Annotated in this window: 53 protein-coding genes; 24 read left to right on the top strand and 29 right to left on the bottom strand. The window is 32.3% G+C overall.

Features of this window, described 5'->3' with window-relative positions; genetic code table 11:
- Positions 1 to 174: 174 nt before the first annotated feature.
- From BSF41_RS19425 to BSF41_RS19395, 7 genes are all read left to right on the top strand, one after another.
- Positions 175 to 696, top strand: coding sequence for a hypothetical protein (locus BSF41_RS19425; protein WP_095931160.1), 522 nt, complete (start codon positions 175 to 177; stop codon positions 694 to 696).
- A 210-nt stretch (positions 697 to 906) separates the two neighbouring features.
- The gene (locus BSF41_RS19420) at positions 907 to 2532 is read left to right on the top strand and encodes a hypothetical protein (protein ID WP_095931159.1); all 1626 of its coding nucleotides are present in this window, start codon (positions 907 to 909) and stop codon (positions 2530 to 2532) included.
- A gap of 180 nt (positions 2533 to 2712) precedes the next feature.
- Positions 2713 to 5244 (top strand): PIG-L family deacetylase, encoded by a 2532-nt coding sequence (locus BSF41_RS19415; protein WP_095931158.1) that lies wholly within the window; start codon positions 2713 to 2715, stop codon positions 5242 to 5244.
- A 113-nt stretch (positions 5245 to 5357) separates the two neighbouring features.
- Positions 5358 to 7082, top strand: a complete 1725-nt coding sequence (locus BSF41_RS19410; RefSeq protein WP_095931157.1) for a sodium:solute symporter — start codon at positions 5358 to 5360, stop codon at positions 7080 to 7082.
- A 3-nt stretch (positions 7083 to 7085) separates the two neighbouring features.
- Positions 7086 to 7574, top strand: a complete 489-nt coding sequence (locus tag BSF41_RS19405) for a hypothetical protein (RefSeq protein ID WP_095931156.1) — start codon at positions 7086 to 7088, stop codon at positions 7572 to 7574.
- 204 nt (positions 7575 to 7778) lie between these two features.
- Positions 7779 to 8381, top strand: a complete 603-nt coding sequence (locus tag BSF41_RS19400) for a hypothetical protein (RefSeq protein WP_095931155.1) — start codon at positions 7779 to 7781, stop codon at positions 8379 to 8381.
- Between the two features lie 26 nt (positions 8382 to 8407).
- Positions 8408 to 9037: an MCP four helix bundle domain-containing protein gene (locus BSF41_RS19395; RefSeq protein WP_095931154.1), complete on the top strand. Its 630-nt coding sequence runs from the start codon at positions 8408 to 8410 to the stop codon at positions 9035 to 9037.
- A 5-nt stretch (positions 9038 to 9042) separates the two neighbouring features.
- On the opposite strand, the gene BSF41_RS19390 is transcribed toward BSF41_RS19395, so the two are convergent.
- The 7 genes from BSF41_RS19390 to BSF41_RS19360 form a co-directional block, all read right to left on the bottom strand.
- On the bottom strand, positions 9043 to 9453 hold the full coding sequence (locus BSF41_RS19390; RefSeq protein ID WP_095931153.1) for a nuclear transport factor 2 family protein: 411 nt from the start codon (positions 9451 to 9453) through the stop codon (positions 9043 to 9045).
- A 5-nt stretch (positions 9454 to 9458) separates the two neighbouring features.
- On the bottom strand, positions 9459 to 9980 hold the full coding sequence (locus tag BSF41_RS19385; RefSeq protein ID WP_095931241.1) for a TetR/AcrR family transcriptional regulator: 522 nt from the start codon (positions 9978 to 9980) through the stop codon (positions 9459 to 9461).
- A 153-nt stretch (positions 9981 to 10133) separates the two neighbouring features.
- Entirely contained in the window at positions 10134 to 10976 is an 843-nt protein-coding gene (locus tag BSF41_RS19380; protein WP_095931152.1) for a DUF2911 domain-containing protein, read from the bottom strand.
- Between the two features lie 70 nt (positions 10977 to 11046).
- Complete coding sequence (locus BSF41_RS19375) at positions 11047 to 11709, bottom strand: HAD family phosphatase (RefSeq protein WP_095931151.1); 663 nt, start codon at positions 11707 to 11709, stop codon at positions 11047 to 11049.
- A 188-nt stretch (positions 11710 to 11897) separates the two neighbouring features.
- Positions 11898 to 12611, bottom strand: a complete 714-nt coding sequence (locus BSF41_RS19370) for a ThiF family adenylyltransferase (protein ID WP_095931150.1) — start codon at positions 12609 to 12611, stop codon at positions 11898 to 11900.
- Between the two features lie 212 nt (positions 12612 to 12823).
- Positions 12824 to 13471, bottom strand: a complete 648-nt coding sequence (locus BSF41_RS19365) for a TatD family hydrolase (protein WP_095931149.1) — start codon at positions 13469 to 13471, stop codon at positions 12824 to 12826.
- Positions 13471 to 14070: a DUF1684 domain-containing protein gene (locus BSF41_RS19360; RefSeq protein WP_095931148.1), complete on the bottom strand. Its 600-nt coding sequence runs from the start codon at positions 14068 to 14070 to the stop codon at positions 13471 to 13473. Before BSF41_RS19360 ends, BSF41_RS19365 begins: the two co-directional genes overlap by 1 nt.
- Before the next feature lie 99 nt (positions 14071 to 14169).
- Here BSF41_RS19360 and BSF41_RS19355 point away from each other — a divergent pair, with 99 nt between their 5' ends.
- The 9 genes from BSF41_RS19355 to BSF41_RS19315 all read left to right on the top strand — a co-directional run bounded on the left by BSF41_RS19355 (position 14170) and on the right by BSF41_RS19315 (position 23835).
- Entirely contained in the window at positions 14170 to 15387 is a 1218-nt protein-coding gene (locus BSF41_RS19355; protein WP_095931147.1) for an MFS transporter, read from the top strand.
- A gap of 168 nt (positions 15388 to 15555) precedes the next feature.
- On the top strand, positions 15556 to 15924 hold the full coding sequence (locus tag BSF41_RS19350; protein WP_095931146.1) for a BlaI/MecI/CopY family transcriptional regulator: 369 nt from the start codon (positions 15556 to 15558) through the stop codon (positions 15922 to 15924).
- Between the two features lie 7 nt (positions 15925 to 15931).
- Entirely contained in the window at positions 15932 to 17506 is a 1575-nt protein-coding gene (locus BSF41_RS19345; RefSeq protein WP_095931145.1) for a M56 family metallopeptidase, read from the top strand.
- 29 nt (positions 17507 to 17535) lie between these two features.
- Positions 17536 to 17904 (top strand): BlaI/MecI/CopY family transcriptional regulator, encoded by a 369-nt coding sequence (locus BSF41_RS19340; RefSeq protein WP_095931144.1) that lies wholly within the window; start codon positions 17536 to 17538, stop codon positions 17902 to 17904.
- A gap of 11 nt (positions 17905 to 17915) precedes the next feature.
- The gene (locus BSF41_RS19335; protein ID WP_095931143.1) at positions 17916 to 19784 is read left to right on the top strand and encodes a M56 family metallopeptidase; all 1869 of its coding nucleotides are present in this window, start codon (positions 17916 to 17918) and stop codon (positions 19782 to 19784) included.
- A gap of 5 nt (positions 19785 to 19789) precedes the next feature.
- The gene (locus tag BSF41_RS19330; protein ID WP_095931142.1) at positions 19790 to 21229 is read left to right on the top strand and encodes a serine hydrolase domain-containing protein; all 1440 of its coding nucleotides are present in this window, start codon (positions 19790 to 19792) and stop codon (positions 21227 to 21229) included.
- Between the two features lie 41 nt (positions 21230 to 21270).
- On the top strand, positions 21271 to 22704 hold the full coding sequence (locus BSF41_RS19325; protein ID WP_172426942.1) for a serine hydrolase: 1434 nt from the start codon (positions 21271 to 21273) through the stop codon (positions 22702 to 22704).
- Positions 22705 to 22786: 82 nt separating this feature from the next.
- Entirely contained in the window at positions 22787 to 22930 is a 144-nt protein-coding gene (locus tag BSF41_RS19320; protein WP_095931140.1) for an SsrA-binding protein, read from the top strand.
- A gap of 59 nt (positions 22931 to 22989) precedes the next feature.
- Positions 22990 to 23835 carry a DMT family transporter gene (locus BSF41_RS19315; RefSeq protein WP_095931139.1) on the top strand — a complete coding sequence of 282 codons (846 nt, stop codon included), beginning with the start codon at positions 22990 to 22992 and terminating at the stop codon, positions 23833 to 23835.
- A gap of 82 nt (positions 23836 to 23917) precedes the next feature.
- Here the strand turns inward: BSF41_RS19315 and BSF41_RS19310 are convergent, their stop codons facing one another.
- Positions 23918 to 24472 carry a fasciclin domain-containing protein gene (locus tag BSF41_RS19310; RefSeq protein WP_095931138.1) on the bottom strand — a complete coding sequence of 185 codons (555 nt, stop codon included), beginning with the start codon at positions 24470 to 24472 and terminating at the stop codon, positions 23918 to 23920.
- Positions 24473 to 24685: 213 nt separating this feature from the next.
- Between BSF41_RS19310 and BSF41_RS19305 the strand changes: the two genes are divergently transcribed.
- Positions 24686 to 25213 (top strand): biopolymer transporter ExbD, encoded by a 528-nt coding sequence (locus BSF41_RS19305; protein ID WP_095931137.1) that lies wholly within the window; start codon positions 24686 to 24688, stop codon positions 25211 to 25213.
- Positions 25214 to 25325: 112 nt separating this feature from the next.
- On the opposite strand, the gene BSF41_RS19300 is transcribed toward BSF41_RS19305, so the two are convergent.
- The 3 genes from BSF41_RS19300 to BSF41_RS19290 form a co-directional block, all read right to left on the bottom strand.
- Positions 25326 to 27929: a T9SS type A sorting domain-containing protein gene (locus tag BSF41_RS19300; protein ID WP_253251859.1), complete on the bottom strand. Its 2604-nt coding sequence runs from the start codon at positions 27927 to 27929 to the stop codon at positions 25326 to 25328.
- A gap of 125 nt (positions 27930 to 28054) precedes the next feature.
- Positions 28055 to 29833, bottom strand: a complete 1779-nt coding sequence (gene rpsA, locus BSF41_RS19295) for a 30S ribosomal protein S1 (protein ID WP_095931135.1) — start codon at positions 29831 to 29833, stop codon at positions 28055 to 28057.
- Between the two features lie 466 nt (positions 29834 to 30299).
- The gene (locus BSF41_RS19290; protein ID WP_095931134.1) at positions 30300 to 30845 is read right to left on the bottom strand and encodes an NAD(P)H-dependent oxidoreductase; all 546 of its coding nucleotides are present in this window, start codon (positions 30843 to 30845) and stop codon (positions 30300 to 30302) included.
- A gap of 97 nt (positions 30846 to 30942) precedes the next feature.
- Between BSF41_RS19290 and BSF41_RS19285 the strand changes: the two genes are divergently transcribed.
- Positions 30943 to 31317, top strand: coding sequence for a helix-turn-helix domain-containing protein (locus BSF41_RS19285; RefSeq protein ID WP_095931133.1), 375 nt, complete (start codon positions 30943 to 30945; stop codon positions 31315 to 31317).
- Here the strand turns inward: BSF41_RS19285 and BSF41_RS19280 are convergent, their stop codons facing one another.
- The 10 genes from BSF41_RS19280 to BSF41_RS19235 all read right to left on the bottom strand — a co-directional run bounded on the left by BSF41_RS19280 (position 31318) and on the right by BSF41_RS19235 (position 42090).
- A complete protein-coding gene (locus BSF41_RS19280) occupies positions 31318 to 32574 on the bottom strand; it encodes a hypothetical protein (RefSeq protein WP_095931132.1) in 1257 nt (418 codons plus the stop codon).
- 150 nt (positions 32575 to 32724) lie between these two features.
- Positions 32725 to 32946, bottom strand: a complete 222-nt coding sequence (locus BSF41_RS19275; RefSeq protein ID WP_253251858.1) for a helix-turn-helix domain-containing protein — start codon at positions 32944 to 32946, stop codon at positions 32725 to 32727.
- Positions 32947 to 33088: 142 nt separating this feature from the next.
- Complete coding sequence (locus BSF41_RS19270; protein WP_172426941.1) at positions 33089 to 33796, bottom strand: hypothetical protein; 708 nt, start codon at positions 33794 to 33796, stop codon at positions 33089 to 33091.
- 238 nt (positions 33797 to 34034) lie between these two features.
- Positions 34035 to 35411: a nucleoside permease gene (locus BSF41_RS19265; RefSeq protein ID WP_095931130.1), complete on the bottom strand. Its 1377-nt coding sequence runs from the start codon at positions 35409 to 35411 to the stop codon at positions 34035 to 34037.
- Between the two features lie 69 nt (positions 35412 to 35480).
- A complete protein-coding gene (gene cmk, locus BSF41_RS19260; protein ID WP_095931129.1) occupies positions 35481 to 36173 on the bottom strand; it encodes a (d)CMP kinase in 693 nt (230 codons plus the stop codon).
- A gap of 43 nt (positions 36174 to 36216) precedes the next feature.
- Positions 36217 to 36822: a murein L,D-transpeptidase catalytic domain-containing protein gene (locus BSF41_RS19255; protein WP_095931240.1), complete on the bottom strand. Its 606-nt coding sequence runs from the start codon at positions 36820 to 36822 to the stop codon at positions 36217 to 36219.
- A 99-nt stretch (positions 36823 to 36921) separates the two neighbouring features.
- Positions 36922 to 37524, bottom strand: a complete 603-nt coding sequence (locus BSF41_RS19250; RefSeq protein WP_095931128.1) for a murein L,D-transpeptidase catalytic domain-containing protein — start codon at positions 37522 to 37524, stop codon at positions 36922 to 36924.
- A gap of 4 nt (positions 37525 to 37528) precedes the next feature.
- Complete coding sequence (porQ, locus tag BSF41_RS19245; RefSeq protein ID WP_095931239.1) at positions 37529 to 38548, bottom strand: type IX secretion system protein PorQ; 1020 nt, start codon at positions 38546 to 38548, stop codon at positions 37529 to 37531.
- A gap of 143 nt (positions 38549 to 38691) precedes the next feature.
- Positions 38692 to 41145, bottom strand: coding sequence for an endopeptidase La (gene lon, locus BSF41_RS19240; protein ID WP_095931127.1), 2454 nt, complete (start codon positions 41143 to 41145; stop codon positions 38692 to 38694).
- A gap of 258 nt (positions 41146 to 41403) precedes the next feature.
- Entirely contained in the window at positions 41404 to 42090 is a 687-nt protein-coding gene (locus BSF41_RS19235) for a hypothetical protein (protein ID WP_095931126.1), read from the bottom strand.
- A gap of 164 nt (positions 42091 to 42254) precedes the next feature.
- Here BSF41_RS19235 and BSF41_RS19230 point away from each other — a divergent pair, with 164 nt between their 5' ends.
- From BSF41_RS19230 to BSF41_RS19215, 4 genes are read left to right on the top strand one after another with little or no spacing between them, the layout of a single operon-like run.
- Entirely contained in the window at positions 42255 to 42809 is a 555-nt protein-coding gene (locus BSF41_RS19230) for an RNA polymerase sigma factor (protein WP_095931238.1), read from the top strand.
- 14 nt (positions 42810 to 42823) lie between these two features.
- Entirely contained in the window at positions 42824 to 43357 is a 534-nt protein-coding gene (locus BSF41_RS19225) for an anti-sigma factor (RefSeq protein WP_095931125.1), read from the top strand.
- The gene (locus BSF41_RS19220) at positions 43341 to 44399 is read left to right on the top strand and encodes a hypothetical protein (RefSeq protein WP_095931124.1); all 1059 of its coding nucleotides are present in this window, start codon (positions 43341 to 43343) and stop codon (positions 44397 to 44399) included. Before BSF41_RS19225 ends, BSF41_RS19220 begins: the two co-directional genes overlap by 17 nt.
- 19 nt (positions 44400 to 44418) lie before the next feature.
- Positions 44419 to 45141 carry a head GIN domain-containing protein gene (locus tag BSF41_RS19215; RefSeq protein ID WP_095931123.1) on the top strand — a complete coding sequence of 241 codons (723 nt, stop codon included), beginning with the start codon at positions 44419 to 44421 and terminating at the stop codon, positions 45139 to 45141.
- A gap of 90 nt (positions 45142 to 45231) precedes the next feature.
- Here the strand turns inward: BSF41_RS19215 and BSF41_RS19210 are convergent, their stop codons facing one another.
- From BSF41_RS19210 to BSF41_RS19185, 6 genes are all read right to left on the bottom strand, one after another.
- On the bottom strand, positions 45232 to 46557 hold the full coding sequence (locus BSF41_RS19210) for an MFS transporter (protein WP_095931122.1): 1326 nt from the start codon (positions 46555 to 46557) through the stop codon (positions 45232 to 45234).
- A gap of 168 nt (positions 46558 to 46725) precedes the next feature.
- Positions 46726 to 47535 carry a M48 family metallopeptidase gene (locus tag BSF41_RS19205; protein WP_095931121.1) on the bottom strand — a complete coding sequence of 270 codons (810 nt, stop codon included), beginning with the start codon at positions 47533 to 47535 and terminating at the stop codon, positions 46726 to 46728.
- Positions 47536 to 47618: 83 nt separating this feature from the next.
- Complete coding sequence (locus BSF41_RS19200) at positions 47619 to 50018, bottom strand: glycoside hydrolase family 31 protein (protein WP_095931120.1); 2400 nt, start codon at positions 50016 to 50018, stop codon at positions 47619 to 47621.
- 190 nt (positions 50019 to 50208) lie between these two features.
- Positions 50209 to 52113 (bottom strand): 1,4-alpha-glucan branching protein GlgB, encoded by a 1905-nt coding sequence (gene glgB / locus BSF41_RS19195; protein WP_095931119.1) that lies wholly within the window; start codon positions 52111 to 52113, stop codon positions 50209 to 50211.
- A gap of 91 nt (positions 52114 to 52204) precedes the next feature.
- Positions 52205 to 53485 (bottom strand): glucose-1-phosphate adenylyltransferase, encoded by a 1281-nt coding sequence (locus tag BSF41_RS19190; protein WP_095931118.1) that lies wholly within the window; start codon positions 53483 to 53485, stop codon positions 52205 to 52207.
- Positions 53475 to 54902: a glycogen synthase gene (locus tag BSF41_RS19185; protein WP_095931237.1), complete on the bottom strand. Its 1428-nt coding sequence runs from the start codon at positions 54900 to 54902 to the stop codon at positions 53475 to 53477. Before BSF41_RS19185 ends, BSF41_RS19190 begins: the two co-directional genes overlap by 11 nt.
- 115 nt (positions 54903 to 55017) lie before the next feature.
- Between BSF41_RS19185 and BSF41_RS19180 the strand changes: the two genes are divergently transcribed.
- Positions 55018 to 55884 carry an alpha/beta hydrolase gene (locus BSF41_RS19180; RefSeq protein ID WP_095931117.1) on the top strand — a complete coding sequence of 289 codons (867 nt, stop codon included), beginning with the start codon at positions 55018 to 55020 and terminating at the stop codon, positions 55882 to 55884.
- A gap of 46 nt (positions 55885 to 55930) precedes the next feature.
- Positions 55931 to 56581 (top strand): endonuclease III, encoded by a 651-nt coding sequence (nth, locus tag BSF41_RS19175; RefSeq protein WP_095931116.1) that lies wholly within the window; start codon positions 55931 to 55933, stop codon positions 56579 to 56581.
- Here the strand turns inward: nth and BSF41_RS19170 are convergent, their stop codons facing one another.
- Together BSF41_RS19170 and BSF41_RS19165 are read right to left on the bottom strand one after the other, a co-directional pair.
- Positions 56582 to 57016 (bottom strand): nuclear transport factor 2 family protein, encoded by a 435-nt coding sequence (locus tag BSF41_RS19170; protein WP_095931115.1) that lies wholly within the window; start codon positions 57014 to 57016, stop codon positions 56582 to 56584.
- Between the two features lie 14 nt (positions 57017 to 57030).
- Positions 57031 to 57483 carry a DUF1569 domain-containing protein gene (locus BSF41_RS19165; RefSeq protein ID WP_095931114.1) on the bottom strand — a complete coding sequence of 151 codons (453 nt, stop codon included), beginning with the start codon at positions 57481 to 57483 and terminating at the stop codon, positions 57031 to 57033.
- Positions 57484 to 57671: the final 188 nt, after the last annotated feature.

Below are 57671 nucleotides of genomic sequence, written 5' to 3'. Positions count from 1 at the left end.
TTTGAAAAACTCTAAAAGCAACAAAAACCTTTAAAATCAATAAATTAACCATTTTCAACCGTTTTCTCTACTCGTTGAAATGCATTTTTACTCGACAAAATACATCTGCTTTTATTTTTTGGCACAGTATATGAATATCCCTGTTCAAGATTAACATTATAAAATTAAAAAAAGATGAAAACGATAAAATTAGCAATCGCCGGATTATTTCTAATGGTTGCAAACGCCACACAAGCTCAAGTATCGGTTAACGTAAATATTGGTGCTCCGCCAGCTTGGGGACCAGTAGGATATACAGAAATGGAATATTACTATCTTCCAGATGTTGAGGCTTACTACGATGTTCGTGCTGCTCAATTTATCTATTTCGGAGGAGGAAAATGGGTAAGAGCGACGTACTTACCTAGACAATATAGAAACTATGATTTGTATGGAGGTTACAAAGTAGTTTTAACAGATTATCACGGTAGAACTCCTTATACTTATTTTGACCGTCATAGAGTGAAATATTACAGAGGATACCACGGAGCTCCACAAAGACCATACAAACCAAGACCTGTATATGGTTACAGTGAACGTCGTCATTACGATCGTAAAGATTACAAACATTACGACAAACACAATAAACATGATAAACACCATGACAGACATGATCATGATGATCACGATCGTGGGCATGGACACGGTAGAAGATAATAATGCTAAATTACTAGCGATCAATACAAGAGAGTATCAAAAAAAACGATACTCTCTTTTTTTATGATTTGTTTAATGGGATCTTTTGTTAAAATGTTGTATATTCAATATAAACAACTGTATTACAGTAAGTTTCGCGTTAAAAATCTGATCTGTAATATATTTATAATATATATTTGCGCCGAATTTTAAAATCCAAAAAAGAAATTTATGAAAAAGAATGTTTATTTGCTTTCATTTTTAGCAATGTCACTGTTAATAGGTTGTGACGATAACAATGACAACAAAAACGATGGACAATCGTCAAATAACATTACCATTACCTCAGATCAATCTACATTAAACCAAAGACTTGACTTAACTAATTCTGGGGTAATCTCGATCGAAAATGGTGCTTTAGCAGGAAAATCTGCAGAGACTACCAACACTTCTTTTCCTCTTGTTCAAATTGCCGAAGTAAAACCACCAGTTGATGCAAACGGAAGAACGTTACAAGCTAGTCACGTTACTGTAAACGGAAATTACGCCTATGTTTCTTATATTATGAGAGGCGATGCTTATTCTGGAGCTATTGATGTGATTGATGTTTCTGATCCGTACAAACCAAAATTGGTCACTTCTGCCCTAATTCCAAGTACAGATATTACCTCTCTGACTTTTTCTGGATCAAATTTAATTATCGGAGCTGCTAAAGATGTAGACAAAGACACTCAACTAGCAGGGAATCCGGCAATTGTGTTTAATATGGAGTTAAGTTCAGGATTGCTTACAGATAAATTGAAAACAAATTACTTAGAAAGTAGAGTTACAACAGACGTAGCTGCTAATGCTTCTAATTATTTTGCTGTAACGGGAGACAACGGAAGTTTGTTTAAAGTAAACAGTTCTACAAAAGTAATTGCAGGAAAAGCTGCTATGGCCGATTTCCGTTCTATTGCTTTAACAAGCGATAAAGTTGTTACTTTAAGCGGAACTAAAGGAGTTAACATTTACAATCAATCGACTCTTGCATTGCAAAAGAGCTTTACAACTTCTGTAGACGTTAGTGGGGCAAAAAGAACGATGGATATCGACGGAACAAAACTTTTTGTTTCTGAAGGTCCAAATGGTCTTGGCGTATACGACATCAACAGTGGATCAAAGTTACAAACTATCGGAATCACAACTGCAGGCGAAGACAATGTAACCAATGCGGTTTCTTTTAATGATGGCTATGCTTTTGTTGCTAACGGAGCATTGGGACTTAATGTGTATCAATCTGCAACACAGCTAAATTTATTAGGTTCGGTTGGAATTGCAGGTTCTTCAAACTATGTAAAATCAAGCGGAAATTACATTTATGTAGCAAGCGGAACTGGCGGTTTGAAAATCATTAAAATGGAAAAACCAAATACTACTTTTGCGAGCTGTCTAACTTATGGTTTATACAATCAAGGGAGAGATTTGATTTTAAATTCTAATGATATAAAATCTTACCAAGGAGCAACAGCTATTAATTCGGCAATCATTAATTCTGGTGCAGTTTTAACACATTGTGGTTCTATTACTGTTCTTAGTAACTTAACACTAAATAGCGGTGGTACTTTTAACATGAGAGGAAGTTTATCTCAAGGTAAATACCAGCAATCATCTCCAACAGAATTAATTATGAATAGCAATGCTACATTGCAAGTTGAAGGATCTGTTGTAATTTGGGGAGATTTGAGATTGAATAGTGGCGCTAAAATCAATTTCATTGGAAATACTTCTTCTATCACTATTTACGGAAAAGTTACAAAAGGTACTGGCGTAACTATTACAGGAAACTACGTTGATACAGAAAACAAATTGAAATAAGCAGTAAACGGCATCAAATATATATTTTTAAGAAGCTGTCAGAACCAATCTGGCAGCTTTTTTTGTTTCATCATCTTAAAGAAAGGTATAATTATTGAGCGTTAACATTTCATTTAAATAATCTTCCATAAAATAATTACTATTTTTGGAATAATTTCAAAAAAACACCTAACACTCACCATGCGAAAAATACAGATTCAAATCTTTATTCTATTTTTTATAGGTTTTCAGATTTCATTTGCACAACAGCCGCAAAAACCAAATTCAGTTGAAATTTACAATCAAATTAAAAAACTAAACTTTTTAGGTTCTGTATTGTATGTTGCTGCGCATCCTGATGATGAGAACACCAGAATGATTTCGTATTTAGCCAATGATATGAACGCTAGAACAGGCTATTTATCATTGACTCGTGGTGATGGAGGACAAAACTTAATAGGCCCTCAATTACGTGAATTACTTGGTGTTATAAGAACACAGGAATTAATCGAAGCACGAAAAATTGACGGTGGCGAACAATTTTTCTCAAGAGCAAATGATTTTGGTTTTTCTAAAAATCCAGATGAAACTTTAGATATTTGGGATAAAGAAAAAGTCCTTGCCGATGTGGTTTGGACAATTAGAAAATTCCAACCCGATATTATTATCAATAGATTTGACCACCGCTCTCCTGGAACAACACACGGGCATCATACATCTTCTGCTATGTTGAGCGTTGAAAGTTTCAAATTAACAAACGATCCAAAAGTTTATCCCGAACAATTAAAATATGTTTCTCCTTGGCAGGTAAAACGCCAATTCTTCAATCCTTCTTGGTGGTTTTACGGAAGCCAAGAAAAATTTGATGCTGCCAATAAATCTAAATTTACGAAGTTAGAAACAGGCGTTTACTACACAGGAATAGGAAAATCAAATCAGGAAATCGCTGCTTTAAGCCGAAGCCGTCATCAGTCACAAGGTTTTGGAAGTACTGGTGTTCGCGGTGAAGAAACCGAATATTTAGAGCTAATTAATGGCGAAACCCCAAAAGAACGTGATAATTTATTTGATGGTATAGATACAAGCTGGAACCGTGTTAAAAACGGAAAACCAGTTGGAGATTTGATTTCTTCCATCATTTCAAAATACGATTTTAGCCATCCTTCTGCAAGTATTCCAGATTTAGTTAAAGCCTATGCAATGATTCAAGCTTTAGACGATACCCATTGGAAAGAGATTAAACTTGCTGCTATAAAAAACATTATCGCATCTTGTTCTGGTTTATATCTTGAAGCGGTTGCCAACGAACAAGAAGCAACGCCAGGAAGTACAATAAAATTAACTCTTGAAGCTATTAATAGATGTTCTATCGGAATGCAATTAATTAGTGTGACTACGCTTCCAGACAATCAAACAACAGCCCAAAACGTTGTATTGAAGAATAATAACGAAAACAAAATTAATCTACAACTGCAGCTTCCAAACAATATAGAATACACTCAGCCTTATTGGTTAAAAGAAAAAGCAACAGTTGGAATGTATACTGTTTCGAATCAAGAAATTATTGGTATACCAGATATTATTAGAGACACAAAAGTGGTTTTTAACATCAAAATCAATGAGGTGGAGATTCCGTTTGAGCGCACTGTTGTATACAAGTACAATGATGGTGTAAAAGGCGAAATGTACAATTTTCTTGATATCGTGCCAGAAGTTACGACTTCAATTTTAGAAAAAGTTTTAATTTTTGGAAATACCAAAAGCAAAATGGTTCCAGTAAAAGTTCGCGCTGGAAAAGATAATATAAAAGGAAATCTGCAATTAGAATTGCCTAAAAGCTGGTCTGTTTCTCCAAAAGAAATTCCGTTTGTTTTAGACAAAAAAGGTAACGAGCAAATCTTTTATTTTGAAGTAACGCCTCCAGTAAATCCAGAGGAAGTGACAGTAAAAAGTGTCGCAATTGTAGACAAAAAACGCTTTGACAAAGACCAAACTATTATTGATTTCAATCATATTACCAAACAAATGGTTTTAAAGCCTGCTGAATCAAAATGCATTAGAATTGATTTGAAAATTTCTGGCGATGCCATTGCTTACATTATGGGCGCTGGAGACGAAGTTCCAGAAAGTTTGACTCAAATGGGATATAAAGTTTCGATCTTAAAACCCGAAGAAATTACGCCAGAAAAATTAGATTCTTTCAGTACTGTAATTACCGGAATTCGTGCTTACAATACCGTAAATGCTTTGGCAAACAAGCAAAATATACTTTTCAATTTTGTAAAAAGCGGTAAAAACATGATTGTACAATACAACACAAACGGAAAATTAGTGACGGACAAAATTGCTCCTTATCCGTTGAAATTATCAAACGATCGTGTAACAGAAGAAAATGCTAAAATTACATTCTTAGCACCAAATCATCCTGTTTTAAATACGCCTAATAAAATATCTGAAAAAGATTTTCAAGGATGGACACAAGAACAAGGTCTATATTATCCAAACGAATATGATCCTGCCTTCACTCCTATTATTTCGTCGCACGATAAAGGAGAATCTCCAAAAGATGGAGCTCTTCTTGTCGCACCTTACGGAAAAGGATATTACATTTACACTGGTTTGAGTTTCTTTAGAGAATTGCCAGAAGGTGTTTCTGGAGCCTATCGATTATTATCGAATATTATTTCTCTAAAACAGCCAATTGAAGCTCCTAAACAAGATTTAAAGCAATAAATATGGAAGCTAAAAAAATAAAAAAATGGAAAAAAAGCTACACTTATGTTTTAGTAGCAAATGCAATCTATATTGCTATCTTTTTCTTAATCATGCAATTATACTCATAACCTATGCAGCTATTTGACTGGATCGTACTTATTGTTACACTTTTATTTATTGTTGGATACGGCTCTTGGAAAACCCGAGGAAGTAAAAACGTAGAAGATTTTATTTTAGGAAACAACGAAACACCTTGGTACACTGTAGGTCTTTCTGTAATGGCGACACAAGCGAGTGCAATTACATTTTTATCAACTCCAGGACAGGCTTATCATGACGGCATGGGGTTTGTGCAATTCTATTTTGGCTTGCCCATTGCGATGATCGTTATTTGTTTGACTTTTATTCCGCTCTATCATAAAAGCAAAGTTTATACGGCTTATGAATTTTTAGAAAAAAGATTTGATGTAAAAACCCGTTCGCTTGCTGCAATTTTATTTTTAGTGCAAAGAGGTTTAGGAACTGGTTTAACTATTTATGCTCCAGCAATTATCTTGTCTGCACTTCTAGGATGGAATTTAACTGTAATGAATATCATTATTGGAGTTTTAGTAATCATATATACCTTTTCTGGAGGAACAAAGGCGGTAAACGTTACGCAAAAACAGCAGATGTTTGTCATTATGTCTGGAATGTTTATCACGTTTTTCTTGATTCTGCATTATCTTCCAAACGATATGACTTTTAATAGTGCGCTGCATATTGCGGGAGCAAATGACAAAATGAATATTGTTGACTTTTCTTTTAATCCCGAAGAAAAATATACTTTTTGGAGTGGTATTACAGGAGGTTTCTTTTTAGCACTTGCCTATTTTGGTACAGACCAATCACAGGTGGGACGTTACTTATCTGGAAAATCAGTTCGAGAAAGTCAAATGGGATTAATCATGAACGGGCTTCTAAAAGTGCCAATGCAGTTCTTTATTCTTCTCACAGGGGTTATGGTTTTTGTATTTTTTCAGTTCAATCCAGTTCCTTTAAATTTTAATCCGAATAATAAAATTGCAATTGAGAAGTCGGCTTATAAACAAGAATATCATGTTTTAGAAGAAAAACTAGTGAAACTTTCTGAAGATAAAAAAGTTATTAATTTATTGTACATCGATCAGCTGAATCAAGACTACGACAATCCGATTTTACGTAAAGAATTGGTTGCGCTATCGAATAAAGAAAAAGATCTTCGCGATAAAGCCAAGGAAATAATTTCGAGAGCCGATAGTAATTCGGAAACCAACGATAAAGATTATGTATTTTTTCATTTTATTCTGCATTATTTGCCAAAAGGTCTAATCGGATTGTTATTGGCCGTTATTATTTCGGCTGCCATGTCTTCTACTGCTTCTGGATTAACTGCACTGGCTTCTACAACAGCAATAGATATTTACAAACGAAATCAGAAAGAAGAAAAGTCGGAGAAACATTATTTGCATGTTACCAAGTTTTTTACTCTTTTTTGGGGAGTTATAGCAATACTTTTTGCTTGCGTTGGAACTTTGTTTGAAAATTTAATTCAGCTTGTAAACATTATTGGTTCTATTTTCTACGGAACTGTTTTAGGAATCTTCCTTGTAGCTTTTTATACCAAAAGAGTTCAAGCAAAACCAATGTTTATCAGTGCTCTCATAAGTCAGTTTACGATTTTTGTAATTTATTATTTTATGGTTTACAGACAGGAGAAACTGGGTTATTTATGGCTTAATTTTATTGGAGCTATTTTGACTATTGTATTGGCGCTTTTACTTCAGTTTTTGTTCTTTAAAGGGAAATCGGATGATAATGAGTTAATGCTTGAATAAAAGATGATTCGAAAACTGTTTTTAGTACTATTATTATTATCATTCTCTCAGATAGAAAGTCAGAATCTTGATGCTTCTAATATAGTTGTAGACACTTCAATTTCTGCTCAATTATACACAAAATGTTTTGAGAATTTAAATCAAGGAAATGAAATTTTCTTGAAATATCCAGGATTTCAAAGTTCAAAATTTTGTTCATTAATCACTTGTTCTTTCCTTCTTTCATACAAAGAAGTTGATTTACAAATTGCTGGAGAGGAAAGATTAATTGGCATTGCTACTCAATTATTTAAAGAAGGAAATCCAGTTTATTTAATTAGCGGTTTAGATAGTTCTTTTGAAGCAGCTAAGAAAAATGAAAACTTAGAAGATGACAATCACATTGTTTATATTAGCTATTCCGATTGTATCAGTCCTGCATTTTTAAGAAAAGCGTCAGAAATTGTAAACCAACAGACTGATTCATTAATTAAACAAAAATCGCTCAAATAAGACCTGATGTCCTAGCCCTGATGGGAGCGGCATCCTTTTGTGGCGGGGTTCGCCACAAAAGATACAGCGGACAGCAGGAAATAGCTGCTTAAAATTCGGATAACTATTTTCTTCCAATACGATTCTTCATTTATTGTAAGTAAAAAAGACTATTTTAGTAAGTTGTAAAACTGACCTAAAACTAACCAATTTTAAGCTGAAGAAATGAAGATTTCAGACGATTTAGAAAAACTACTGCCATTTGGCTATCTCTTCTTGATTGTAATGGGGATACTAAAAGACAGTATTTATTATTATCAATTCGGAATTAATATCTTAAGGTATTCTACTATTATGGACGTTTTAATTAGTCCGATTGCTGAATTTACCTCAAACCCAATTATTCTTGGAGCTATCATTATACTTTTTTTGGTGCATTTTTATCTTCCTTCTTTTTTAGCGAAGAATAAAGATTTGGCCTTTGTAAAAAGATCTTTTGAACTAAAATCGACTGATGCATTATCTCCAGAAGAAACTAAAAGCTACTACAATGGCATTGCCATAAAATCGCTTATACTTTTTCTGTTGTCTTTTTTTCTTGGCTATGGTATGGCAGGAGGTTATTTTACTAAGAAAAAGCTAAAAGAAAACAAATTGGAGTACAGCTATCAAATGGATTTTAACGAAGGAGAATCTAAAAACGTTTTTGTTATTGGAAACAATAGTTTGTACTACTTTTATTTTGTCAAAGGAGATAAAAAAGTAAAAATTACTCCGCTAGCCGCTATAAAAAACATTGAACTGGTTGAGAACAGAATGATTGATTAATTATTGTTATCTAAAAAAAAAGCTTTATGAAAGATCACAGAAGGTACAGCAATAAAACCAAAGCTGCTTTTATATTACTAGTTGTAATGCTTATCATTCTGCTTGGTAACTTTAATACGTTGCGAAATTCTAAAAACGTAAATGATAATATCAATGCTATTTACAAAGACCGATTGGTTGTGGCACATTATATTTTTCAATATTCTAAAGAACTTCATTTTATAAAAGCTGAAGCTGAAAAATTAGATTTAAGCGATAATATCAAGAAAGATGAAATTATTCACACCTTAGACATTATTCATACTATTGATGATTTGTATGCTAAAACGGTTTTAACAAATAAAGAAAAACAGTACTTTGATGCTTTTTTACTTTCATGCAAAGAAATCAACAAACAGGTTGAAAATAAAGATTGGAACAAAATAGCCAATTCGAGTGCACAAGCATTAAAAACTCTCGAATCTCTTTCGCAAATTCAGATTGAAGAAGGAAAAGCAAAACTTGCTGTCGCAAATGCGATGTACAGCAGAAACAATGTACTTGGCCAACTTCAAATCGCATTGCTGATTATTTTAGGAGGCATTACTTTTTATTTATTAATTATAAAGAAAATAAAAAGGACGGTAAAAATTCCTGAACCGCCCTCTATGAATTAAATTCCTTAAAGTTTTCTTTCTTCTTCTTTTATTGAAAGATCATTGATACTTGCAAAACGTTTTTGCATCAAACCATTTGAATCAAACTCCCAATTCTCATTTCCATAGGCTCTAAACCAGTTTCCTTCAAGATCTTGATATTCATACTCAAATCGAACCGCAATTCTATTTTCGGTATGCGCCCAATATTCTTTTTTAAGTTTATAATTTTTCTCCTTTTTCCATTTTTGCGTTAAGAACTGTACAATTTCTTCTCTTCCGTTTACAAATTGATTTCTGTTCCTCCACTCACTGTCAATCGTATAGGCTTTTGAAACTCTTTCTGGATCCTGACTGTTCCAAGCATCTTCTGCTAATTGAATTTTCTCTATTGCTGTTTCATACGAGAAAGGCGGCAATGGCAATTTCTGTTCCATAATAATTAGATTAAAGTTTGGATAATTTTCTTAGTTTGCTCAATAAGTTGATTGGATTTGAAAAGTTGACTTTCTATAATGCAACTCTCAAAAAGTAGATATACGTGATCTGATAAAAGAGTATCATTTAGAATTTCGCTAAAATAGACGCGTAAATCGGCTTTATGGTTTTGAATTACGTCTAAAATTTTAATATTATCTGATTGAATTTCTGATAGAATATTTAGGAAACTGCAACCTCTAAAATTTTCCTTTTTATTCATATAAATTAAGAAATCAAAAGAAGCTAAAATTTTTAGTTTCCTATCCTCTTCTTTAGATGTAAATTTTTGCAATTCTTCAAACCAAAAGAAATGACGCTGATTTAAAAAGGCCACGCACAAATCCTCCTTAGATTTAAAATGCTGATAAAAACTTGCCTTTGCAACTTTTGCCTCTTCAATAATTTGATTGATGCCAGTAGCATTATAACCCTGTGTATGAAATAAAGCAAATGTTTTTTCTAATATTCTTTCTTTTGGAAGCATAACATCGTAATTTATATCTGCAAATATAAAAAACATTTTTACACAAACAGACAAGTCTGTCTGTTTTATTTTTAAGACATAAAAAAATCCAAAACTCGTCAGTTTTGGATTTTGATATTTTAAAAATTGGAATTTAAGAATTCGGAAGAATTATTATCTGCTCCATTCAGCGATACTGTCTTTATTCAATTTTACGTAATCGGCATTGTTTGCTGCTTCAGCAGATGCTAGAGAAGCTTTTGCAGTTTCGATTGCTCCTTTTTTATCACCTTGTTTTGCTTGAATTTGAGACTTCAATCTTGTTACGTAGTATGGTTTATCTGAACTCATATCAAGCGCTTTGTCTACATAATTTCTAGCTGTTTCGATATTTCCATTTGATTGGAATAAATATTGAGAGGCAGCAAAATAATCATTCCAAGTTGGACCTGCCAAAGTTTTCTCAATACTTGCCACAGCAATTTTAGCTGTTGGAACTTCAAATTTTAAAGCTACATGAGAATTTTCCCAAGCAATATCTAAATATCCAAAATTAGGATCTAATCCGTTAATTCCTATTGTAAAAGTTTCAATTGGAGTTGGCAAAGCATCTTCTTTAACTGTAGTTTTTAAAGCTACGTACGAATCGCTCCAGTTTTCTGGCAATCCCCAGTTATCAGTAGAAAGATAGAAAATGATATCCCAACTTTCGATTCTAGGAACTGTATAAATTGCATATTTTCCTTTTTTTAGCGTTTTTCCGTCTATAATAACGTCATCGCTAAAATTAATAATGGTATTTTCATTAGCTCCAGTTCTCCATAATTTTCCAAACGGAACTAAATTTCCGAACACAGCTCTTCCTCTTGCTCCTGGTCTTGAATACGTAACTTCAACATCAGTTAAACCAACAGTTTGTTTGATATATCCTTTTGGACTTGCTTGTGGAGTTTTTACTTGCGCTTCTGATGCTAATGGCGCTAAAATCAAGGCTAAAGCAATAAGTAGTTTCTTCATTATTTTAAGTTTTATTTTTTATCCAAATTTACAAATTCAATTAGGGAACAAATGTTAAATTTAATATAATTCAGTCCTTTAACTGTGATATTTTTTCAGCATTCAATTCGTTAAAATGTTCTATAACTAAATCAGCTTCAGATAAATCTTGAAGATGAGAATGCTCACTATTATATCCTATACAATAAATTCCTGCCCCTTTTGCTGCTTTTATTCCATTTGTGCTATCTTCAATAATAACGCATTCTTCTTTTGGTGCAACAGAAAGAGAAGCCGCATGAATAAATATCGCTGGATTAGGTTTTGATTGTGGAAAATCTTCTCCGCTTACAATATGCGTAAAATACTGATGCAGATTGAATCTTGTAAAAACGCGATCAATAGTCACTTTTGAAGCCGAAGAAGCTAAAATTAATTGCATTCCGCTGTTGTATAAATTTTTAATCAAATCTTCGACACCATCCAAAAGATGCAAATCTTCCTTAGTATCAAAAGCTTGATTAAAAATAGTTCTTTTTCGTTGAATCAAATCTTCCACTTCCTGTTCTACAGTTGGAAAATAACTTTTTAAAGTTTGAAATGTATTTCGAGTCGAAAATCCAGTAAATGTGGTGTACATCTCTTCTGGAACTTCGATATTCAATTCTGAAAATTGTAAATAGTAGGCATAACGATGAACTGGCTCCGTGTCAACGATTACGCCATCCATATCAAAAATTACTGTTTTAATCATTTTTTTTTAAGGTACTAAGGTTCTGAGGGAGAAAGGCTCTAAGGTTTACTTCTTTTGTGTTTTACTTTGCCAAAATTTTAAACTTTGACAAAGTTCTTTTGAATTCTCTTTTTAAGTTCAAGAAAATAAGATTCAATGCTTCAGCTACAAAAACCTTAGCAACTTAGAATCTTAGCATCTTTAGAACCTTACTTTTTAAGCAAATATCTAATCACTGTTTCTGCAGCGTGCAAGCCAAATAATCCTGGCATATAGCTGTTTGTTCCGTAAAATGACTTTTTAAAGTTTTTACCGTCTGTTAATTTTAAGCTTTTTTCGTCTTGAATTTCAGAAGAGAAAACCACTTTCAATTTATTGATTTTTACTTCTTTTAAACGCTTACGGACTGTTTTAGAAAAATAACAGTTAATTGTTTTTGAAATATCTGCTACTTTTACTTTAGAAGCCAACATTTTTCCTCCTGCTCCCATGCTGCTAATGATTTTTACTCTTTTGCGTTTTGCAGCAATAATCAGGTTTAATTTTGGAGTAATACTGTCAATACAATCTAAAACATAATCAAATTCTGGAGAAACAATCTCAAAAGCACGCTCTGGCGAAAGAAATTCCTGAACACGAGTTAAATTCAATTCCGGATTAATATCCATCAATCGATCGCCGACAATTTTAATTTTTGGCTGTCCAACTGTAGAATGCAAAGCTGGCAATTGACGGTTAATATTCGTAATGTCTACAACATCTCCGTCTACAATTGTCATGTTACCTACTCCCGCTCTTGCTAAAAATTCAGCTGCAAAAGATCCAACTCCTCCTAGCCCAACGACTAAAACATTAGATTTTTGTAAATTTTCTAATCCTTCTTTAGTAAACAAAAGCTCTGCTCTTTCTGTCCATTCTGCCATATATTCTCTTTTTTATTTTTTTGTTTCAAGTTTATGATTTTTCAAGTTTCAAGTTTCAGGTTTCAAGTTTTTCCCAGTTGTCAGGCTGAGCGAAGTCGAAGCCCTAATTGGAACGCCCTTCGACTTCGCTCAGGGTGACAAACTTTGAATACAAAAACTCTTTACTCTATATTCTTTTTTCTATGTTCTTTATTCTTTATTCTTTATTCCTTTCATTGTTTAAATAACCTTTTATAATTACTTAAAATAACGCCTTGTAATTCTTTTAAATTTAATCCTTTATATTCTGAAGCTAATTCATAAACTTGCTGAATCGATTCTTCAATTGTATCGGTTTCTAAGAAAAAACGATCATTTGGAACATTCTGAAAAACCGTTTTTAAATCTGGATTTTTCAATAGATATTTTCCAAACGAAAGATAAAATCCAGCTGCAATTAATTGCTCTGCCAGTTGATTATTTTTTGAGAAGCCATGAATAATCATTGGAACTCCTATCTTCATTTTTTTCTTGATTGCCATTACTTCCTGAAAAGCCGCAACGCAATGAATTACTACAGGTTTCTTGAATTTTTCTGCTAATTCCAATTGTTTTTCAAAAACTGAAATCTGCAAGTCAAACGGAACTTCAATTCTTTTATCTAAACCGCATTCGCCAATTGCCAAACAGTTTGGAGTTTGCAGTTTTTCTTCAATAATTCTCAAATCTTCATCAATTCGATTTTCGTCAATATACCAAGGATGAATTCCGACAGAATAAAACGAAATCGTCTCATCAAAATCTTTTGTATACTGATTAACCAATTCTACAACATTAGATTGATTGGTAAATTGATGTGTATGAAAATTAAAATATTCCATTAATGAAACGCTTTTACTCCTGCTTTAATTTCAATTTTCAAATCGTTTTCCTGTGGTACAAGCGGACAAGAATACTTGTAATTATAAGCGCAATACGGATTATAAGCTTGATTAAAATCGATTGCTATTGTATTTTCTTTCGGAATTTCTAAATCAATATAGCGGCCTCCAATATAGCTTTGCTTTCCACTTGTTAAATCTGAAAAAGGCAAGAAAAGATGATTTTTATATTTTTCTTGAACGATAAGTTCTAAACTTTGGTAAACGGCAAGTTTAAAAGCTTTTCCGTTTATTTTAAAGTTTAAAGTACCATATTTAATATACTTTGGAGTATAATTTCCTGAAGTTTTCATTTCAAAAACTTTTCCCCCTTTGGCTTTTTCCAAAGTGGCAGTTACAAAATAAGTTTCTGAAATAGGAAAAAATTCTAAGCTTTTAAAGGTTTTCAAATCTTCAGCCATCAACGGACTCGTCTTAGGATCAGCAAACTCGGTATTGATTTTCTTTTGAAATTTTTGAACATCGGTCTTATTGAACTTTTTTTGTGCAAAGCCAAAATTAAATACCAACAATAAAGCAAGGGCGTTTATAGTTTTCATCTTAGAAATTTTCTGCAAAAATAGTTCAAAAGTAACAAAACAGCAACCACTTAACGAGACAAAGTTTCCTAACTTTGTGACGATAATTTATCAAACAAAATGCTTAAAACTGCCTTAACTCACTACATTAACAACTTTCGAGGTTTTACCAGAGAAGTTTGGATTCTTGCTATCATCACTTTTATTAACCGCGCTGGAACAATGGTTCTTCCTTTTTTATCCAAATATTTAAAAGAAGATCTTCATTTTACCTATAACCAAGTAGGTTGGATTATGGTGGCTTTTGGTCTTGGATCTATGCTGGGTTCCTGGCTTGGCGGTAAATTATCGGATAAAATCGGGTTCTATAAAATCATGATTTTTAGTTTATTCACTAGTGGAGTTTCGCTATTTTTTGTTCAATATATTACCACTTTCTGGGCGCTTTGTGCCGCCATGTTTGTTCTTATGACGATTGCAGATATGTTTCGTCCTGCTATGTTTGTGTCTCTGGGCGCTTATGCCAAACCCGAAAACCGTACTCGTGCCCTTACGCTTGTGCGTCTCGCTGTAAATCTTGGTTTTGCAGCCGGACCTGCGCTTGGAGGTTTAATTATTATGGGAATGGGATATTCAGGTTTGTTTTGGGTTGACGGAGCTTCTTGTATTATTTCGATTTCAATTTTTGCTCTATTGGTAAAAGAAAAGAAAAAAGCAACGCATGATGATAAAACAGAAAGTGCTACTGATGTAAAATCGGTTTTTCACGATAAAATTTTCTGGGTTTTCTTGTTTGTAAGTTTCATTACGGCAATGATTTTCTTCCAGTTATTTACCACTTTACCTTTATATCATAATGAAAAATTTGGCTTAAGCGAATTCCAAACCGGTTTGTTAATGACTTTAAATGGACTTTTAATCTTTACTCTAGAAATGCCAACAGTTGGATTTTTAGAGCGAAAAGCTTTTCCGAAGATTAGAATTATCATCGTTGGATCGTTTGTTATGGCGAGCAGTTTCTTTTTACTTCTAGTTAATTTCTGGGCCGGAATTTTGGTTGTGAGCATGGTCTGCATTTCGATTGGAGAAGTGCTTACTTTCCCATTTTCGAACGCATTTGCTTTAAGCCGAGCACCTCGCGGACAAGAAGGCCGATACATGGCACTTTATACAATGAGTTTTAGCCTTGCTCATATTATTAGTTCTAAGCTAGGATTTGAAATTATTACCCGATTCGGTTATCAAATTAACTGGCTTTTTATGGCCTGCATCGGAGTTGTTGCAACGGGATGCTGCATTTGGATTAAGAACGCTTTAACCAACGAAAAGATTTCCTGAAAAAAACTTTTAACTTTTTAAATCCTTATCATTCAATTTATTACCATTAAATTTGAATAGTATTTCTGCGTTCAAAACTGAAAGCAAACTTAATTTTTAGTTAAATAACTATTTTTATAGTTGTGTAACTAAAAAAATAGTTGTAGGTTTGAATTAAAATTAGAGAAGATGCAGAAGTTAACAAACAAAGAAGAAGAAATCATGATGATTTTATGGAAGCTAAAAAAAGCTTTCGTAAAAGAAATCCAAGCCGAAATAACAGAAGATCAGCCACATTACAACACATTATCGACTATTGTGCGTAATCTGGAAGAAAAAGGATATGTTGGTCACAATGCTTTTGGAAACACACATCAATACTTTCCTATCGTAGCAATTGAAGATTACAGAAAAGGATTTATGAAAACCGCAATCGATAATTACTTTAACAGTTCTTATAAAAGTATGGTTTCCTTTTTTGCAAAAGAAGAAAAAATTTCAGCAGATGAATTGCGTGAGATTTTATCAATGATCGAAAATAAAAACGAAAAAAAATAATCAGTTTATGGAAGCAGTTTTCATTTACATCGCCAAATCAAGCAGTTTAATGCTAATGTTTTATTGTGCTTACTATTTTTTACTGCGCAAAGAAACATTTTTCAACAGTAACAGATGGTTTCTTTTATCTGGCTTGGTAGTCTCAGTAATTTTACCATTATTGACTTACACAAAAGTAATATGGATTGATGCTGCTCCTAATTTCGATACCAATATCCAAACAACATTAATAAATAACTCGGACAGCGAATCGGTAGAATTTAATTGGAATTATATTATTCTTGGCTTCTACGGGATTGGTCTTTTGGTTTTTCTTTTAAAACTGGCAATTGACTTTTATAGTTTGAATGCTATTATAAAAGGAAAAAAAATCAAACAACAAGCCGATTTCAAATTCGTAGATATCAACGAGAATATCGCGCCTTTCTCCTATTTTGAATATATTGTGTACAACTCATCACTTTACACTGCATCAGAATTAGAAAGCATTTTGGAACATGAAAAAGTGCACAGCGATCAAAATCATACTTTTGATGTATTGATTTCTAGAATCTTCAGCATCATTTTTTGGTTCAATCCAATTGTATGGTTTTACAAAAAGGCAATCACTCAAAATTTGGAATTTATTGCTGATAGTGAAGCTTCTAAAAAACTTTCGGACAAAAAAGCATATCAATACACGCTTTTAAAAATAACAACGCACGAAAACTGTGTTGCAATCACCAATCATTTTTATCAATCATTAATCAAAAAACGAATTGTCATGTTAAACAAAAATCAATCAAAAAAGAGGAATTCCTGGAAGTATTATCTTATGCTTCCTGCAATTGCCACATTTGTTTTATTATTTCAAGTTGAAGTAATTGCGAAAGAGAAACCACAAATTATAAAAGAAAATGATTCAAATATTGAATCTGTAGATGTTTTTAAAATCAGCAAAAATTCTACAGATGCCGAATTAAATAAAATCAAGAATAATTTGAAGAAAAACCACAATGTAAAATTTGAAATGTCTGAAGTTAAGAGAAATGACTCGGACCAACTAACATCTATTACAGTCGATATAAAGAAAGGAAAACAACATTCAAAATCCATTCAAAATTCGGATAAAGCAATAAATGAATTCGGAGTAATTATTATTACTTATAAAAATGGCGATAAAAAAATAGGCATTCAGACTGTTAATAATTCTAACAATAAAGAACCTAAAAAAGTAATTAGCAATAAACTAAAAACAGAAACCAATGTTAACACTAATTCTAATACTAGTACAAAAACTAACAGTAATAGTAGTGCAAATTCTAGCACTACTGTAATTATTGATAAAGACAATAATACGGTTATTACGACTTCTTCTGATGAAGGAACATCTGTTGCTGTTGCAAATGGTGTAAAAACGAATGTGAAAATAGGTTTTCCGCTTGTAATTTTAGATGGAAAAGATATGCCATCTGATTTTGATATGAATAGTCTTCCTCCTAGCACGATTAAATCGGTAAGAGTTTTCAAAAGCTTAGATGCTGTAGCTTTATTTGGTGAAAAGGGCGAGAATGGCATTGTCGAGATTAAGAGCAAAAAATAAAAAGTTTTAATCTTTTAAATCACTGAGAAATGCAAAAACTGACCAATAAAGAAGAAGAAATCATGCATATTTTATGGAAGCTTAAAAAAGCTTTTGTAAAAGAAATTCAAGCAGAGATTTTAGAAGATCAGCCACATTATAACACTTTGTCTACCATTGTTCGTAATCTGGAAGAAAAGGGATATGTTGCACATAATGCTTTTGGAAATACGCATCAATATTATCCAGCTGTAAGCATCGAAGATTACAGAAAAGGGTTCATGAGCACTGCAATTGACAATTATTTTAATAGCTCATACAAAAGCATGGTTTCTTTTTTTGCCAAAGAAGAAAAAATCTCGGCAGACGAATTGCGTGAAATCTTAGACATGATCGAAAATCCAAAAGCAGGTAAGTAATCAAAATAGTTATGGAAGCACTTTTCATTTTTATCTTAAAATCAAGCGGGTTATTAGCAATGTTTTATTTTGCTTACATTTTTTTACTTCGCAAAGAAACTTTTTTTAACAGTAGCCGCTGGTTTTTAATTGCGGGATTAATCACTTCTGTGGTATTGCCTTTTGTAGTTTATACGAAAGTAATTTGGGTTGAAGCGCCTCCAGCGCCAGCGCCAGATCCAATAATTACAACTACAACAACGGATGTATCGAGTGTTTCAACTTCAAATCATGAAGCTGCTGTTTATGAGACTCCGTATAAGCCAACAACTGTTTCTGTTATTGAAGAAGAGAATTTTGTAATCAATTGGACTTTGGTCGCGGCTGTCGTTTACGCAATTGGCTTCTTAGGTTTCATGATCAAATTTGCGCTTGATTTTTACAGTCTGAATTCTGTTTTAAAAGGAAAAAAGATTGAACAGCAGGAAGATTTTAAATTTATTGATGTTAATGAAAATATAGCTCCTTTCTCTTATTTCGATTACATTGTATATAACTCATCACTATATACTTCGTCGGAATTAGAAAGTATTTTGGAGCACGAAAAAGTGCACAGCGATCAAAAGCATACCATTGATGTTTTGATTTCTAGAATCTTTTGCATTCTATTTTGGTTTAATCCAATTATCTGGCTTTATAAGAAAGCTATTCTGCAAAATCTTGAGTTCATTGCAGATAGTGAAGCTTCTAAAAAAATTGCCGACAAAAAAGCGTATCAATACACACTTTTAAAAATCACAACACACGAAACTTGTGTTGCAATCACCAATCATTTTTATCAATCATTAATCAAAAAACGAATTGTCATGTTAAACAAAAATCAATCAAACAAAAGAAATTACTGGAAGTATTCGGCAGTAATACCTGCTCTTGGTGCGTTTGTTCTTTTATTTCAAATAAGAACCATTGCACAAGAAAAGAAACAAGCTGAAGTTGCCTCAATCCAAAGAGACACTGTTAAAGATACTGACCAAACGATCAAAATTACTAAAAACACGACTGATAAGGAATTAAATGAATTGCCAGGCCAATTAAAGGCAAATCATAATCTGGATGTCGAAATTTCGGATGTAAAAAGAAATACCAAAGAAGAATTGACTGGGATTCAAATCAAAGTAAAATCGGATTCTGGTAAAAAACAAATGATCAGAATTGACGGAGACGAAGCTATTAAAGACTGCGAATTGGCAATTGGAACAAGCGAAAATGGATCAAAGGCTATTGTAATTAATACCGATGGAAATTTCAGAACACCAATGATTATCAAAAACAATAAAGTTATTGTTCGCACTTTTGGAAATGGAGAATCTGATGTTGCAGCTCCTGCACCTCCAACTCCGCCAGCATTTCCTTCAGGACCAATGCCTCCTGTTCCAGCAATTGATATGTCAAAAATGCCAAAACCTCCTGTTGCTCCAAAAAATCCAAAGGATAAAGTAGCAATGGCTAAATTTGAAAAAGACATGGAAGCTTTTGGGAAACAGATGGAAGCGTTTGAGCCTCAAATGAAAGAATACGAAAAGCAAGTTGAAGCTATCATGTCGCAAAGAGCAGAAGTTTATGAAAAAGAAATGGCGAAATATGAAATTGCTATGGAAAAATTCAGCGCAAACATGGAAAAGTTCAACTACGACTTTAATTTCAAATTTGGAGACGATTCTAAAGACTATGAAAATAGTATGAAACAATACGAGCAAGACATGAAACAGTATGAGCTTGATATGAAGCAACATGCTAAAGATATGAAGCAACATGAAAAAAACATGAAACAGCATGAAAAAGACATGAAGCAGCGTGAAAAAGAGATGAAAGAAATGGAAAAGCAGAATAAAAAAGCTTAATCCTGATGAGAGCCTTTCTTACCGTCTCTTTACTATTCGTTCTTAATTTATCTTTTGGTCAAAAAAACGCTGACAAATCAACAGAACAAAAAATTGACCATTACATAAAAGAAGTAATAGCAATTAATGAAATTCCCGGTGTGGCATTGGCAGTAATAAAAGATGGTAAAATTGTTTATGAAAAATATTTTGGCAAAGCTTCTATAGAAGATGATAAAGCAGTGGATAAAAACACTGCTTTTAAAATATTTTCAACTACCAAATTAATTACCAATGTTGGGATATTTCGACTTATTGAACAAGGAAAATTATCACTCGAAGATCCTATTTCAAAATATTTAGAAAATACTCCAAAAGAATGGCAAGACGTAAAAATTAAAAACTTGCTTTCTCATTCTTCCGGGCTTCCTGATGTCGTTAGGTTTCAAGAAATTCCGATAACGGCGCCACTTGACGAAAAAATAGCTTTACTGTCTCAAAAACCAATGGATTTTAAAACAGGAAATCAATATCGTTACAATCAAACCAATTATTTGTTTCTGGCTAAAATTATCGAAAGAATTACGGGTTTGACTTTTGAAGAATATATTTTACAAAATCAGTTTCCTTCTGTAAAATCAGGCGTTTATTTTTCGTCCAATTTTGGCGAAACGGTACCCAATAGTGCTTCTAGATACAACTATGATGATCAAACAAAAAAGTACGTTAAAAGCACTTCAAACTTTGGCACCGACGCTCATTCTGCAAATGGCTTAAATATTTCTTTGCCGAATTTTATTCTATGGAATGAAAACCTCGATAAAGGCGTTTATCTTCAAAAGGAAACCAAAAGCAATATGTGGAAACCGTTTCCGTTTGCCAACAACACAGATCGTTTTGCTTTTGGTTGGGAAATTGTACCAGTTAATAATGTCCTTTCATACGGCTTTACTGGCGGCAATGAAACTGCTTTTAGAAAATTTACGGATCGTGATTTAACGATAATCTTTTTATCCAATGGGCATAAATATTCGGGCTTATATGTACAAAGTCAAGTAATTAATCATGTGGCTTCGATTGTAGATAAAACACTTACAGATAATTTTTTATTAGCTGGAGAAAAAATCAATCAGATTTTTTTAAAATTAGATTTTACAAAAGCGCAACAGAATTATTTAGCCTTAAAAAAGAATCATCCTGATTGGGACTTTGAATATCGACTGAATGTTATTGGCTATACATTAATGGATCACGGAAGATTGCATGACGGTATAAAAGTCTTAGAACTTAATGCAAAAGAGAATCCGAAATCTGGAAATGCATTTGATAGTTTGGCTGATGGCTATTTTAGAAATAATGAATTGGCACTTTCGAAAGAAAATTATCAAAAAGCATTATCTCTTTCTCCGGACAACAATAATGCAAAAGAAATGCTGGAGAAAATCAACACAATGTTAGCGAAGTAATCTATACTTCTCTTTAATAAATGAAAAACATATTTACGAAAATGAAAAAGCTCATTATACTCCTGTTTTTATGTTTTAGCTTTTCAATTCTAGCACAGAAGAATACCGCTGAAAAAAGTATTTTTACTGCAATGGACAAAACAGCTTCGCTTTTAATAGGAAAGTCAAAAGCTAATTCTATTTCTATTGGAGTGGTTAAGAATGGAAAAACCTTTACGAGACATTACGGCGAAATTGATAAGGGAAAAGAAAATATTGCGAACAACAATACTGTTTTTGAAGTTGCTTCTATAACGAAACTATTTACAGGTTTACTGACGGCGCAAGCGGTTTTGGAAGGAAAATTGAATCCAGACGATGATATTAGAAAATATATTACAGGCTCTTATCCAAACTTAGAATATAACGGAACTCCAATCACTATTAAAGATTTGGTTTCTTTTAGAACTGGTTTTGACAAAGATCTTCCAGATACTGCCGAATTAAGAAAAAACAGAAACGATAGTAGCTATTTGGCTTATAAAAAAATGGATGAAATGTATAGTCGTAAGAAGTTTTTTGAAGATCTTAAAACTATAAAATTAGACACTTTACCAGGAACAAAATTCAAGTACTGCAACGGAAGTCTTAATCTTACGGCTCATATTTTAGAAAACGTTTATGGCAAAAGCTATGAAACGCTTTTGAAAGAAAACATTTTTTCAAAACTTGATATGCAATCAAGCGGTATAAATTTAAGTCCAAATACTGTTATTGCAAACGGCTATAATCTAAAAGGCGTTCTAATGCCAAACATTTCAGACAATCTTTGGGGCGCCGCTGGAATGCTAAAATCTACTTTAGGTGATTTGACTAAATTTATTGCTTATGAGCTTAATACAAAAAACAAAATTGTTCAAGAATCGCAACGAAACATGTTAAATAGCCCAACAACTTGGAACGGTTATTTCTGGGATTATATCCAAGTAGATGAAAATGGAAAAAACTGCTGGAAACACGGCGGTGCTTTTGGAACTCAAAACATGCTGGTTGTTTATCCTGAACGTCAATTAGGAATTTCCATCATTGTAAATATAAGTGATGAAAATACCGGCAATGCACTTGGTGAAGCCATTACAAGACTCTCTAATGATTTATTGAGTGAAAACAAAAAACAAGCAGGCATTTACGGTTACAAGATCGTCAACGATAATGTTGTATTTGTTTATGAACATGATAAGAATTTAGATCCAAATTTGGTTAAAAGCATTTCTATAGCGGGTTCTTTTGACCAATGGAATCCAAATGATCATAATTTTCAAATGATTCAGAAAAGTAAAAATACATTTGAATTATCGGTCCCAAAATCGAAATTTGAAAAAAATAAAACACATCTTTTCAAATTTGTCATCAATAAAACGGGATGGATGGAAGCTCCAAAAAATGCCATAAATCGTGAAACCGAAGGCGACGAAAATCTGATTCTCAAAATTTAAATACTTTTACATTTTATTACCCAAAAGACTTTGCTTCAAACACAAAGTCTTTTTTTTATATCTTTGAACAAACAAATCTACTATGTATAAATTATTAGCTAAACTAAATAAACTACTTTTGCCAAGCTTTACCAAAAAAGGTCTAGATATTTCTAAGGCTACAAAATGGCAAATGGCTATTATTGGTTACCGCGCCTATGTTACAAAAAGAGCATTGGACAATTAATTTAGAATACATTTTATTATCCGACAGCAATTATTTTTTATGATTCTGTCTTATTTTTTATGAAAAACCGAGAATTCAGCCTTCCTCCTGTTCCAGCAGTATTACTAGCTATTATTAGTGTTCAATGTGGGGCTGCTATTGCCAAAACACTTTTTCCTACAATCGGCGCAGCTGGTACGGCATCTATGCGTATTGGTATTTCGGCGTTAATTTTATTACTGGCTTACAGACCAAATCTAAAAGCGATAACTCCGCAACAATGGAAAATTGTAATTCCGTATGGTCTGTCGTTAGGGGCCATGAATTTAATTTTTTATCTCGCAATAGAAAAAATTCCAATTGGTTTAGCGGTAACTTTAGAGTTTGTTGGTCCTTTAATACTCGCTATAGCAGGTTCAAAACGTTTGGCTGATTATTGTTGGGTAATGCTGGCTGCAATTGGTATTTTATTAATTGCACCATGGACAAACGATCGCTTAGATCCTATCGGAATTATATGCGCGCTTCTAGCGGGAGCATTTTGGAGTGCTTATATTGTTTTAGGAGGTAAAATTTCGAAAATAATGAATGATGGTGATGCCGTTACAACCGGAATGCTGTTTGCGGCGATTTTAGTCTTGCCTTTTGGTTTTCTAGAAAGCGGATTAAACAATCTTACTCCAAAATTATTCGGAATGGGTGTTGCTCTTGCTCTTTTGTCTAGTGCGATTCCGTTTACTTTAGAAATGAAGGCTTTAGGAAAACTTCCGCCTCGCACTTTTAGCATATTAATGAGTCTAGAACCAGCAGCAGCTTCTATTTGCGCTTTTATATTTCTTCACGAAAATTTAAACTTCTACGAAATTCTAGCTGTACTTTGTGTTATAATTGCTTCTGCAGGAAGTACTTTGACCGCTAAAAAATAATCTTAGAAAATCTCAAAATAAAAATTCCAAATTCCAATTTAAGCTTGGAATTTGGAATTTCTTTTTTGGAATTTGAAACTACTTATTTTTTCGGAAGCAAAACAGCATCTATTACATGAATTACACCATTTGACTGATTAACATCTGCAATGGTCACTTTTGCTTTACTACCATTTTCGTCAGTAATATAAAGATCTTTGCCTTTCATCCATGCCGTAAGGGTTCCACCGCTTACTGTTTTAATTGTTGCTTTCCCTTTTCCGTCTTTTATTGCTTTTGCAATATCAGCAGAACTCCATTTTCCCGCTGCTACATGATAAGTCAGGATATTTTGAAGCATTTTTTTATTCTCTGGTTTCAATAACGTCTCTACAGTTCCTTTTGGCAATTTATCAAAAGCTCCATTAGTAGGAGCAAAAACAGTAAACGGACCTGCCCCTTTTAATGTTTCAACTAAATCTGCAGCTTTTACTGCGGCTACTAATGTGGTGTGATCTTTTGAATTAACAGCATTTTCGATAATATTTTTATTCGGATACATCGCTGCTCCACCAACCATTACTGATTTTTGTGCATTTGATGTAAATGCAAATCCTAAAGCTAAAACTGCAAGAGCTAAAAATTTTCTAGTTTTCATATTTATTGTTTTTAAGTTATAAATTCATTTACGTCGATATATTTGTTTTGGTTTTAATAAAAATGAAAATAATTAAAACGAATATTGAAAAATCATCAATTTACACTGAGAAACAATCTTTTAAAACAAAATAAAAGTTTTGATTATTTTTAATACCTTAATAGTTTTTGCTTTCTTTTTATCGTTAAATTTAAATTCCAAAACCTATTTACTATGAAAAATTTACCTCAAAAAGTTAGAAGTAGAAAATTAAATACAAGAGTAGATTTAACTGCAATGGTTAGCGTCTCTTTTTTACTGATCATTTTTTTTATGGTCACAATAGAATTACGAAAAAACAAAGCTATGGCTTTAAGTCTGCCAGATTATGATTCGCGTACATGTGGTTGGAGAGGTGGCTGCGGAGAAAACCGATCTTATACAATTTTACTGGGAGATGATAATAAATTAGTGTCTTATATGGGATTACTAGAAATACCCAAAGTTGCTCCTAAAAAGTTTGGATACGGAAAGGACGGAATAAGAGAAGAGCTTCTAAAACAAAACAAAAACATGCTTAATTATTCTGCTCAATTAGGAAGACCAGGACGAGGAATGGTTGTTATTATTAAACCAAGTAAAAAATCTAACTTTAAAAATCTAGTTGATATATTAGATGAAATGGCAATTGCAGATATAAGTACATATGTAATTGTAAATGATTTTACACCAGAAGAATCTAAATTATTAGCTTTAAAATAAAAAATCACTTTCAAAAAGGTTCTCGACTCCGCTCGAACTGACAAACGAAACAAACTTGAAACCTGAAACCTGAAACAAATAAAAAGTCCCACATTACTGTGGGACTTTCTATTTAAATCTTAATGAATTTCATACTTGAACTTCCTTTATCTGATTTTACTCTTATAAAGTAATTACCCGTTTTCAGCTTGGAAATATCAATATTTGAGGTTGTTTTTGCGTTTGGAATGGCTATTATTAATTGACCTAAAATATCATAAATCTCAAAAGATTGCACATTAATATTCTCATTCTGAGAAATATTTAAAATTTGATCTGATGGATTTGGATATAAAACCAAATATCTAGAAAAATTAAAATCTTGGGTCGTCAAAGTGCTTTTAAATGTAGAAGTTGCTGTATTGGTTAAAATTGGAAAATTATAATCGAAGTAAATATTTGCTTCGTTTGTAAATGAATCTCCAACAACAAGTGTTGGTTTGGTTTTAATTTTAAAAGCTACATAACCGTCATTATTGGCATCATCAAAAGGAAGATTAATATTTTCAAAAATAAACTCTATCTTATTTCCTCCAGAAATTTTAGTTACAAAAGGATGGCTAGAACTCGTTGGAATTAGCGTTGAAATGTCAAACTTTGATAAATCAATGATGTCTTTTATAACGATATTTTGTGCTTGATAACTTCCTGTGTTTTCAAAACGAATCATATAATGCACAAACTCACCTATTAATTCTGAAGTAATAACTGAGCCTTCCAAACAGGTTTTATCGTTCGGATCATAAGATCCTACAACTGTTTGATTGAAGCCAAATGAATTGTCTTTAGGGGTTTCATCTGCATTTGAAGATACTATGGCTGCTGTATATGCCAATATATCGCCATTATTTACAGCTGGAGTAGCTGTCGGAGCATTTACTTTAATGGTAAATGTGATTTCTCTGGATTCAAAAGGTTTAATATTTGTAAAATTCCATGATAAATTATTTGTACTCTGAGTATTTACAGCTGGATTTGATGCGATAAAATCCAAAACAGAATCATTAAAACTTAAATTCACTGATCCGGATTCTGCTATATTACCTTTGTTTTTATAAATAATTTTATATGATGCATCAAATCCTGGTCTAGCTGGATTGATTGGTATAACGACTATTTCTAAGTCTGAATGTATACCATTTGGTGTAATACAAAAATTTTGATTCAACGGACTTGTCTGTGATGGAAAGTCAACATTTATAACTGATGGCGTAATCGCAAAATAAGTAGGATTTTCTAAAACAGGTGTTATAGAATGCGTTCCTGTTGGCAAGGCAATAGAATAATTATTTCCATTGGCTATATAACTTGAAGTATCAGTTCCATTAGATATATTAAGCTTTAAATTTGGCAAACTTAAATCTTGAGTATCACAACCGTTATTATCTGCGTCTATTTTATTATCTCCAGAAACAATAAAATATTGCCCTACTGGATTAAATGAGCAATAGGCATTTACACTGCAATTGGTATACCCATAATTATTTAAAAGACTTTGAACTTGCGACAATTGGCTTTCATCTGCACAAACATATAACAAATTTGGATTTTCAGAAAAATTTAAATTTTTAGCTTCGTTACTGCCATTTCTTATATACAAAAAGTTAAGCTCATTGTTTGAGCAGTTAAGCTCTTCTAATTTACCTAAATCACTCACATCCACCATTTTCAATTGGTTGTAAGAACACTCCAATTTTGTTAGACTTGCTAATTGCGTTAAATCTAAAGCTGTAAGCTTATTATTTATACATCTAAAACCTTTAAGCTTTGGCAATCCATTTATATTTAAATATTGCAATTGATTACTACTGCAATTTACATATTCGAGTTTTTCTAAACCATTCAAATTTAATGATGAAATAGCATTTCCATCACAATAAAGTTCAATAAGATTGGCTGAACCGCTTACATTAAGGCTCATTATTTGATTAGAAAAACACTGCAAATAACCCAGATTAGTTAATCCATTAAGATCTAATTGTAACAGTTTATTATAAGTACATGATAATGAAAAAAGTTTTGTTAAGCCATTCACTTTTAGTGATGTCAACAGATTACCACCGCATTCTAAAGATTCTAAATTTGTTAAACTTCTGACATCTAATTCAGCCAATTGATTTCCTCCGCAATATAACTTTTTAAGTGCAGTTAAACCTTGAAGGTTTAAGGTAGTCAATTTATTATTTGAAGCCGCAATTTCAGTCAAACTAACTGCCCCATTTAAGTTTAATGTCTCTAGTTTTGGATTTCCTGTACATTGAACATATTTCAAATTAGTTAGTCCATCAGCTATTATAGTGGTTAACTCTGGTAAATTTTCAATTTGTAAATATTGTTTGTTTTGAATATTAGAATACTTTAAATAAACTAATTTCTTTAGAAAATTAAAATCAACATCTGTCATAATTGGATTGTCACTACAATTTAAAAATTGAAGATTGGCAAAACTTTCTAATCCTTGTAATGAAATGACATTAGAGTTGCTAATATCTAAATAAGTAGTATTTAACGCTTCGCTGATTTCAATTTCCGAATTGGAGTTGGTATTTACAGGAGATGACAGCAATTTAATTTTAAGATTAAAATCCTGAAAAGAAACAAATTGTGCATTTGCACCATTAAAAAAGCATAAAGCCAAAACAAAAAAGTAGAGTTTTTTCATATGTGGTATTTTCATACAAAAATAACTTTTTAAAATAATAACACAACTTTATTTGTTAAAGTTTTCTAAATAAAATAAAATTTGAGCAAAAAAAAAGTCCCACATTACTGTGGGACTTCCTATTTATAAAAAGCTAAGAATTATTTTTTCTCAGTTTTTTCCATTTTAGCTTTTAATGCAGCTAATACATCATTGTTATCTCCTAAAGTTGCAGCTGGTGCATTTGTAGAAGATGCAGATGAAGTATTTTCAGTTGCAGCTTTCACGTTTTTCTCTTCTTCTTCTCTGAAGATAGCAGTGTGAGAAGCAACTACTCTTTTGAATTCTTTGTTGAATTCAATTACTTTGAAATCAGCAGTATCACCTTTTTTCAATTTCTTTCCGTCTTCTTTTTCAAGGTGACGAGTAGGAATGAAAGCAACGATATCATCTCCGAATTCTACAGTAGCTCCTTTGTCAACGATTTCAGAAATCTCACCGTTGTGGATAGTTCCTACAGCGAAAGAATCTTCGTATTGATCCCAAGGATTAGCAGTAGTTTGTTTGTGACCTAAAGATAATTTACGTCCTTCAACATCTAATTCTAATACAACAACATCAAGTTTTTCACCAACGTTTACAAACTCAGATGGGTGTTTAATTTTCTTAGTCCAAGATAAGTCAGAGATGTAGATTAATCCATCAATTCCTTCTTCTAATTCTACGAAAATACCAAAGTTTGTAAAGTTTCTAACGATACCTGTATGTTTAGAACCTACTGGGTATTTAGAAGTAATGTCAGTCCATGGATCTTGAGTCAATTGTTTGATACCTAATGACATCTTACGATCATCTCTGTCAAGAGTTAAGATAACTGCCTCAACAACATCTCCAACTTTCACGAAGTCCTGAGCAGAACGTAAGTGAGTTGACCATGACATTTCAGAAACGTGGATTAAACCTTCAACACCTTCAGCAACTTCGATAAATGCACCGTAATCAGCGATTACAACTACTTTACCTTTAACTTTGTCACCAACAGTTAAGTTAGCATCTAAAGCATCCCATGGGTGAGCGTTTAATTGTTTCAATCCTAATTGAATTCTTGTTTTCTCATCATCGAAATCAAGGATTACAACGTTTAATTTTTGGTCTAATTCAAGAACTTCACTTGGGTGGTTGATTCTACTCCAAGAAAGGTCAGTAATGTGAATTAATCCGTCAACACCACCTAAGTCAATGAACACACCATAAGAAGTAATGTTTTTAACAACACCTTCTAATACTTGTCCTTTTTGTAATTGACCGATGATCTCTTTTTTCTGTACTTCAATATCAGCCTCGATAAGCGCTTTATGAGATACAACAACGTTTTTGAATTCGTGGTTGATTTTTACCACTTTGAATTCCATCATTTTGTTTACATATACATCGTAGTCTCTAATTGGCTTAACGTCAATTTGAGATCCAGGTAAGAACGCTTCGATTCCGAAAACGTCAACAATCATACCTCCTTTAGTTCTACATTTAACAAAACCATTAACGATTTCTCCAGTTTCATTAGCTGCAATAACTCTATCCCAAGATTTGATAGTACGTGCTTTTCTGTGAGATAATACTAATTGACCTGTTTTATCCTCACGGATGTCGATTAATACTTCTACTTTGTCACCTACTTTTAAATTAGGGTTGTAACGAAATTCGTTTAAAGAAATAACACCTTCAGATTTAGCATTGATATCAACGATAACGTCTCTATCTGTAATTCTAACGACAACTCCTTCTACTACTTCTTCTTGATCTGTAGCGATGAAAGTTTTTGATACTAGTTCTTCAAACTCTAATAAGTTTTTCTCATCTACTGCATCGATTCCTTCTTGGAAGTTATGCCAGTTAAAATTTGCTAAAAACTCTTCTTGTGATTTTAATTGTTCAGACATGCTGATAAAAAAATTTGTATTCTGCTTTTCTCGAGTTTCTCTATGCGATAGAAAATACAGAAGTTGTTTTACATAAATGGTTGATTCCTAATGGAAACTCTTCTCTGCCAAAAGGACTGCAAAATTAATACATTTTTCTGAATTAACAAAACAAAACCGATATGATTATCAATATGATAATAAGAAGCAGAAGATTTTCGGTTTTTCAAGAAGTTTAGTCCCGCTATCCGTTGCAAACGAAGTTCACTGAACTCCGATTAAAATAAAAACTAAGTGATAGTAATCTTTTGTGCCGAACCCCGTCACAAAAGGATTTCCACTTCTATCGGGACTAGGTTAGAACTTTTTGTTTTTCATAAGATCTTTAGAAACGAAACCCGACAGGTTTCAAAGACCTATTGGGTTTACTATTCGCAACTATCTCTGCCAAAGTTTTAAACTTTCACAAAGATTAGAGTCTAAAAACTCAAACAAGTTTTTCAATATAACCCAGCAAACGATTCGCATGTAATCTCCCACGTTCTCTAATTTCATCTTCGGTAAAACCATCTACCGAAGAAGTTCCATGAAAAAATACAGGGTCCAAAAAAGTCATTTGAGCAAAATAAGCGGTTTGTTCTACATTTTTGAAGAATTCAGAAATTCTGAAATTATGTTTTCCAAAAGGTTTGTATTCCTCTTCTACCGAACCAACTGTAACACTAGTCAAAAGTTTTTTACCCTTCAACTTATCCCCTTTTGATCCATAAGCAAACTGATGTTCAAAAACCACATCAAACCAATGTTTTAAAATCGCAGGCATATTATACCAATATAAAGGATATTGAAGAATAACAACTTCGTGTCGTAATAGTGCCTTTTGCTCTTCCTTGGCGTTGATATTAAAATCGGGATATAATTCGGCTAGATTTCTAATCTCTATTTCTGGATTATTCTTCTGAATTTCTTCAACAATTGCCTTATTTGCAACTGATTTATGTAACTGCGGATGTCCTAAAATTAGTAATGTCATATCTTATTTTTATACTATAATTTTTATAGTAACGAAATTATTTATAGTTTTATAATTGCGCAATAACTATCCAATTGGATAGTCTAAAATCAATACCATGAAAACAGAATGCCAACCTGATCTAATTAAGCTTGAAGGAAAAACATATCCTTGCACCGTAAGTTTAGTGATGGATTTAATGGGAGGAAAATGGAAAGCTGTAATTCTGTATCATTTAAAAGATAATTCAAAAAGATACAACCAACTTCGTAAAGAAATACCAACTGTTACAGAACGAACATTAAGCTTACAACTCAAACAACTGGAAGAAGACGGTCTTGTTTTTAGAAAAGTCGAAGGAAGGAAGCCTCCAATTAAAGTAACTTATGGCTTAACCGAATTTGGAAAATCATTTAAAGCCGTTTTAGATTCCATAACAGAATTAGGGAATTCAATTGCTATAGAAAAAGGAGAATTTATTAGCGGAACATAATTATTTATTCACAGCTTTTTCTAAACTAAGCTCAAACAACTTCGGATTCTCCAATTTAGTTTCACCTAATTGACCGTTCTTATCGTAAAATTTCCAGGGAGAATTGGCAAAAAAATAGATTTTATTTTTAACAAAAGTAGCCAAAGCGGGTTCGTCAAAAACTTTCCTGTTATGATCTAAAACCCTAAAATCAATTATCTTAGTTTGAGATTCATTTAGCATATAACGCACGATTCTAATTGGCACTACTCCATTCTGAACTGCAATTAATGAATTATTATAAGAAACCAGTCCGTCGATTCCTTTTTGAGAAGCATAACCCGGAAACTCTAACCAATTCCCTTTTTTGCTCTTTAAATCAATAACCAGAACTCCTTTCAAATAGTCGGCAATAAACAGTTTTGATTCACTCGCATTAAATGTAATGCCCTGCAAGTTAAACGCTTCTTTCTGAAGATCTTTCCATAAAACCAAACTTTCATTTTCAATTTTATAGATTATCGCTTCAGCACTATCCGAAATGTAAACATCATTGTTTTTACCTACTACAAGATCTCCAAAAACATGATTTCCTTCAATCGTATACCGTTTTGTAAGCTTTCTTGTGGCTATATCAATTTTTAAAATTTCGCTTTTCCCTTCTAATTCTTTCGAAAAACCTTTCATTTCCGGAATTGCAGAACAAGTAATCCATAAATATTTCTCCTTAGAATCTGTCTTTATTGCAAACACCGAATATAAACAATCTGTAAACCAATCAGAGCAATTGCCTTTTTCTTCAAAAGAAACCACTTTCTTATTCCGAATACTTGATGATAACCAAAGTTTATGTTTCTCTAAATAAAGCAAACCTTCAGGATGCAAATCTTTTTCAGAGAGACTAAACTTTTCCTTTGAGCTTTCTATTGTTTTAGATTGAGAAATTTTTAGTTCTAATAAATCTTTAAAACCTTTTTCATTTTTAATAGATTCAAAGTCCGAATCGCCTTCGAAATCTACTGTATTATTTGCCAGAACAATAGTTTTCAAAACCTTTAAAGATTCTTCTTTTTTACCATTTAAAGAATAAGCCGAAGTTAAATTATAAGTAAACGTAGGATGCATCGGACGAATACTATCCAATTGCTTTGCTAACTTCAAAAACAAAACATACTTTTTACTCTTATAAGCATCTATACTTTGATTATATAAAACTTTCGTTTGAGAAAAACTATAAGTTCCAAATAATAGCAAGACAAATAGTTTAATTTTTAGCATTGTTCTGTTTTTAAAAATGATGAATAAAGTTATTGCTTTTTTATTTAAACAGAAACGTTACTAAAACGACAAACCCGACAGGTTTTAAAAACCTGTCGGGTTTACTATGTGTATTCTAACTTTGTCAAAGTTTAAAACTTTGACAAACATTCAAGAAACCTGCAAAGTCTGATTTTCAATCTTTACATTAAAACTTATTTCAGCTTTTAAAGCTTTGAAAACCTTTATTACATTATCAATTGTAGCACTATTTGCACTACTTTCTAACTTAGAAATCTGTTCTTTTTTAACAGCAATTAAATCTCCTAATTGCTCATGAGTTAGATTTCTTTCTTTTCTCGCAGTTTTAATCATTTTACCTAGAACATCCATACTAAGTTCATATTAATATTGATCTATTGCCGGTGTCGCAATCTTCCCAATAACTTCATCTTTCATTTCAGAAATTGTGTATGCTTTTATTTTTCGTAGCATCATTTTTACAATACATTTACAATAGGTCACTAATTGGAAATCAACCTTCAATTTTAACTAACCCAATTCGTTCTCGCATTTTTTCACAAACAACATCAATAGAATTAATTATTTTAGTAATATTTTTTTCTCCAGTATTCCAATATTCATCAGTATAACTTTCTCCTCTAACAAACTGAATAATTTCCTTATTGGTTATTTTAATCGTGCTTCTTATTTCTTCATAAATATCCTTTGGATAAAATGGCTTATTATCTTCGTAAATATTGACACAGTTTCTAAAAGCTAAATCAATATTATTCAACTTCTCTTTTCTTATTTCTTCTTCGCTTTTTGTTGTATTGATTACTTCTGCTTGCGGGCGCAATAAAGCTGTATTGGTCCTCAATTCCACTAAGCTTTTCCATAATTTATCATATATAAGAAATTCTTTTTCAAATTGGAGTTTATGTATCGATACTTCCTTATTATGCTTTAAATTGTTAGATTCATTTTTTAAAATCAAATCATTAAATATTTGGGTTTTAACATACCAAAAATAAAAACCAAATCCCATCATAGCCAAACCTAACAAAAGACCAATTATATAAGCTTTATATTGTTTTGGTAGTTGTTGTAAATCTCTGTTTATTTGTTCCTTCATTCTTTTAACTTTGATCTTTTCAGCATCTAACTGCAGACTTATGGAATCTTTTTTTAAATTAAAATCTAATATTTCATTTTTTACATTGTAATCATCAACTCTCAAATACATTCTGTTTTGTATAGTATTAATCATATACACAAAAAACACTAATAACACAAGTCCGAAAGTTGAAAGAAACTTATACAGATTATCTGTAGGTAAAGTAGGTATTGTCATTTTAATGCGCCTAAAAAATTATATATTCTTATTACAATAATAATCATTTAAATGATTATTATTGTAATAAATTTCTTTAAAAAAAATCCCACTAGTTAAAATTACTAATGGGATCCTTTTTTTTCTAATGACTCAAATTCTCAATCTCCTTCGGATCATGTTTATGCTTAAACAAAATAGCAAAAGCAATTGCAATTACCAAAGCATAAGCTGCAAATGATAACCAGATTGTATGCCAATCTTTCATTAAAATTGGATTTGTAAAAATTCCATCTGCAGAAATTGAGTTTCCTTGACTTTTTACAAACTCAACCATTTTTTCATTAGCAGCATCTGTTTGTAAAAACCCAGCTAATTCCGTTGTATTAGCAAATGACTTCGTAAAGAAACGATCAATTGCCCAACCAGAAGTTAAACTTCCTAAAACGGCACCTACCCCATTGGTCATCATCATAAATAAACCTTGCGCAGAAGAACGAATTTTAGAATCAGTATTACTTTCTACGAATAAAGAACCTGAAATATTAAAGAAATCAAACGCCATTCCGTAAACGATACAAGACAAAATAATCATCCATAAACCGTTTATTGGATCTCCAAAAGCAAATAATCCAAAACGCAAAACCCAAGCCAACATACTAATTAACATCACTTGTTTGATTCCGAAACGTCTTAAGAAAAATGGAATCGCTAAAATGAATAATGTTTCAGATACTTGAGAGATCGACATAATAATAGTCGAATATTTAATCACGAATGAATCTGCATATTTTGGAAAGTGTTTAAACTCATCCAAAAATACATCGCCATAAGCATTTGTCAATTGAAGTGCTCCTCCTAAAAACATAGAAAAAACAAAAAACAAAGCCATTTTATAGTTTGCAAACAATTTGAATGATTCTAAACCAAAAGTTTCAATCCAAGTTGCATTTTCTTTAATTAAACGTTGCGGCTCACATTTTGGCAATGTAAAAGCATAAACACCAAGAATTAAAGCTCCAATTCCAGCGATATAAAACTGATATTCAGTTGCTTTACTACCACTTAAATTGGTAATCCACATGGCAACAATAAAACCAATTGTTCCCCAAACACGAATTGGCGGAAAGTCTTTTACAATGTTTTTATTATTTAACTTAAGCGAAGTATAAGATATTGAATTACTTAAAGCGATTGTTGGCATATAACAGCACATTGCTAAAAGCATTACAATAATAAAAGTATCTGGTGTAGTAACTTGTGCTATTCCAAAAAGAACTACTGCATAAAGTATATGAAGAGCGCCGTACAATTTTTCAGCATTAATCCATCTGTCGGCAATAATACCTGTAAGTGTAGGCATAAAAAGAGAAGCGATTCCCATGGTTCCGAAAACTAGTCCGAATTGAGTTCCTTCCCAGTTTTTTGTTCCAAACCAATAATTTCCAATTGTTATAAGCCAGGCTCCCCAAACAAAAAATTGAAGAAAGCTCATTAAAATCAATCTATTTTTAATCCCCATATGATAAAAATTGTTCTTTAGTAAAAATGAAGCGGTAAAACTACCATTTAAAATAATATCTGCAAAAAATTATGCTGTTTTAACAACATCATTCACTAATTCTAGAACTGCAGCAAATTGTTCTTCTTTATTTAAGTAAGAATTATCAATCTCAATGGCGTCATCGGCAATTACAAGAGGAGAATCTTCGCGGTGTGTATCCATATAATCTCTATCTACAACATTTTTCAAAACTTCTTCATAAGAAACATTATCACCTTTTTGCTGTAATTCATCAAAACGTCTTTGCGCACGTGTTTCTGCACTTGCTGTCATAAATATTTTTAATTCTGCATTCGGAAAAACTACAGTTCCAATATCTCTTCCATCCATTACAATGGCTTTATTGGTTCCCATTTCCTGCTGCTGCTCTACCAACTTAGAACGAACTTCTGAAACAGCCGCTACTTTACTAACAAAATTAGAAACTTCGATCGTTCTAATTTGTTTCTCCACATTCTCACCATTCAAATACATTTCTGCAAAACCTAAATCTGAATTAAACTTAAACTCTAATTTGATATCAGATAATGCTTCAATCAAAGCTTCTTTCTTAAAAAAATCAGCCTCAATCAAATTATGTTGCATAGCAAAATAGGCGACGGCACGATACATCGCCCCAGTATCTACATAAACATATTCCAATTCTTTTGCTAATTGTTTTGCAAGAGTGCTTTTACCTGTAGATGAAAATCCGTCGATAGCAATGGTAATTTTTTTCAATTTTTTATATTTAAATTTTTATTCTTTTAATGACAGTTGGTTTTTAATAATAAATACTCATCAAAATATTCGATTCAGAACTATCAATTAGTCGCGATATTCTATCAAAGTATTTTTTATTAACCATAGGACAGCCAAAACTATTGCAAATGTAGCCATCTTTCTCTTCATATGGAACATCATAATAGTAATGAAAAACAATATCTCGTTTAAAAGCATTACTATTCGTTTTATCCAATCCGTAGAGCTTATATGCTCTACCAAACTTTCCGTAATAATGTTTTCCAATGTAATATTTCCCTAATGAAGTGCTTAATGAATTGGGAACGTTGCTAAAACGAAGATTGCCTTTAGTACCAGTTTCAGAACCAGAACCATGGGCAACCAAACCTTTATCGATAATTTTATCTGCTTTTAAATCATAAACAAAAAAGCGATTTTTCCCCGAAGGAATTTTCATATCAACAAAGAAGGCTATTTTGTTATTGTATTGCGGATTTTTGTTTATCAGCTTTTTTATGTCAGCAATTTGAAATTCAATTCTTTTATAATCAAAAGACAATAAACCAATTTCTTTACTATCAGACAGCAGTAAATACCCGACAAAAAGCGCGAGAATAAAAAGGAATACAATAATTATTTTTTTCATTGATTTAGATTCAGAAAAAAAACTTTTCAATATTGAAGACTAAAACTATTCGACAATAAAAAGTTTTGACTTTTTTTTGGACACTCTTACGCTCTTTTATTAATAGTAAATATCCATAAGGATATTGGACTTAGAATTATCAATAATTTTTTCTATTCTTTTAAAAAACTGTTCGTTTACCATCGGGCATCCGTGACTATTGCTTATATAATAATCCTGTTCTTCGTAAGGAACCGCAGAATAATGATGCAAAACAATTGCTCTTTTTAAAGCATTGTTATTGCTTTCTTCTAAACCAGCCAATCGATATGCTTTTCCAAAAATGCCTTTATAGGTTTTTCCAACAGAATATCTACCTAGAGCAGTGCAATTAGAGTTTGGCATATTGCTAAATTTAAGCGCTCCCCTTACTCCTGTTTCAGATCCAGAACCATGGGCTACGAGACCTTGATCTACAACTTCATCTTTCTGCAGATCGTAAACAAAAAAGCGATTTCTGCCAGAAGGCACTTTCATATCAATTAAAAAAACTATTTTCTGATTGTATTTAGGATCGGTAGTGATCATATCTTTTATACCAGCAATTCTACCGTTAATTCTTTCCATTTCTATTGTAGAAATAGTTTCTTCTTCTTTAAAAGAAAGCTTAGAACCCGTAAAAAAGCTTATTGACATAAACAAAGCCAAATAGAACAGTTTCATTTACTTATTGAAAATTTAATGTTAAACCAAAAAGACTTGTGTTGGCCGCCAACGTATATCTGGAATAGGAATAATTGAATCTCAGTTTATTCATTTTTAAACCAAAACCTAAAGAAACTCCCGAAAAGTTACGCTGTTCGTCTACTCTTAATTCTTCGCCTCTTCTAAAATTATATCCTACTCTAAAATTGAATGCTTTTTTAGGAAAAAGCTCAACACCAAAAGCTACGTGTCTTAGCGCATTGTTTACAAAAGAAACTTTTTCTGGACTTGTAGAGCCATCGATATTCGTTTCTCCACGAACTGGATTTGAAAAAGAAATATTCCATTGCTGCAAATTTTCTAGAGAAAGATGCCAGCGAATTGGAACATGTTCTAATTCTTGAGAAATACCTGCTACAATTTCAAATGGAAGATTTTCTTTAATTCCTGAATAAGTAGTAAACTGCGTTCCCATGTTTCTAAATACAAGCGCAAAGTTTAGGTCATTCATTTCATCTACATACAAAAAACCCAAATCGACTGCACCACCTATCGAATTATAGCTTTCTAAAGAAGAAGTGATCAATTTACCACTTGCTCCAATATATAAATCGGTATAAGGAACATTGTACGCATATCCAACCGATAATGCACCTTCGCTTCCTGTAAAATTAGAAGTTGCCTGTCCGTTTTCATCATAACCTTCAAATGTACCGTAGTTTACATAAGTAACTCCAGCATAAATAGTCTGCACGTGTCTATCATAGGTATAAGCATACGATGCCGTACCATAAGAGGCTTCCCCATAATAACTTCCGTAATTTAATGCCAAATGATTGTCCATGTCTGCGTTTATAAGAGCGGGGTTCGACATAGCTTGATTAACATCTTCATCATATATGGTAATAACATCTCCTCCTAATGCCGCCTGTCTTGGCGAAGTGGTCAAATTTAAAAACTGGTAAGTGTAGCGCCCTCCAACTTGTCCGAAAGAAGACGAACAAATTAAGATTATAAAAAATAAAACAACTTTTTTAAGCATTTGTTTTTGGCGCACCTATATGGGAATAACGCAAGTGCAAATATAAAATTATATAACACTAAAAATAAAGTCCAATAAAAAAATTCCAAACTCCAATCATTAAAATTGGAATTTGGAATTTATATATTCAGCTAAAAGAATATTTATTTCAAATCTTTAGCATTTTTTACTTTCTGATCTGTTAAAGCAAAAGCTAAAACCTCACTCATTTCTTTTACATAATGAAAACTTAGTCCTTCTAAATATTCTGCTTTGATTTCATCAATATCGCTTTTGTTTTCGTGGCAAAGAATAATTTCTTTAATTCCTGCTCTTTTTGCCGCTAAGATTTTTTCTTTAATACCACCAACCGGCAATACTTTTCCACGAAGCGTAATTTCGCCAGTCATAGCCAAACTTTTCTTCACTTTTTTCTGAGTTAAAAGCGAAACTAAAGAAGTAAGCATTGCAATACCAGCACTTGGTCCGTCTTTTGGAGTTGCTCCTTCTGGAACGTGCAAGTGGATGTTATATTTTTGGAATAATTCTGTACTAATACCTAATTTTTTAGCATTTGCCTTAATGTATTCTAAAGCAATTGTAGCAGATTCTTTCATTACAGTCCCAAGGTTTCCGGTAATAGTCAATGATCCTTTTCCTTCAGAAATCAAAGATTCGATAAACAAAATATCTCCTCCTACACTGGTCCAAGCTAAACCTGTTACAACGCCTGCAACATCGTTATTTTCGTATTTATCGCGTTCTAATCTTGGCACTCCCAAAATCGCTACAACATCTTCATCTGTAACTTTCTTGTTGTACTCCTCTTCCATTGCAACAGATTTTGCTGCATTTCTTATTACTTGCGCAATTTTTGTTTCTAAATTACGAACACCCGATTCTCTCGTATAACCTTCAATGATTTTTTCTAATTGCTTTTTGCCAATAGTCAAATCTTTTGCGGTTAAACCGTGGGCTTCTAATTGTTTTGGAAATAAATGTCTTTTGGCAATCTCAACCTTTTCTTCAATGGTGTAGCCAGACATTTTGATCACTTCCATTCTATCACGCAAAGCTGGCTGAATTGTAGCCATATTATTTGAAGTCGCAATAAACATTACTTTAGACAAATCATATCCCATTTCAAGGAAATTATCGTAGAAAGAGCTGTTTTGTTCCGGATCTAAAACTTCTAATAACGCTGAAGATGGATCGCCACTATTACTGTTTGATAATTTATCGATTTCGTCTAAAATAAATACAGGATTGGATGTTCCTGCTTTTTTCAAGCTCTGAATAATACGTCCAGGCATTGCTCCAATATACGTTTTTCTATGACCGCGAATCTCCGCTTCATCACGCAAGCCTCCCAAAGAAATACGAACGTATTCTCTTCCTAAGGCTTCTGCAACAGAACGACCGATTGAAGTTTTACCAACTCCTGGAGGCCCTGTTAAACATATAATTGGTGATTTCATATCATTTCGCAATTTTAAAACTGCCAAATGCTCGATCATTCTTTTCTTAACTTCATCAAGTCCAAAATGATCTTTATCTAAAATTTTCTGTGCATGTTTTAAGTCGAACTTATCTTTAGAATATTCGCCCCAAGGCAATTCCAGAAACAATTCCAAGTAATTGCGCTGAATTCCAAAATCTGGCGATTGCGGATTCATACGACGCATTTTAGACAATTCTTTCTCGAAATGTTTCTGCGTTTTTTCATCCCATTTTTTGGTTTTCGCCTTCTGCCCCATTTCGTCCATTTCCTCTTCCTGAGAAACGCCACCCAATTCTTCTTGAATGGTTTTCATTTGCTGGTGAAGGAAATATTCTCTTTGCTGCTGATCTAAATCAAAACGAACTTTTGACTGAATGTCGTTCTTCAATTCTAGTTTTTGAAGTTCTACATTCATATAACGTAAAGTCTCTAAAGCGCGCTCTTTTAAACCATTTATCGATAAAAGACCTTGTTTTTCTTTTACTGATAAATTCATGTTTGAAGAAACAAAATTGATTAAAAACGATTGGCTTTCAATGTTTTTAATCGCAAAAGTAGCTTCTGAAGGAATGTTTGGACTTTCTTTGATAATCTGAATTGCCAATTCTTTTACAGAATCTAAAATAGCAGTAAATTCAGTATCATTTTCATCTGGTCGTTCTTCAGCAACTTCTTTGATCGTTGCTGTCATATAGGGATCTTCTAAAACAACTTCGTCAATTTCAAAGCGTTTTTTTCCTTGAAGAATAACCGTTACATTTCCGTCAGGCATTTTAAGCACACGTAAAATACGTGCAACAGTTCCTACTTTATGAATATCATCTTTTGACGGATCTTCGTCTTCTTCGTTAATTTGAGAAACTACACCAATTATTTTTCCGCCTGCATTAGCATCATTAATTAGTTTAATAGACTTATCTCTCCCAGCAGAAATTGGGATAACAACTCCAGGAAATAAAACAGTATTGCGTAAAGGTAAAATCGGAAGAGAAACAGGAAGTTCTTCATTATTCATTTCCTCTTCGTCTTCTGGAGTCAATAATGGAATTAATTCTGCCTCTGAGTCAAATTCTTGAAGTGACAGATTGTCAATAGTAAGTATTTTATGGTTTGACATAATAAAATATAAGTCTTTTTGTCATTAAATTTTCTGTGCTATCTATAAATAGAGTATTGCTTATTGAAGTTTTACCAAAAACGTGTTTCGTTTTTCAATTACAAGATAGGGCATAAAAATAGACAATCATTATGCCAAAACAAACTTAAACCTTAAATAATTCTAATTAGTCAATTTTAAAATACAATCCATTTTAAAGTTTAGAAAATAAAAAAACCCGAAAAAAAAATTTCGGGTTTCAAACATTTCATTTATCCATTACTTCAAAGAGTAAGAAACGAGTTCTGAAGTAGTGCCAGACGATTCTAATTTCACAATTCCAACATCCTTAGCGATCCAATAAAATGTATCTGATGAAGAACTTTGCCCCTGCGCGCTAGCTTCAATATGCAGTTTAAATTTGATTACATTACTATAGGTTACTTCTTTAACTTTTAAGCTTATTCCTTTTTCTAAAATAGTACCTGTGTAATTTGCATTCATTTTCAAAGAAGGAAAACTTGGTATATTAAAGCTTGTTTCTAGAGAATAAGATCCTTTCCATGTTTGATTTACATCCAGATAATCCTTAAAAAGAATAAATTCATATCCAGTTGATTTTCCCGTTATTCCTTCAGAACTATAATTCACTTCATCAATAACGATGTAATAATCTCCTTTTACTTTTTTAAGCGAAGCGCCTGCTGTTCCAGAAATTTCGTCAGTAGAACCAAATAATTGGTTAAATTTATAATACGTATTTCCATCTTTATTAGATGAACTTTGAATTTTTACTGTGCTTTCAGCGCCATCTTGGCTAAAAACCCATTGATTGCCCACTTTAGAAGGCCAATAATCTCCTGTTGATTCTCCAGCACTTTCGCCAGAATCGTCATTGCTACATGATGTTAACATAAATCCTGTCATAACAAACAGAATTACAAAGCATTTGTTTAGTTTTCTCATTATTGAATTTGTTTTTGGTAGTTAAATTTTATGTGAAATTATAGCAATGAATGTATTATACCTTACGGCATTACGTAAAATCAAAAAATATTTTTTATTTTTTTTATCAAAACTGTAACAAACAAAAAAAAGCCAAGTCTATATTAAAAACCAAAAGCCACTACTTGAATATAAACAACCAAAATATCGAAGAACTAATTGCGCTCTGTAAAAACAATAATCAGAAAGCGCAGTTTGAAATATACAATCGCTATTGTAAAGCGATGTATAACGTGGCTTTTCGTATTGTAAAAGACGAACATTTTGCACAAGACGTCATGCAGGAAGGTTTCTTAAAAGCTTTTACAAAAATCAATGACTATAAACAAGAAGTGGCTTTTGGCGCATGGTTAAAAAAAATAATCATCAATTATAGCATCGATTTTTACAAGAAAAACAACTCTTTTCATATAGAAGATTTAAGTAAACAGCTTTATAAAATCGAAGAAAACGACGGAATTCTTTCTGAAAATATTGACTTAAACGCTCTAAAACTAAAACAGGTTTTGGATACCATTTTGCAGCTGAAAGATAACTACAGAATGGTGCTGACTCTTTTTTACATTGAAGGTTACGATCAAGAAGAAATCTGCGAGATTTTAAACATTACATATGCAAATTGCAGAACAACCTTGAGCAGAGCCAAAGATAGTTTGAGAAAAAAATTGGAAGAAATATAAAATGAATTGGAATTATGAAAAATGAAAAAGACAATTTAGACGACTTATTTAAAAGATTTAAAAACCAATGGGATATTCAGGAATTAAATTCTGATCATCAGGTAGATTTTCTGCAAAAATTAAACAAAAAAGAGCCTAAGAGAAAATACTGGTTCGCAACTGCTATTGCCGCTTCGATTGTATTGATGCTTGGAGTTTCTCTTTTTTATAAAAATGAAAAACCAAAAGAATTCAAATTTGCTTCTAAAGAAACTAAACGTACAGACTCTATTTTCAATATTCTAATCGATAATGAACTGGTTAAGCTAAAAGAGAAAAACTCACCAGAAAATCAGCAGATTATTACTGATGCTATGAATCAGATGAAAACTTTTGACGCTGATTATCAGAAAATCATTAACGAACTGCAAAAAAATGGTGAGAACAAACAAATTATTTATGCGATGATTAGCAATCTTCAAACGCGTATTTCTTTTTTACAAACCGTTTTGAAAAGAATTGAAGACAACGAAAAATTAAAAAACAACTCTAATGAAAAAACACTATAACTTACTAATCTTATTTCTTTTGATTCCTTTCTTAGGTTTTTCAAATGATGACGCTTTTGTTACCAAACAAAAAAACATTAAAAAGACCTATATCGTTAATTCTAATGCCGGAATCGATGTTGACAACAAATACGGAAGCATCACTGTAACCACTTGGGATGAAGATAAAATTGATCTGGATATTACTATAAAAGTAAATGGCCCAAATGAAAATTGGGTAAACGAACGATTAAACAGTATTGATGTTGATATCACGGCGCTTAAAGGTCTAGTTTCTGCCGTAACCAAACTAGGAAGCTCTAATCTTAAAAGCAAGGGAAGTAATAACAGTTTTGAAATCAATTACGTGATTAAAATTCCTAAAAACGGATCAATTAAACTCGTTAATAAATACGGTAATATTTCGGTTCCAAATGCTGAAGCTTCTACAGATATTGACTGCAAATATGGAAAAGTGGCTTTAGGAAAACTAAACGGATCTAGTAATCAAATCTCGATTCAATACTGCCAAAATTCAAGCATAGAGTACATAAAAACCGGAAATATTGATGCTCGATATTCGAATCTTAAAATTAATGATTCTGGAAATTTAAATCTAAGCGCAAATTATACAGATGTTAATCTTAATGATGGCCAGAACATTAAAGCAGATTGCAACTATGGAACCCTTAAATTTCAGAAAATCAATTCCTTGAGTGGTTCAGGAAATTATTTAACTTTTGTTATTGGCGAAATTTCCAGTAACTTTAGCTACGATACCAATTACAGTAAAATCAGTATCGGGACTGTAACTGAAAAAGCGGGGAACATTAGCATAAACTCAGGATATACAGATATTTCAATTGGTTACGTACCCAATTATGCATTCGATTTTGATATTTCTGCAAGATATTCAAACATTAAACATGATAATTCTTTAGAGATTTCTGTCTCTGAGGTTAAAAGTAACAGTAAAAGAATTGCTGGCTATTACAAGAAAAAAGGTCAAAATAAAATCAATATCAATTCGAACTACGGAAATATTTCCCTAACTAAAAATTAATCATCTAAAAATCAAAACAATGAAAAAGTCAATTTTACTTACAGCATTAAGCCTACTTTTTATGGCAATAAATTCTAACGCACAAACAAAAATAAGCGGAAACGGTACTGTCACTACCGAAACAAGAACAACTGGAGACTATGATGGCATAAGAATCTCAGGATTTTTTGATGTAGATTTAGTATCAGGAAAAGAAGGAAAAATTATTCTTAAAGGAGAAGAAAATTTATTGTCTAAAATTAAAGTGGAAGTTGAAGGAAATGAATTGAAAGTATATGTTGAGAGAGGAGTACAACTTCGTACCAGTATGGGCAAAAAGATACAAGTAACAGTTCCTTTCGAAAAAATATCGGCAGTTACATTATCTGGGTCTGGAGATGTTAAAAGTAAAAACAAAATCAATAGTGATAGTTTTTCTGCAAAACTTTCAGGATCAGGAAATTTTGATTTAGATGTAGATTCTAGAAATTTTGATTTGGCGCTAAGCGGTTCGGGCGATATTGTTTTAAAAGGGAAAGCAGATTCTTTTACAAGCAAAATATCGGGATCAGGAAACGTTAATGCTTCAAATTTAAAATCACAAACTGTAGATGTTACTGTTTCAGGTTCTGGAAATAGCGTCGTAACTTGTGAAAGTAGTATTACTGGAAGAGTTTCTGGTTCTGGAAATATTAAGTACCTAGGAAATCCAGAGAAAAGAGATGTAAAAGTTTCTGGTTCTGGAAAAATTTATAAAGGTTAATTATTTAAATAAAAATATCGCAAATTACAAAACTATCATCAATCAATAATTAATTGCAATTTGCGATATTGTGTTATAAAGACGTTTCGATTAATTTGAAACGTCTTTTTTATGTACTCTTCTCAATAAAAATATGGATGTAGCAAAAAATACGGCCAAAATTACAATTGCAGCACGAGGGCTTCCTGTAATTTGGTCGATAATTCCGTAAACGCACATTCCGATTACAATTCCGATTTTTTCTGCAACATCATAGAAACTAAAAAATGAGGCTGTATCTTGTGTATCAGGCAGTAATTTTGAATAAGTCGAACGAGATAATGCTTGAATTCCGCCCATTACAAATCCGGCAACTGTCGCCATTACATAAAAATGTGTTGGCAAAGTAATAAAATAGGCAAGTGCACAAAATACTGCCCAAATTACATTGATAAATATTAAAGTAGGTACGTTTCCAAATTTCTCTGAAGCTCTAGAGGTCAAAACAGCTCCAACAACAGCTACTAATTGAATGATTAAAATACAAACAATTAAACCTATTGTACTTTGCTCTTTGGTTTCCCACTGAATTTCTTGCGCACCAAAATAGGTTGCTACAAGCATTACCGTTTGTACAGCCATACTAGAAACAAAGAAACCTCCTAAATATCGTTTCAAAGGAATATTCTCTTGCAATAGTGTCCAAACCTTTTTTAATTCTTTAAAGCCATTAAATACTACAGATTTTGTTAGTTTCTGACCCGATTCTTTACTTCCTTTTGGTAAATAATAGTAAGTGTATTGGCTAAATAAGATCCACCATACTCCTACCATTATAAAAGAATAACGCATTGCCTTCATTGCTGCTTCGCCATCAGTTCCTGAAATTCCAAAAACCTTAGGCTTCATAATCATCGCTAAATTGATGATTAATAAAATAACACTTCCAATATACCCTAACGAATATCCTTTGGCACTAATTCTGTCTTGCTGTTCTTCAAATGCAATATCTGGAAGATAGGAATTGTAGAAAACTAAACTTCCCCAATAGCCAAGCAATCCAAGGAAATAAAATAATAATCCGACATAAATATTATCCAAATCAAACCAGTATAATCCCATACAAGACAAAGCTCCTACGTAACAAAAAAACTTCATAAATGATTTCTTGTTTCCAACATAATCAGCAATTCCAGATAATAATGGTGAAATAAACGAAACCACCATAAAAGCAAATGCCGTAATAAAACTAATTAATGCTGAGTTTTTAAGATGCATTCCGAAAACATCAATATAATGATCTCTGTCGCTGAATAATGCTTCGTAAAAAATTGGAAAAACTGCAGATGCAATAGTCAAGGTATAAACTGAATTTGCCCAGTCATAAAACGCCCAAGCATTTAAAAGCTTCTTATCTCCTTTTTGTAGGTTTTTCATAGAAATGGTTTTGTAAATAGGCTACGAATTTATCTATTTTTTATGATAATCAAACGGAAATTGTTGAAATCATACATTATTAAATTATAAACTTTACTAAATAAAAAAAGCCATTCGGAAACGAGTGGCTTAAAAGAATATTTTGTGTACTTATTGTGTACTTAAAATCTATTTTATAGTTCCAACTTTCAATGCAATTGCTTTAGCTTCTGGAATTAAAGCTTTAATATTAGCAATTCTTGTTGCATCAGAAGGGTGTGTACTCATAAATTCAGGTGCAGATGCCCCACCAGATTTGGCAGCCATTCTACTCCAGAAAGCGACAGCATCATCTGGATTGTAACCAGCAATTGCCATTAAAGTCAAACCAATTTTGTCGGCTTCACTTTCGTTACTTCTACTAAATGGAAGCATTACTCCTACTTCAGAACCAATTCCGTATGCTTGTGCAAATATTTGCTGTGTTGCTTCAGATTTTCCGCTAGTTGCTGCTCCTAAAGCTGCTCCTCCTATTTGCTGTAATTGAGCGGCAGACATTCTTTGCGCTCCATGATTTGCCAAAGCATGAGAAACTTCGTGCCCCATTACAGTTGCCAAACCAGCTTCATTTTGCGTAACTGGCAAAATTCCAGAATAAACTACAATTTTACCACCAGGAAGACACCATGCATTTACTTCTTTGTTATCAACCAGTTTATACTCCCATCGATAATCTTTTAAGTATTGTGTCTGACCTAAATAATTTAGATATTTTTCTGCAGCTGCTTTAATTTTATATCCCACATTTTCTACAAGTCTAGCATCTGCTGTTCCAGTAATAACCTTATTTTCTGTTAAAAACTGGTTATACTGCTGAAAAGAAGAAGGGAATAATTCGCTATTTGAAACAAAATTCAAGTTTTGTTTCCCAGTAATTGGATTTGTTGCACAAGCCATTACAAGTGCTCCAAAAATCCCTAAAAACATATATTTTTTCATAATTCGAGCTATTTTCTAACAAAAATACAATTAAAAAAAATAAAATATTTTACATATTAAATCAAAAAAATATCAAAATTTAACTATTCGCCCACTATATGAAGTTCATTAAACTCTTTATCAATTAGTAAGAAATTATTTTGCTCGAAATTAATTTTATCAAACTCGATCTTTTCGTTATCAATTTCGATTTCTGCAACTTTAAAAGGCAATCCAATAAGATTGATTTTATATTTGGTGTAAGGAGTTATATATTTTCCCTCTTTGTGAAGCTGAATAATAAGTTCTTTTTCTTTTCCAATATTTCGCAATGACAAATAACTGTAGCGTCCTTTTTTATAATCGTAACCATCTTGAGCATCTTCATAAACCGCTGACTGCTCTTTACCGTTTTTGTAATAAACATCAAGTGTTAATTCATCAAATTCTAATTCGCCTACATATTGCTGAACTGGGTATTTTGGAATAATAGCACCCGCTTTTACAAACACTGGAATCTCATCAAATTTTGTATCAATCCAGATCTCTTTACCGCCTATAAACAATTCGTTTGTCCAATAGTTATACCATTCTCCTCTAGGAATATACATACGTCTACCTACAGCATTAGGTTCAAGTATAGGACACACTAAGATCTGATTTCCAAAGATGAATTCGTCGTTGCGATAATGTGTCTGTGTATCGTCTTGGTCATAATAAACTAAAGGTTTTAACATCGGAACTCCTTCTTCAATATATTGCCAAAACATGGTATATAAATAAGGTAATAATTGATAACGAAGGCTCACAAATTTTCTGGTAATATTAATTACTTCTTCATCAAAAGCCCATGGCTCTTGATTTCCGTGATCTCCAGAAGAATGTGTTCTGCAAAAAGGATGAAAAACCCCCAATTGAATCCAGCGTGCGTAAAGCTCGCCTGTAGGTTGTTCTGCAAAACCTCCAATATCAGAACCTGTAAATCCCATTCCTGAAATAGATAATCTCTGAACTTGAATATTTGCAATCCACAAATGCTCCCAAGTTGCTACATTATCACCTGTCCATGACGATGTATAACGCTGTGCTCCCGCATAAGCCGATCTTGTTATTACAAAAGGACGCTTTGGATACGCAAATCGTTTTACTCCATGGTAAGTTGCTCTTGCCATTTGTGTTCCGTAGATATTATGCGCTTTTCTATGACTACAAGGATTTCCATCATAAATATGGCGAACATCCATTGGAAAAGTTTTATTCGGAACCTCCATAACTGCCGGTTCATTCATATCATTCCAAACTCCTTTTACACCAATATCTGCAATTAATTCTTTAAATAATCCAGCCCACCATTCCCTAACTAAGGGATTTGTATAATCTGGAAAGTTACATTCTCCTGGCCAAACTTTTCCTTTCATATAAGGTCCATCTGCCCTTTTGCAGAAATAATCTTTTTCTAAAGCTTCTTTATAAACCCAATAATCTTTATCAATTTTAATTCCTGGATCAATAATAACTATGGTTTTAAAACCATCTTCTGCCAATTCAGAAACCATTCTTTTGGGATCTGGAAAATAGTTTTTATTCCAAGTAAAACATCTAAAACCATCCATATAATCTATATCCAGATAAATGGCGTCACAAGGAATTTGAAGTTCCCTAAATTTTGATGTAATTTCTTTGACTTTACTTTCGGGATAATAACTCCATTTACATTGATGATATCCTAAAACCCAAAGCGGTGGCAATTCTGGCTTACCTGTTAAGTCGGTATAAGTTGTAACAACATCCTGCATTTGAGGACCATAAACAAAATAGTAATTCATTTCTCCACCTTCAGCCCAGAAACTAGTCACATTTCTTCTCTCTTGACAAAAATCAAAAAAGGTTCTGAAAGTATTATCGAAAAATATACCGTAAGATTGTTTATTATGAAGACCAATATAAAATGGAACCACTTTATACAAAGGTTCTTGATCTTTTTGATAAGCATATTGATCTGTGGCAAAATTCTCTACTCTTTTGCCTTTCAGATTCATTTGAGTGGCCTTATCGCCTAAACCATAATAACATTCACCGTCTTTAGCATATTTACTCATTTTTACGATATTCCCGCCATATTCATAGCTTTCTTCCCAATGAAAACCAAGTTCATCTTCAAGGATAAGAAAATTATTTAAATCGTAAATTGAAAGACGAAGATCTGCTTTCTGTATTTTACATTTTACTTTACTAGTTCTAATCTGAAAGTATGTTTCTTCTTCTGTAACCTCCAAAAAGTTATAGCCATGAAGCTGAGTTTTATCAATGGCATAAGAAAAATCATTGCTGAAATAGCCTTTTGTAGTAAAACGAAATCGGATTAAACTATCACGAAGAATAGTTACTTTTAAAATTACTTTGTTATCCGTATTAAAGAAAATAGAATCTCCTTCATGTTCATAAGAGACAATTTTTGATGGATATAAATCGCCTTTGTATTCTAATGATGTGTTTGTAATCATATCTCCAATGAATTAATTTAACATTTTCCTTCTACTCAAACATACAAAAAAAGTTCGTAACGCTCTATGAATAAAAGGTTTATTCACGAAAACGTTTTTTCTGAATGAGCTTCAAATTACCAAACAAAAAATCAACAATTTGATAATTTTGAAACGATATAATGACAAAATCTTATTTCAAGATTTTTACTTAATTTAAAGTATATACGGCAACACTCAAAGGAGGCAAAATCAATTCTACAGAAAAATCTCGGCCATCATACGAAATTGATTCTATTTTTAATGGTTTAGTACTTTCTATACCGCTTCCTCCATATATTTTGGCATCAGTATTAAAAATCTCTTTTAAATTGCCTTTTTTAGGAATACCAATTCTATAATTTTCGCGAACGACTTGAGTAAAATTGCAGACAACAATCACATTTTCATCTGGATTATTTCCTTTTCTAATATAAGATAAAATAGCATTTTGATGATCTGAATAATTAATCCATTCAAAACCATCTCCTCTAAATTGTTTTTCGTATAATGCTGGCTGTGATTTGTACAATTGATTTAAATCGGTAATCAAACTTTTTATTCCAGAATGAAAATCATACTGAAGCAAATGCCAATCTAAACTTTGTTCAAAATTCCACTCACTTGTCTGACCAAACTCAGCTCCCATAAACAAAAGTTTTGTTCCTGGATGCGTAAACATATACCCGTACAATAATCTCAAATTTGCAAAGCGCTGCCATTCGTCGCCAGGCATTTTATAAATAAGAGAATTTTTACCATATACTACTTCGTCATGAGAAAATGGAAGCATGAAATTTTCAGTAAAAGCATATGTCATCGAAAAAGTCAATTCATTCTGATGGTATTTTCTATAAACGGTTTCTTTTTGAAAATACTTTAAAGTGTCATGCATCCAACCCATCATCCATTTCATTCCAAAACCTAAACCTCCAACAGATGTTGGTCTTGAAACCATAGGAAATGAAGTGCTCTCTTCAGCAATAGTTTGAATACCATTAAAATTAGAATAGATTACTTCATTAAATTCTTTAAGAAAGCTAATAGAATCCAGATTTTCCCTTCCGCCATAAATATTGGCTTCCCATTCGCCATCCTTTCGAGAATAATCGAGATATAACATCGAAGCTACAGCGTCAACACGAAGTCCGTCGATATGATAATTTTGAAGCCAAAAAACAGCATTACTTATTAAAAAAGCTCGAACTTCATTTCTACCATAATTAAAAACTAAACTTTTCCAATCTGGGTGATATCCTTTTCTTCGATCTGGATGTTCGTATAAATGAGAACCGTCAAAATACCCTAAACCATGTGCATCATCAGGAAAATGTGACGGAACCCAGTCTAAAATCACTCCAATTCCCTCTTGATGCAATCGATCAACCAGAACCATAAAATCTTGTGGTTTTCCAAAACGGGAAGTTGGTGCAAAATACCCTGTAAGCTGATAACCCCAAGAAGGGTCATAAGGATATTCCATAATTGGCATAAACTCAACATGCGTAAAACCAGTTTCTTTTATATATTTTACCAAATCATCGGCAAATTCAAGATAAGTCAAAAAACGATTATGTTCTCCTCGTCTCCAAGACCCCAAATGCACTTCGTAAACCGAATAGGGTTTATCCAAAGCATTATAATCCTGACGATTTTGCATCCAATTATCATCTTTCCATTTATAATCCAGATCCCAAACTACAGATGCAGTATGAGGCGGTTTTTCGCAATAACGCGCAAACGGATCGGCCTTTTCGGTAATTACGCCATTTATACTAGATTGAATCTTGTATTTGTAAAACGCCCCTTTTGAAATATCAGGAATAAATCCTTCCCAGATTCCAGAAGAATCCCAGCGGACGTTTAAAACATGTTCGCCCTGCGTCCAATAATTAAAATCTCCAACAACTGAAACAGAATGAGCCGTAGGAGCCCAAACAGCAAAATAAACACCTTTTACTCCATCTACTTCAATTAAATGAGCTCCAAGTTTTTCATATAATCTGAAGTGTTTTCCCGCTTTGAATAAATCTATGTCAAAGTCAGTAAAAAGAGAATGTGGGATTACTTTAGTCATATGGTTGGTTTAAGAGATAATTGTTATCGAATTTGGAATTTGGGATTTTAAAAATTGGAATTTGGAATATTTATATTGGAATTTTCAGTCTTTATTCAATTCTAAAATTGTCTGCAAGTGTGACTCCTTTTTTGACTACGACAATTCCGTCTTTAATGCTGTACAATTCGTTAGTAAAATTATCTAAATGTTTACCTCCGCTAATATGAACATTGTTTCCAATACGCACATTTTTATCAACCAAAGCATTTTTAATAAAGCAGTTTTCGCCTATTCCAACATGTATTTTATTGATGCTGCTTTCGTGGTTCAATTCTTCTAGATCTTGATAAAAATCGTTCCCCATAACGTAACAATTCTCCAAAACAGTTCCTTCACCAATTCGAGAACGAATTCCTATAACCGAACTTTTAATCTCTTTGGCATTAATAATACATCCCTCAGAAATTAAAGATTGGTTGATTATTGAGTTTCTAAATTTAGACGGAGGCAATAATCTTGGTCTAGTGAAAATTTTATTTTCGTTATCGAATAAATTAAATTCTGGAATATCTGCTGTTAAGCCAATATTAGCTTCAAAAAATGATTCTATATTCCCGATATCTGTCCAATAACCTTCATATTGATAACTTAATATTTTATGTTTTCCAACCGATTGCGGAATAATTTCTTTACCAAAATCTTTTGTTTCTTGGTCAGCCATTAGCTCCTGTAGCAAAGATTTATTAAAAATATAAATTCCCATTGAGGCAAGGTATTTTTTACCTTTTTCCTGCATTTGTTCGCTCACCTCCGATTCCCATTCAGGCAATAGCGATGGATGTGGTTTTTCAATAAAAGCTTCAATAACACTTTCGTGATTGGTCTTTAAAATTCCAAATTCGGGAGCGTCTTTAGCATTTACAGGCAACGTTGCAATAGAGATTTCTGCATCAGCCGCAATATGTGCTTCAAGCATTTCGTTAAAATCCATTTGATATAATTGATCCCCCGAAAGAATTAAAGCATGGTCAAAATCATGTTTCAAGAAATGTGACATACATTGTCTTACAGCATCTGCTGTTCCTTGAAACCAGGTTGGATTGTCTGGAGTCTGTTCTGCCGCCAAAATATCTACAAAGGACTGACTTAAAATACTAAAATTAAAAGTGTTTTTAATGTGAGCATTTAGAGAGGCGGAGTTAAATTGCGTCAAAACAAATATTTTAAAAATATCAGAATTGATACAATTAGAAATCGGAATGTCGACCAAACGATATTTTCCACCAATGGGAACTGCAGGTTTCGATCTTGTTTCTGTTAATGGAAATAAACGTGAACCTTGTCCACCTCCTAAAATAATGGCAACTACATTTTTCTTTTTAAATTTCATTTTGCTGAATTATTAAGTTGTATATTTCGATATATTCTTGGCAAACTCTTTCCCAGGAATGATCTGCTGACATTCCTCTTTTTAAAACTTCATTGAAATTTATTTTATCCTCATACAACCTAACAGCACGATTTATTGAATAGCATATGTCGGCTACAGAAGCCTGATCATGACAAATGCCATTTCCTTCATCTCCAAAATCAACAACCGTATCTCTTAACCCTCCAGTTCTTCTAACAATCGGAATAGTTCCGTAACGCATCGCATACATCTGATTTAATCCACAAGGTTCTACCCTAGAAGGCATTAAAATATAATCTGAACCTGCATACATCAAATGCGCTAAATCTTCATTATAACCTATAAAAACATTGTAATTTCCTTTGTAATCATTTCGCAACTGAGTTAACTGCGTTTCAATCTCTGCATTTCCTGAACCTAAAATCAAGATGTTAATTTCCTCAAAATTTTCAGATAAAGCCAAAGCAGCAGCAAGCGGAAGCAAATCACCTCCTTTTTCTTCAAACAATCGGCCAATAAAGCTAAATAATGGCTTTGATGGATCTAGCTCAAATTGTTCGCACAGTTTCTCTTTATTCTTTCTTTTTCCAGCTTCAAAATCTTCAATAGAATAATTCTCCTGAATCATTTGATCTTTCATCGGATTCCAAACTTCAATATCAATTCCATTTAAAATTCCTTTAGATTTATTTCTAACAGAATTAAATAAAGATTCTAAACCATTTGCTGAAATATTAATTTCATTTAAATAGCTTGGAGATACTGTAGTTACGGCATTGGCGCATTTAATGGCAACTGCTAAAGAGTTGATAGAATTGCTCCATTCTAAAAAACCAACATGTCTCAAATCAAATTTTGGCAGATAATATAATTTATCAAAACCAAACCAGCCTTGATATAAGCCATTATGAATCGTTATAAGTGTTTTTACATTTTTTAAACTTTCATATTTATAAGAAAACTGAAGTAAAAATGGAATAATGCCTGTATGATGATCATGACAATTAATAACATCTGGCGTTTTATTCCGTGCTATAATCCAATCCAATGTGGCAATCTGAAAAGATAAAAATCTTTCGATATCATCTTCGTAACCATAAATATTCGGACGATTAAATAATTCATTAATCTCTATTAGATATAATTCAAAACCTAACTTATCTGTTTTTTCTTTTAGTACACTAAACGGAAAACTAAAATTTCCTAATTCAATTGTACCCCAATGAACACATTCAAAATCATTTTCCTTTTTAAACTTCGTGTCATAACAAGGAATTACAACTCTAACAGAATGGCCAGCAGCTTGTTGATATTTTGGCAATGCACCCACTACATCGCCTAATCCGCCAACCTTTGCTACAGGATAACATTCTGCGCTAATATGAAATATTTCCATTTCAGAAATTAATTTAGGATTATCATAAGAAGCAATCATTTATATACTACTTTTATGTTTTTTAAATTTAGCAAAAAAACAAGCAAAATCCTTCTTTTAAATAAGTTTTATTGAAATGGCAAAAAAGGCAATTAATCCTACTAAATCATTAAAAATTCCTAAGATTATTATAATATCTGCGAAAATTTGTGCTTTTATATCCACAAAATTAGTTACAAAATTTGCTGCAAAGATTTTTACAACTCCTATCAAGCATAAAGTTCCAAAAAGAGAATTAGAAATGGATGCTAAAAGCATTCAAGAATTAATCTATGTCCCTTCAATTGATAAAAGTATTGTTACATATGCATACGGGCAAAGTGAACGCAAAGTTTTATTGGTACATGGCTGGTCTGGAAGAGGAACGCAACTCTTTAAAATTGCTGATGAACTTTTGAACAAAGGCTATTCAACAGTTAGTTTTGACGCTCCTGCACATGGAAAATCAAAAGGAAAAACAACAATAATGTCAGAGTTTATAGCCTCTATATTAGAAATAGAAAAACAATTTGGCCCTTTTGAAATTGCAATTGGTCATTCTTTAGGCGGAATGTCAGTTCTAAATGCAATTAAAGATGGATTTAAAGTAGAAAAAGCTGTAATTATAGGAAGTGGTGATATTATCCAAGATATTTTAGATGAATTCACTTCTAAACTGGGTTTGCGAAAAGAAATTAGCAATCATTTGAGAGATTCTTTTGAAAGTAAATACCAAGTAATAATGGATGATTTTTCAGCCTATCGAGCAGCTCAAAAAATCAATATTCCTGTTTTGGTTATACATGATAATGATGATCCCGAGGTATCTGTAAAAGCGGGAAAGCATATTTATGAAAATCTTAAAAATGGATCTTTATTTTTAACCGACGGATTAGGCCACAGGAAAATACTTGGAAATCAAAATGTTATCAAAAAAATTCTAGAATTCATTAAAATCAATTAACTTTATAGATAACTATTTAAATATCAACATTAAAGAGAATTAGAAAATGGATTTATTTGGAGAAACATTAGATTGGGAAACTAAATTAAAACCAATTTTAAAAAAGTATAAAAACAAAAAACATCCACTAGATTACCAAAATCCATATCAGTTATTAGTGATGGTTGTTTTGTCTGCTCAAGATTCTGATGCCAATATCAACTCAATTGCACCAGCTTTATTTGAAAAATTCCCAACGCTAAAAAGTCTATCAAAAACCGATTTAGAAACTTTTTTGCCTTATATCACTAAAGTTCGAAATCACGGAACTAAAGCACAATGGCTTTTGGATATTGCAAAAACCATAAAAGAGGATAACAATATTCCTTTAACCATGTCAGGATTAACTGCATTGAAAGGTATTGGAAGAAAATCTGCAAACGTGATTTTAAGAGAAACTGGCCAGCCAGCTGAAGGAATTATTGCGGACTTACATGTAATAAGAGTTGCGCCAAGAATTGGAATAATTAAAGAATCTAAAGATGGTAATAAAGTAGAAAAAGATTTAATGCAGGCTTTACCGAAAAATATTTGGTCAGAAATAGGAATGGCAATTTCATTTCTAGGTCGCGAAATCTGCAGACCTAAACCTAAATGCCCTGAATGTCTTTTAACTGATATTTGCTTATACTACAATACCGAAATCCTTAAAAATTAATTATTTTCTTCTTGTATCAATCAAATAGATTATCTTCCAGGACTCTTTTTCTTTAAATAAAGTAAAAGCATTTACACCAGAATGGCTTAATTTATCATTTAAATAAAATTCATATGGTGCCCAAACATGCGCCATTGTTCCATCAATCTGAATAGTATAACTCAATATTTTTTCTTGGAATTTCATGTTTGAAGGAATAGATGCAATAGACTTATAAAACTCTTTTGCACTTTCATCAGATAATTTATTTCCTTTGGCAGTGCTTTCGCTAATAGACTGCAATATCATTTTATCCGAACAAACCAATTTGATCTTTGTTGAATCTCTCTGATGAAATCCTTCAAAAAAAGATTCAATGCATTTTTGAACTTCTTGCTTTTGAGCATTAGAAGATAATCCTAAAAGAAGAAAAAGCATAAGGGTATAAATTCTCATAGCTATAAAATTATTTAAACACCAAATTGAGATAAATGGTGATCCAAATGTTTTGCAAACATATTATTCCACTCTTTAGAAGACAACTTACCAAAAGAAAGAGATTCTTTTCCTTCAAACTCTTTTTCGCCTAATTCTTGCGTTTTTTGAATATAGGAAATTAGTCTGCTTTTTTCTAGCTCAAAATCACAATTTCCTTTAATAATAAATTGCGGAGCTGTACCAAGGCTTCTTGGATAAGGAGTTTCACTTACCACTTTATTTTTAGCCAATAGCTTTAACAGAAGTTTTATGAAAGCATTTGGTTTCGAATGGATATTATCATAAACCATTTCGTATGTAACGTTACAATGAGCCAGCATTTGATCGACAGACATTTTTCCCCAAAGCGGTAGAGAATCTGTTTTAAGCTCATTAATTCTAGTAACAAATTGATCACAATCTTCTTTAAGAAAAACATTTTGCATAGCTGAAAATGAGATTTACAGTTAAATATAGAAGTAAAAATATAAAATTTCTGATTAAAACGGATCAAGAACAAATCTTGGGGAGGAATGTCAAAATAAAATAAGAGATTTGTACTCTAAGAATTTAAGATGGATCCTATAGAGCTTTTAAAATTTATGCTTCCTGATTTTTTAGTCGACCACTTTGA

Origin of the sequence: Flavobacterium sp. ACN2, assembly GCF_002303885.1 — a bacterium.
Taxonomy (GTDB): Bacteria; Bacteroidota; Bacteroidia; order Flavobacteriales; family Flavobacteriaceae; genus Flavobacterium.
Note: the sequence above shows the minus strand (reverse complement) of the source record. Positions and strands in the feature narration are given on the sequence as shown.

Bases quoted from the DNA above. Each gene is read 5' to 3' on its own strand.
- BSF41_RS19315 (WP_095931139.1), top strand. From the start codon at position 22,990: ATGAAAAACCGAGAATTCAGCCTTCCTCCTGTTCCAGCAGTATTACTA.
- BSF41_RS19165 (WP_095931114.1), bottom strand. From the start codon at position 57,483: ATGCAAAATGTTTTTCTTAAAGAAGATTGTGATCAATTTGTTACTAGA.
- BSF41_RS19200 (WP_095931120.1), bottom strand. From the start codon at position 50,018: ATGATTACAAACACATCATTAGAATACAAAGGCGATTTATATCCATCA.
- BSF41_RS19375 (WP_095931151.1), bottom strand. From the start codon at position 11,709: ATGATTAAAACAGTAATTTTTGATATGGATGGCGTAATCGTTGACACG.
- BSF41_RS19250 (WP_095931128.1), bottom strand. From the start codon at position 37,524: ATGAAACTGTTCTATTTGGCTTTGTTTATGTCAATAAGCTTTTTTACG.
- BSF41_RS19275 (WP_253251858.1), bottom strand. From the start codon at position 32,946: ATGGATGTTCTAGGTAAAATGATTAAAACTGCGAGAAAAGAAAGAAAT.
- BSF41_RS19340 (WP_095931144.1), top strand. From the start codon at position 17,536: ATGCAAAAACTGACCAATAAAGAAGAAGAAATCATGCATATTTTATGG.
- BSF41_RS19285 (WP_095931133.1), top strand. From the start codon at position 30,943: ATGAAAACAGAATGCCAACCTGATCTAATTAAGCTTGAAGGAAAAACA.
- BSF41_RS19355 (WP_095931147.1), top strand. From the start codon at position 14,170: ATGCTTAAAACTGCCTTAACTCACTACATTAACAACTTTCGAGGTTTT.
- BSF41_RS19365 (WP_095931149.1), bottom strand. From the start codon at position 13,471: ATGGAATATTTTAATTTTCATACACATCAATTTACCAATCAATCTAAT.
- BSF41_RS19325 (WP_172426942.1), top strand. From the start codon at position 21,271: ATGAAAAAGCTCATTATACTCCTGTTTTTATGTTTTAGCTTTTCAATT.
- BSF41_RS19290 (WP_095931134.1), bottom strand. From the start codon at position 30,845: ATGACATTACTAATTTTAGGACATCCGCAGTTACATAAATCAGTTGCA.
- BSF41_RS19350 (WP_095931146.1), top strand. From the start codon at position 15,556: ATGCAGAAGTTAACAAACAAAGAAGAAGAAATCATGATGATTTTATGG.
- lon (WP_095931127.1), bottom strand. From the start codon at position 41,145: ATGTCAAACCATAAAATACTTACTATTGACAATCTGTCACTTCAAGAA.
- BSF41_RS19220 (WP_095931124.1), top strand. From the start codon at position 43,341: ATGAAAAAACACTATAACTTACTAATCTTATTTCTTTTGATTCCTTTC.
- BSF41_RS19380 (WP_095931152.1), bottom strand. From the start codon at position 10,976: ATGAAGAAACTACTTATTGCTTTAGCCTTGATTTTAGCGCCATTAGCA.
- BSF41_RS19310 (WP_095931138.1), bottom strand. From the start codon at position 24,472: ATGAAAACTAGAAAATTTTTAGCTCTTGCAGTTTTAGCTTTAGGATTT.
- BSF41_RS19420 (WP_095931159.1), top strand. From the start codon at position 907: ATGAAAAAGAATGTTTATTTGCTTTCATTTTTAGCAATGTCACTGTTA.
- glgB (WP_095931119.1), bottom strand. From the start codon at position 52,113: ATGACTAAAGTAATCCCACATTCTCTTTTTACTGACTTTGACATAGAT.
- BSF41_RS19385 (WP_095931241.1), bottom strand. From the start codon at position 9,980: ATGCTTCCAAAAGAAAGAATATTAGAAAAAACATTTGCTTTATTTCAT.
- BSF41_RS19180 (WP_095931117.1), top strand. From the start codon at position 55,018: ATGGCAAAAAAGGCAATTAATCCTACTAAATCATTAAAAATTCCTAAG.
- BSF41_RS19370 (WP_095931150.1), bottom strand. From the start codon at position 12,611: ATGGCAGAATGGACAGAAAGAGCAGAGCTTTTGTTTACTAAAGAAGGA.
- BSF41_RS19390 (WP_095931153.1), bottom strand. From the start codon at position 9,453: ATGGAACAGAAATTGCCATTGCCGCCTTTCTCGTATGAAACAGCAATA.
- BSF41_RS19405 (WP_095931156.1), top strand. From the start codon at position 7,086: ATGATTCGAAAACTGTTTTTAGTACTATTATTATTATCATTCTCTCAG.
- BSF41_RS19410 (WP_095931157.1), top strand. From the start codon at position 5,358: ATGCAGCTATTTGACTGGATCGTACTTATTGTTACACTTTTATTTATT.
- BSF41_RS19215 (WP_095931123.1), top strand. From the start codon at position 44,419: ATGAAAAAGTCAATTTTACTTACAGCATTAAGCCTACTTTTTATGGCA.
- nth (WP_095931116.1), top strand. From the start codon at position 55,931: ATGGATTTATTTGGAGAAACATTAGATTGGGAAACTAAATTAAAACCA.
- BSF41_RS19210 (WP_095931122.1), bottom strand. From the start codon at position 46,557: ATGAAAAACCTACAAAAAGGAGATAAGAAGCTTTTAAATGCTTGGGCG.
- BSF41_RS19255 (WP_095931240.1), bottom strand. From the start codon at position 36,822: ATGAAAAAAATAATTATTGTATTCCTTTTTATTCTCGCGCTTTTTGTC.
- porQ (WP_095931239.1), bottom strand. From the start codon at position 38,548: ATGCTTAAAAAAGTTGTTTTATTTTTTATAATCTTAATTTGTTCGTCT.
- BSF41_RS19235 (WP_095931126.1), bottom strand. From the start codon at position 42,090: ATGAGAAAACTAAACAAATGCTTTGTAATTCTGTTTGTTATGACAGGA.
- BSF41_RS19280 (WP_095931132.1), bottom strand. From the start codon at position 32,574: ATGCTAAAAATTAAACTATTTGTCTTGCTATTATTTGGAACTTATAGT.
- BSF41_RS19345 (WP_095931145.1), top strand. From the start codon at position 15,932: ATGGAAGCAGTTTTCATTTACATCGCCAAATCAAGCAGTTTAATGCTA.
- BSF41_RS19425 (WP_095931160.1), top strand. From the start codon at position 175: ATGAAAACGATAAAATTAGCAATCGCCGGATTATTTCTAATGGTTGCA.
- BSF41_RS19265 (WP_095931130.1), bottom strand. From the start codon at position 35,411: ATGGGGATTAAAAATAGATTGATTTTAATGAGCTTTCTTCAATTTTTT.
- BSF41_RS19170 (WP_095931115.1), bottom strand. From the start codon at position 57,016: ATGAGAATTTATACCCTTATGCTTTTTCTTCTTTTAGGATTATCTTCT.
- BSF41_RS19400 (WP_095931155.1), top strand. From the start codon at position 7,779: ATGAAGATTTCAGACGATTTAGAAAAACTACTGCCATTTGGCTATCTC.
- BSF41_RS19330 (WP_095931142.1), top strand. From the start codon at position 19,790: ATGAGAGCCTTTCTTACCGTCTCTTTACTATTCGTTCTTAATTTATCT.
- BSF41_RS19225 (WP_095931125.1), top strand. From the start codon at position 42,824: ATGAAAAATGAAAAAGACAATTTAGACGACTTATTTAAAAGATTTAAA.
- BSF41_RS19185 (WP_095931237.1), bottom strand. From the start codon at position 54,902: ATGGAAATATTTCATATTAGCGCAGAATGTTATCCTGTAGCAAAGGTT.
- BSF41_RS19205 (WP_095931121.1), bottom strand. From the start codon at position 47,535: ATGAAAAAATATATGTTTTTAGGGATTTTTGGAGCACTTGTAATGGCT.
- BSF41_RS19415 (WP_095931158.1), top strand. From the start codon at position 2,713: ATGCGAAAAATACAGATTCAAATCTTTATTCTATTTTTTATAGGTTTT.
- BSF41_RS19395 (WP_095931154.1), top strand. From the start codon at position 8,408: ATGAAAGATCACAGAAGGTACAGCAATAAAACCAAAGCTGCTTTTATA.
- BSF41_RS19190 (WP_095931118.1), bottom strand. From the start codon at position 53,485: ATGAAATTTAAAAAGAAAAATGTAGTTGCCATTATTTTAGGAGGTGGA.
- BSF41_RS19320 (WP_095931140.1), top strand. From the start codon at position 22,787: ATGTATAAATTATTAGCTAAACTAAATAAACTACTTTTGCCAAGCTTT.
- BSF41_RS19305 (WP_095931137.1), top strand. From the start codon at position 24,686: ATGAAAAATTTACCTCAAAAAGTTAGAAGTAGAAAATTAAATACAAGA.
- rpsA (WP_095931135.1), bottom strand. From the start codon at position 29,833: ATGTCTGAACAATTAAAATCACAAGAAGAGTTTTTAGCAAATTTTAAC.
- BSF41_RS19300 (WP_253251859.1), bottom strand. From the start codon at position 27,929: ATGAAAATACCACATATGAAAAAACTCTACTTTTTTGTTTTGGCTTTA.
- BSF41_RS19360 (WP_095931148.1), bottom strand. From the start codon at position 14,070: ATGAAAACTATAAACGCCCTTGCTTTATTGTTGGTATTTAATTTTGGC.
- BSF41_RS19335 (WP_095931143.1), top strand. From the start codon at position 17,916: ATGGAAGCACTTTTCATTTTTATCTTAAAATCAAGCGGGTTATTAGCA.